Raw genomic sequence first — 41,034 nt, 5'->3', positions numbered from 1 at the left:
TTGTTCGGTGTCTCTGGCCGCGGCTGTGGCGGGGCCCCCCGCGTGCGCGGGGGGGCGGGGGCGGCGCCGCTCCGGCGGGGGGGGACCGGCGCGGCGCGGGGAAGGGTGTCCCGCCGCTCGGGGTGACGGCAGGGCCACCGTGGCCTCATGGGGTCACCCGGTGATCGGTCCCGCCCGCGGTGGTGACGGAGTCGGCGACGCCCAATGCGGTGCCGACCGTCGTCACGGTCTCGTTCGGGACAGGTGCGCGTACCCCGCCGACGGTGTGGCCGGGTACGACGGTGAACAGGCCCGTGTCCGGAGTGCCGAGCTTCTGGACGGGTGCCTGTGCGCCGGATGTGGAGATGCTGACCACGCCGATCATCGCGGCGATGCCGATGCCTATGGCGATGCCAACGGCTATGGCGACGGCGATGGCGAGCGCGGGAAAGAACACGGGCGCGGGGCGTGAGCGCGTTCCCGAACCGTTCGCCCACTGTACGTCGGCGGGGCCCGCGATGGTTGGCCCGGATCTGTAGAGGGGACGCCCCTCGCTCACGGGTCCGTCGCCCACGAGCCCGTCGCTCACGGGCCCCGCGAGGCGGGCAGGGCTCGGCGTGCCCAAGGGGGCCCGCGCCTCCGCCGGGGCCAGGGCGCAGGGAGTGTCCGGGACCCGTGGTGTGGCCGAGGCGCGTGAGGCGTCCAGCCCGTCCGGCGCGTCCATGGCACCCGGCGCGTCCAGCCCGTCCGGCGCGTCCAAGCAGCCCGGCGCGTCCAGCGCGCCCGCGGCACCGCGCCGTGGGAGCCGGCTCATCTCATGGCCTTCCGCGCCCGCCGCCCGCCGGACCGCGCGGTCTGCACATGGACGGCCCGGGAGGTGAGCGCCCGCGTGCCCACGGGCGCCCTCTGCGCCGGCGCCGGGACCGGCACCGCGGCGGAGTCGTGCGCGATGTGTCCGTCGCGCAGCCTGACCTCGCGCGGCAGGGACGAGGCGAGGGCGTGGTCACGGGTGGCGACGACGACCGTCGTCCCTGCCCTGTGCCACGTGTGCAGCAGGCCGACGACCGTCTCGGCCTCATCCGCTTCGAGCCCGCCGGTGGGCTCGTCGGCGAGCAGCAGCACCGGACCGCCGGCCATGGCGCGGGCCAGGGACACCCGCCGCCGCTCACCGGCGGAGAGCTGGTGCGGCTGGTGGAGCAGCCGGTGGCCGAGGCCGGCCCCGCGCAGCGTCAGCTCCGCGAGCTGCCGCCGCTCGTCGCGGGACCCGCCGCCGAAGAGCAGCCCGTCCGCGACGGTGTCCAGCGCCGCGACGCCGGAGGGGAGGCGGTCCCGCTGGGAGACGAAGCCGACCGTCTCGGCGCGCAGCGCCAGCAGTTCGCGGTCGCTCAGCCGGGCCACCTCGCGACCGTCGACGCGGACCCTGCCCGCCGACGGGCGGCACAGGGCGCCCATGGTGTGAAGGAGAGTGGACTTGCCCGACCCCTCGGGCCCGACGACGGCGAGCAGTTCGCCGCGCCGGACGACCAGGTCGGCCGTGCTGAGTGCGGTGACATCCCCGTACTGCTGGGAGGTCCTTGTGAGTTCGGCAATGGGCGGGATCATTCGGGAACCACCACTTCCAGTCCCTCTTTGATGCCCTTTCCGGACACCTCGACCTTTCCGTTCGCGAACATGCCGAGCTTGACGGGCAGGTACTTCGACGTACCGTCGGCTTTCTCCGTCTCGACGGAGTAGCCGCCGCCCGACTCGGCCAGCAGGGCGTTGACGGGCACCGCGAGGACGTCCTTCTTGGCCTCGGCCTGGAGGATGACGTCGACGCCGGCCGCCTGGTAGCGCCCCAGTTTCTTCTGGTCCTCGATCTTCAGCTCGACGGGCAGCGTGGCCTCGTCGTTCCCCTCGTCGCTCTCGCCGCCTCCGCTGCTCTCCCCGGAGCCCTGGGAGCCGGGGGAGGTCGGGGTGCCGACGTCGGTGACCTCGGCGTCCACCCTCTTTCCGTCGGGCAGTTCGATCTGGGCGCGCGTGCCGTTCTCGACGAGGTCCTCGTACTGGGTGTCGAGGTCCACGGAGACGACGCGTTCGGTGCCCGACCAGGTGAGCAGTTCCTCGCCGCCCGCGCCGCCAGTGGACGCCGTCACCTCCGTCACGCGCCGGGAGCCGCTCGCGACGACCGCCTCGCCGGAGGCGACGACGCCGGTGGCGGAGCGGTTCAGGTCCCCCTGCCACTCCTGGACGGCCGCGGCGGTGCCGGAGGTGAACTCCTCGTCCACCGTGATCCCGGAGTAGCCGAGGGCGTCGAGGTTGCGCTCCAGCATCTCCACGTCGTTGCCTTCGGAGCCCACCGTCAGCTCGCGGTACAGCGGGGTGGAGCCGTACAGCAGCGGGGTCTCCTTCTCGTCCACGCTGTAGACGGTGTCGCCGCGCTCCAGCACGTCGCCGTCGTCGGGCAGCCAGGTGATGACTCCGGCTCCGCTTCCGGCGCTCTTGCTCCCGCTGCTCCCGCTGCCCCCGCCGCTCGCGTCCCGTACCTTCTCCGCCTCACCGAAACCGAGGCTTCCGTCGACGGTCTCGGTGCCGGTGAGCGTGGTCCGTTCCACGGGCGTGGTCGTCGTGGCGTTCTTGGCCGTGGCCGTGCTCGCCGGGTCCGCGTCGTCGCTGAAGGCACCGGTGGCGGCCGTTCCGGCCGCCGCCACCGCGGTGATCGCGGCGATCAGGACCAGCGGGCCGCGCTTGCCGCGGGGCTTGCGTCTGTCGACGGGCGCCCGTACTTCCCCGTCCTCGTCGGCGGGCGGTAAATTCTCGTCTCTCAGCCGTGGATTCTCGGACGCGTCGGGGTGATTTCCTGTCTGTTCCTGTACGTTCACCGTCCACCGTCCTTGGTCATGCCGAATCCAGAAGCGACGTGCGTTCGGACTCCGTCGTTCCCTTTTTGCGGACCAAAGAATTCCGGAACGGTGGCGGGGCGCAGGCACGGGCCGGACCGGCTCGGAAGCGGTATCCCCGAATCCGTTCCGGCGGGGGGTGCCGAGGCGAGTGTTCCCGTGAGTCTGCGCCAGTGCGAGGTGAACATGGAGAGAGTTCTATGCGGTCGGTGGTTACACGGCGGGAACGGCCGCTGTATCTTCGCTGTTATCCCGCCTCGGGCAGAGTGACCCCATGCGCGTGCTGATTGTCGAGGACCACAGAGAACTGGCCGAGACCGTGGCCACCGGGTTACGGCGCGACGGCATGGCCGTCGACCTCGCATTCGACGGCGAGGAGGCCCTGGAAGCGGCCACCGTTCACGACTATGACGTGATCGTCCTCGACCGCGACCTCCCTCGTATGCACGGGGACGAGGTGTGCCGGACCCTGGCGCGGCAGGGCGGCCGTTCCCGGGTGCTGATGCTGACGGCGGCCTCCACCATCGAGGACCGGGTCGACGGGCTCGGGCTCGGGGCCGACGACTATCTGCCCAAGCCCTTCGCCTTCGCCGAACTGATCGCGCGGGTACGGGCGCTCGGCAGACGCTCGCAGCCCGCCGTTCCCCCCGTGCTCACCCACGGGGACATCTCCCTGATCCCGGCCCAGCGCGTCGCACGGCGCGGCGGGCGCAGGCTGGATCTCTCGCCCAAGGAAATGGCCGTCCTGGAGCTGCTGCTCGCGGCGCAGGGCTCGGTGGTCTCCGCCGAAGAGCTGCTGGAACGGGCCTGGGACCAGGCGGCCGACCCGTTCACCAACACCGTCAAGGTCACCGTCAGCCGCCTGCGCCGCAAGCTGGGCGATCCACCCGTGATCGAGACGGTTCCCCATGCCGGCTACCGCATCTGACCGCCCACGCCCGCGCCTCATCCGCTGGTCGGCCCGGCTGCGGCTCACGCTGCTCTACGGGACCCTCTTCGTGCTCTCAGGGGCGGCGCTGCTGGCGGTCACCTACTTCTTGGTGGCCCGCAGTCCCGCTTCCAAGGGGACGAAGATCAAGACGTACGGGAAGCAGAGCGGCCTCTCGGATGTGCAGCCCGACCTCAAGACGCACCTCAGTCGCGTGGTCTCCGAGCAGCACGAGGCCGAACTCCGGGCCCTGCTGACGGAGTCCGGCATCGCGCTCGCCGTCATGACCGCCGTCTCGGTCGGGCTCGGCTGGCTGGTCGCGGGACGCGTGCTGCGTCCGGTGAGCCTCATGGCGGACAAGGCCCGCCGGATATCGGAGCAGAACCTCCACGAGCGGCTGGCCGTCACGGGCCCCGCGGACGAGCTCAAGGACCTGGGCGACACCTTCGACGGCCTGCTGGCCAGGCTGGACACGGCGTTCGAGGCCCAGAAGCGGTTCGTCGCGAACGCCTCGCACGAGTTACGCACGCCCCTCACGCTCCAACGGGCCATGATCGAGGTCGAACTGTCGGCTCCGGACGCCGACGCGGAGTCGCTGCGCGCGGTGTGCGAACGGGTGCTGGCGGCCGGGGAGAGCCAGGAGCGCCTGATCGAGGCGCTGCTGACACTGGCCAGCAGCCAGCGCGGCCTGGACCGCCGCGAGGCGTTCGATCTGGCCGAGGTCGTCGGCGACGTACTGCTGGACCGCTGGCAGCCGGAGCGCGAGGCGCGGCTGAAACTCGACTCCTCGCTCTCGCCCGCTTACACGATGGGGGACTCCCGGCTCGTCGAGCGGCTGGCCACCAACCTCGTCGAGAACGCCCTGCGTTACACCCCCGAGGGCGGCTGGATACGGGTCTCCACCGGGCTGGAGGCGGACTGGCCCGTGCTGCGGGTCTCCAACAGCGGCCCGAAGATCCCGCACGAGAAGATCCCCGTGCTGTTCCAGCCGTTCCAGCGCCTGGAGTCGCGTTCCGGTTCCTCGGACGGGCACGGGCTCGGCCTGTCCATCGTCGCCGCCGTCGCCACCGCGCACGGCGCCGAGACCAGCGCGGTGTCCGGGCCCGAGGGCGGGCTCTCCATCACCGTCGTCTTCCCCGCGTAGACGGCGAAGCGCTGGTGCTGGTGCTGGTGCCGTGGCCGGTGCCGGTTCGTGGTCGGCCGCCGCCGGTGTGCCCGTCACCGCTGTCCGGAGAGCCCTGTCCGAAAAGCCCGTGCCGGACGGCCGTTTTCCCGTGTTCCAGGGGCCGTTTCCGGCCGCCCGGGGCCCGGCGCGCATGCCCGGATGTGCCCGCCTGTGCCCGTCCCGTGCGCCGGAGTGCCCGTCATCTGGACACGCCTGCCCGATCGCGGTCGGGTTCGACGGAAGCTCATAAGTGCCTTGTATAAAGGGGACGTTGGCCTTCCGCCACGATGGTACGATCATGAAACTTGTCAGGCGGGCTGACGGCGCGTGAGGCGCGATGAAGCCATGTGGATCAGCCCTGCGAGCCATCACCTCCGAGGAGCATCAAGCCAGCAGTGGGGCACAGGACCGGCACCCGGGATGCGGAAGACGCCTCCTTGGCCAGCCGAGGAGGCGCCCGCGCCCCGGCCAGTCGCTTGAAGAGAGTGTTATGACCCAATACATGCAGGATCCAGCGCTCTGGGCTCTGATCGCTGGAACTCCTCTTGCCGCTGCCGCGATCTATCGCGGGCGAAAACTGAACACGCGACTGCGCGAGGAGAACTCGGGGCTCCGGGACTACTACGCAGCTCTGGAGAGCGGCCACTCCGCAGCCGTCGCCGAAGCGCAGAGCAACGCGGAGGAAGCCACCAAGACTGCGCTGAAGACGGCGATGCGGACCCTTCAGGGTCTGGCGAACGAGCAGCAGCTGGTCATCTCGCGGCTCCAGAAGAAGTACGGCGACTCCCAGATACTCCAGGATCTGCTGGAGATCGACCACACCAACACGCAGTTCGGACGACGGGCCCAGTCCATCGCCGTGCTCTGCGACGGGTGGCTGGGCCGCCAGCGCGCCGTGGCCTCCGTCTACGACGTGGCCCGCAGCGCGAAGGGCCGCATCAAGCACTACACCCGCGTCGAGATCCGCTCCCAGAGCAACTTCGCGGTGGTCAGCCGCGCCGTGGAACCCGTGGCGCTGGCGCTCGCCGAGCTGCTGGACAACGCCACCAGTTACTCGGCGCCCGAGACGCAGATCGAGATCAACATCCGCTCGGTCCCCAAGGGCGTCTGCATCATCGTCGACGACGCGGGTGTCGGCATGAACGAGGAGGAGAAGACCCGGGCTGCCCGGCTCCTCTCCCCGCAGCGGGCCACGGGCGTGACCGGCCTCGGCAACCCGCCGCAGTTCGGCTTCGCGGTCATCGGCGTGCTCGCGGCGCGGTACGGATTCAGCGTCTCCGTGGACACGGAGTCCCCCTACGGCGGCGTGCGCGCGGTGCTCCTCCTGCCCGAAGAGCTTCTGACGACCAGCATCCCCGAGCCGGAGAAGACGCCAGCAGCCAGCATGGAAACTCCGCAGACACCGCCGCAGGCAGCGCAAACCCCCGAGGTGACCGCGACCACGTCGGGCGGTCTGCCGAAGCGCCGACGCAAGGGCGCCATGGCCATCGTGCCGCCGTCCGACGCTCCGGGTTCCCCCGCCCGGTCCAGCGAGGAAACCGCGTCGATCATGGGCGCGTTCCAGCGGGGCACGCAGTCGGGCCGCGCGGCACACACGAACAGGGAAGGGCAGGAGTTTCAGTGAACAACGATCTGTCGTGGATGCTCGACAGCGCGCTGGAAGTACCCGGCGCGCGGCACGCGATCCTGGTCTCGGCCGACGGCCTGCTCATGGCGCGGTCGAACGACGTCGAGCGGGACCAGGCGGACACGGTCGCCGCCGCCATGAGCGGGATGCAGTCCCTCAGCCGCACGGTGGCGGGCTTCTGCGACCCGCGGCCCGGCCTCGAATGGCGCCAGACGCTGGTCGAGTTCAACGGCGGCTGGGTCTTCCTGATCTCCGCCGGTGAGGGCGCCTACCTCGCGCTCTCGGCCTCCGCCGACGTCGACATGGCCGACATCACCTTCCGTATGCAGCAGCTCGTCGGCCAGCTCGGCAAGGTGCTCACGACGCCACCGCGCGAGAACGCCGACAGCCGGGTATGAGCAGCCCCGACGAGCTCGGACCGACCGACGACGGATTAGTACGCCCGTATGTCATCACCAACGGGCGCGGACTCCCCGAGAGCGATCAGTTCTCCCTGATCACCTTGGTCACGATCTCCGGCGACCAGGAGCCACCGAAGGTCCTCTCCCCGGAGAAACGCAAGCTGTGGGACCTCTGTGCCGGAGGTTTCCTGTCGGTTGCGGAGATCGCGGGGCACATGGAACTGCCCATCGGCATCGTCAGGCTCCTCCTGTCGGACTTGGCGGAACAGGGTCACCTCCTGACCCGGGCCGCGCCGCCTCCCGCTCAGTTCGTCGACAGGCAGATCCTCCAGGAGGTGCTGTATGGGCTCCAGGCTCGCTTTGGATAAAGACGTGTACGTACGTGACGAAGTGCAGACGGCGGCGAAGATCCTCGTCGTCGGCCACTTCGCCGTGGGCAAGACCACGCTCATCGGAACCCTGTCTGAGATTCCCCCGCTACGCACGGAGGAAACCATGACGCAGGCAGGTTCCGGAATCGATGACCTGAAAGGTGTCCGGGGGAAGACCACGACCACCGTGGCCATGGACTTCGGCCGTCTCACACTGAGCGAGAAACTCGTTCTCTATCTGTTCGGGACGCCGGGTCAGCAGCGCTTCATCCAGGTGTGGGAAGACATGACCCGGGGTGCGCTCGGGGCATTGGTGCTCGTGGACCCCGAGCGCCTCGAAGAATCCTTTCCCGTTATAGACCTGATCGAACAGTACGGCCTGGCATACGCCATTGCCGTCAACCATTTCGACGGTACTCAGAGCCGGACCAAGGAAGAGCTGAGGGAAGCACTCGACCTGTTTCCCGAAACGCCCGTCATCACCTGCGACGCGCGCGACCAGAAGTCGTCCGCAGGTGCTCTGATCACCCTGGTCCAATATCTGATGAACCGTGTCCCCTAGGAGCCCCCGAATGGAAACCCAGCCAGATCTCCAGGCCCCGCCGCCCGGCTGCCCCGCACACCAGGGCGGCGGCCAGCAGGGCGGAGGCGCAGTTCCGCTTTACGGGCCGGAATTCGCAGCCGCGCCCGACGCGTTCTACGCCTTCCTGCGCCAGTACGGTGCCGCGGGGCCCGTCGAGCTGGCACCGGGTGTCCAGGCCAGCCTCGTCACCCGGTACTCGGCAGCGCTCCAGGTGCTCCAGAACCCGGACCTCTTCGCGAAGGACTCGCGCCGCTGGCGCGCCCTCAACGAGGGCCGGGTGCCGGAGGACAGCCCCGCGCTGCCCATGCTCGCCTACCGGCCGAACTGCCTCTTCTCCGACGGCGCCGATCACGCGCGGCTGCGCCAGGCCGTCACCGACAGCCTCGCCAAGCTCGACCCGCACCGCCTGAGCCGGCACGTCGAGCGCGTCGCCGACTACCTCATCGGCCAGTTCAGCGCGCAGGGCAGCGTGGACCTGCTCAACGAATACGCCAAGGTGCTGCCGCTGCTCGTCTTCAACGAACTGTTCGGCTGCCCCAGCGAGATCGGCGACCGGCTCGTCCGCGGGATGTCCGGCATCTTCGACGGTGTGGACGCCGAGCGGGCCAACGCGGAGCTCAGCCAGGCCCTCATCGAGCTGGTCACCTACAAGCGCGCGCACCCCGCCGAGGACGTCACCTCCTGGCTCATCGAGCACCCGGTGCGGCTGAACGACGAGGAGATGGTCCACCAGCTCGTCACCCTCATGGGCGCGGGCACCGAGCCGGTGCAGAACGTGATCGCCAACGCGCTGCGCCTGCTGCTGACCGACGAGGGCGGCTCCGCGCTCGGCGGCGGCCTCCTCGTCGAGGACGCGATCGACGACGTGCTGTGGAACAACCCGCCGCTCGCCAACTACGCAGCGCACTACCCCGTGACCGACACCGAGCTGGACGGCGTACCGCTGCGCGAAGGCGACCCCGTACTGATCAGCTTCGCGGCCGCCAACACGGACCCCTCGCTCTCGGACTCCCGCCAGATGCTCAGCAAGCGGGCCCACCTCGCCTGGGGCGCCGGACCGCACGCCTGCCCGGCCAAGGATCCGGCACGGCTCATATGCGTCGCGGCGGTCGAGAAACTGCTGAATCAGCTGCCCGATATCGAGATGTCCGTGCCCGTCGAGAGCCTGACCTGGCGCCCCGGGCCGTTTCACCGGGCACTGAACGAACTTCCCGCCCAATTCACGCCGGTAGCAGCGGAAAAGCCCAAGCCTGCCCCGTTCGTGCAGGGAACCGTCCCTCAGCCGACGCCGCCCCAGCCCACCGCGCGCGGGCGCCAGGGTAGCTGGTGGAGTTCCTTCCTCTCTTGGTGGAAGGTGTGACACTTACGGCATCGCTTATTGCATGTACGTTCAACTAAGGGGGTAGATCGGGCGGGTCAACCTGTGTGCCCCGCTAAGGAGTTCGTGGTGCCTGCCGCTGCCGACATTTCCGTCGAACGCCGTCACCTGGTTTCCCTGTTGAACCGTCTGCGCACACCAAAGGGACAAGCCGAGCCGTACCCCCTGTACGCGGAACTCAGGTCAATGGGGGATGTCGTCCCCGCCCCCTGGGACGGCTTCCTGGTGACCGGTTTCGATGTGTCCGGCCGGATTCTCCGCAACAGGTCATGGCCGGTGCCGGACGCCGCTTGGCGCGCCCGCCAGGAGGAGTCGGTCCGCTGGCACACGCCCGCCTCCATGGAGATGAGCAAGACCCTGGCGGGCCTGAACGGGCCGCAGCACGCCCGGCACCGGCGCTCCCTCGGCCGGGTCTTCGACCGGGGCGTCATCGACACGCTGCGCCCCGTCGTCGAGCAGGCCGTCGGGGAACTGCTCGACGTGCTCGGCGAGCGGCTGCACGAGGGCGAGGCGGACTTCGTGGCGCTCGTCAGCGAGGAGCTGCCGGTGGCCACCGTGGGCCACTGGCTCGGCATCCCGCCGGCCGACCACGCGCTCGTGCGGCAGTTCACCCACGACCAGGTCTACGCGCAGGAACTGCTGCCCACGAAGAGTCAACTGGCCCTCTCCGAAGCCGCCTCTGCCGGTCTGCGCGACTACTTCACGGCCTTCGTACGCGACCGCCGCCGAAACCTCTCCGACGACGCGCTCTCGGGCTGGATCCGGACATGGGACGAGCTGGAGCCCGACCGGGAGGCGGCCGACGACGCGCTCCAGCGCCTGACGATGTTCGTCACCATCGCGGCCCTGGAGACAGCGGCCACGCTGCTCTCCGCCATGGTGTGGCTCCTGGACGCCAACCCCGAGCAGCGGGAGTGGCTGCGCGCCCACCCGGAGAAGGCGGGGGACGCGGTCGAGGAAGTGCTGCGCTACGACCCGGCGATCCACGTCAGCTCTCGGACGGCGCCGGAGGACACCGAACTGTGCGGGGTCCGCATCCCCAAGGACTCGCTGGTCCACGTCATGATCGGGGCCGCCAATCACGATCCGCGCAGACATCGGGACCCGGAGACCTTCGACGTCCGCCGCAAAACCGGGCACCTCGCGTTCGGCGGCGGCCCGCACTACTGCCTCGGCGCCGCGCTCGCCCGCCTGGAGGCGACGACGCTCCTGCGCGGACTCCTGCGGCGCTTCCCCACCCTCCGCGTCAGCTCGCCGCCGTCCTTCTTCCCGCGCGTCGCCTTCCGGCGGATGGCCGAGCTGAACGTCGTCACGGCGTGAGCGGTACGGGGCGCGTGGGGCGTGCGGGGAGCGCAGGGCGCGCCAGGAACGCGAAGAGCAAGAGGAGTGCGAAGAGTATGTACAGAGAGCACCGGGAGAGACCATGTTCGCGGACCTGAAGAACCTCGACGTCGTGCGGGAAGGCCCGGTGCTGCACGTCGCGTTCGACGACCCGGACAACGGCAACGTCGTCACCGAGCCTCTGCTGGACGACCTGCTCACGGTGCTCACGGCACTGCCCGACCTGTCCGACGTGCGCGTGCTCGTGCTCTCGGGAACGGGGAAAGACTTCTGCCTGGGCGGGGACCGCCGCGAGTTCACCGCGATGGTCGAGGAGGACGCGACAGGGGAGGGGATACGGGCCTCCGGCGACAAGGCGCGCCGGGTCTGCGAGGCACTGTCCGCCTCCCGCGCCGTGACCATCGCCCGGGTGCAGGGCCAGGCGGTCGGCGCGGGGGTCGCCCTCGCGCTCCACTGCGACCTGAGAGTCGGCTCAGAGGACTCCCGCTTCCGGCTGCCCGAGCTGGCGCTGGGGCTGCCCACGGCGTGGGGCGGCGCACTCCCGCGCCTCCTGCACGAGGCGGGCGCCGCGCGGATACGGGAACTGATCCTGACGGGGCGGGCGTTCGGCGCGGAGGAGGCCGAGCGGCTCTCCGTGCTGCACCGCGTCGTCCCGGCCGGCCAACTGGACGATGCCGTACGGGACTGGTCCAAGCCGATCGTGCGCCGGTCACCGACCGCGCTGCGGGTCACCAAGGCGCTGCTCAACTCGTACTCGGCGGGGACCCGGCTCGCGGATCCCGCGCTGCTCGACGCGGAGCTGATGGCGTCGGTGATCGCGTCGGGGCACTATGCGCGTTCCGTCGAGCGGGGCGGAGCGTAAGCGGTGACGTGACGTGATGTGTCGCGCGCGGTGGTGAGCGGCGGGGCGGGGTGGGGCCCCGGGTCATCCGTGGGCGGTGCGGGCGGGGGCGTGCTCCGTGGCGGAGCCGATGTCGGGGTGGACCGCGAGGATCCTGGCCAGCCCGCTGCGGTCCAGTGCGCCGAGCACGGCGGGGCCCGTCGCGACGACACGCAGCGCGCCCCCGCGGGAGCGGGCCCTGCGGTCGGTGGCCACGAGCAGGGCCAGCAGCCGTACGTCGCAGTGGGCGACGGCCGACAGATCGACGACGAGCCGGTCAGCGGCCCCGTCGGCGAGGGGCGGCAGCAGCGTCCGGCGCAGCTTCGGCAGGGTGCTGAGCCCGGGGCTGCCGTGGACGGCGACGACGGACCACTCGTCGGCGGGGTGAGGCGGGGGCGGTGGCGGCGGGGAGGCGTGCGAGGGTGCGGGCACGTGCTCCTGCCGTAGCGCGCTCCGGACCGGACCTGGACCTGGGTGCGGGGGCCGGGACGGGAGCGGGGCTGGGCGGGGGTCGGTGGGTGCGGCAGGTGCACCGGTGCTCAGGTCCACCACGCGCCTCCTCCGGGCAGGCTCGACAAACCGTCTGACGGCCGCAACCGGGGCCTTGTGACCAGCGTAGACCGCCCGGTAGAGGCGCCGACAGGCCAGAACCGGACTGCCTTCCACCGCAACAGCCGGGAGTGTGGCCAGCGTCTCGTTCCCGTGGGAGAACCGCTTTCCTCTCAGACCTCTCTGAATACATGGAAAGTCCGGTAATTCAGACAGGTGGGGACGGCAGTGGACAAGAACCGGAGTCCGCGTATCAGCGGCATAGCGGTGACAGTGGGCACGACTACCACGCTGCTGGGACTTCTGCTCGGGCTGCTCGTGCACGGCACGGGGTACGCCGGGACGAGCACGGGTCTCCCTCAGCGCGACACCGCCACCGCCCCGCCCGCCGAGCCGAAGAAGAAGCGGAAGCCGGTCGCGACGTCCATCTCGCACGGCGTGCAGAAGCCCGGGCCCGGGAACGCGGGCGAGAGCGCGGAGAAGGGCGAGGGGGAGGGCGCAGGGAAGGGCGCAGGGAAGGGTGAAGGGAAGGGCGCGGAGAAGAGCCGTACGCCCCTCGCGCTCACCCTGGACGACGGGCCCGACCCGACGTGGACGCCGAAGGTGCTGGACCTGCTGCGGCAGGAGCGCGTCAAGGCGACGTTCTGCCTCATCGGCCCCAACGCGGAGCGCCACCCCGACCTCGTCAAGCGGATCGTCGCCGAGGGCCACCGGCTGTGCGACCACTCCATGCACCACGACACGGGCATGGACCAGAAGCCGGTCTCCTACCAGTCGAAGGAGATCCTCGACGCCAAGCGCATGATCGACAAGGCGTCGGGCGGGGCACCGCTGCGCTACTACCGTGCGCCCGGCGGCGCGTTCACCCCTGAGAGCCGCAAGATCGCCGCCAAGAACGGCATGCGTCCGCTGGGCTGGACAGCGGACTCCGACGACTGGCGGCTGCCGGGCGCCGAGACCATCGTCGGCACCGTGCGGCAGCAGGTCGCCGACGGCGCCCGCATCATCCTCATGCACGACGGCGGCGGCGACCGCTCCGAGACCTACGCCGCGCTGGCGACCCTGATCCCTCAACTGAAGCAGGACGGTTACGCCTTCGGCTTCCCGGAGGCGTGAACGCTCTCTCCGGCCGCCCGGCCCTGTTCCGCGGCCTTTCATGGGCCGGGCGGCCGGAGAGAAGCGCGCGGCACCCGTATGCGGACAGCGGATCCGGACATGAGAAAGGGCCTTGCCTCACCTTAGTGAGAACAAGGCCCATGACCTGCGAAAACGCTGGTCGGGACGGCGGGATTTGAACCCACGACCCCTTGACCCCCAGTCAAGTGCGCTACCAAACTGCGCCACGTCCCGGTGCCCGTCCGGCCGGGGTGTTCCCCTGGCCGCTCGGGCACAAAGAACAATACATGACGCGGAGTGGTGCTCGCGCACCCCTCCCACCAGGAACGCACCGGTCCGCGGCGTACGGGGGCGGACCGGGGCGGACGGCGACGCGCGGGGCACGCGCGGGCTCGATCCGGCCCCCCCCTCGCGGTCCGTGGCCGGGGCTCTGTCCAGGGCCGGAACCGTGCGCGGGACTGCTCCCGGAACCGTCCCCGGGACCCGCCCGGGGCGGGTTTGTGCGGGTGGGCGCAGGGAACTGCGGGACCTGTCCACCGTGCTTTCCGAGGTTCTGGAGTCGACCGTGAGCCGGTCCCGCATCGTGATCGTTGGAGCTGGATTCGCCGGGTACCAGGCGGCGCGCACCCTGTCGCGCCGGTTCCGTGGCGCGGCGGAGATCGTGCTGGTGAATCCCAACGACTACTTCCTCTACCTGCCCCTGCTGCCCGAAGTGGCCGCCGGGGTGCTGGAGCCCCGGCGGGTGTCCGTATCGCTGGCCGGGACGCTCCGCAACACCCGGCTGGTGCTCGGCGAGGTCAGCGGCGTGGACCTCGACGGCAGGAAGATCACCTACACCGACCCCGAGGGACGCGACGGAGAGCTGGACTACGACCGCCTCGTGCTGACCGTCGGCAGCGTGAACAAGCTGCTGCCCATCCCCGGCGTGGCCGAGCACGCGCACGGCTTCCGGGGCATGCCGGAGGCGCTCTACCTCCGCGACCACGTGACCCGGCAGGTCGCCCTCGCCGCCAACGAGCCCGACCCGGCCGAGGCCGACGCCCGCTGCACCTTCGTCGTCGTCGGCGCCGGGTACACCGGTACGGAGGTCGCCGCGCACGGCAAGCTGTTCACCGACTCGCTCGCCAAGCAGCACCGGCGCGCGGGAAACAGCCTCCGCGACGACGCCCGCCCCCGCTGGATGCTGCTCGACATCGCCCCCCGCGTCCTCCCGGAACTCGACCGCAGGCTCTCGAAGACCGCGCACCGCGTCCTGCGGCGCCGCGGCGTGGACGTCCGCACGGAGATGTCCGTCAAGGAGGCCACGAAGGAGGGAGTCCTCCTGGACGACGGCGAGTTCATCCGGACACGCTCGCTGATCTGGTGCGTGGGCGTGCGCCCCGACCCGGTCGTGGAGCAACTCGGGCTGGCGACGGAGCGGGGACGGCTCCTGGTCGACGAGTACCTGGAGGTACCGGGCCACCCCGAGGTCCTGGCCTGCGGGGACGCGGCTGCGGTACCCGACCTGACCAGGCCGGGGGAGTTCACGCCGATGACGGCACAGCACGCCTCCCGTCAGGGCAAGGTCGCCGCTGACAACGTCGCGGCGTCGCTCGGGCGCGGAAAGCGGCGCCCGTACAAGCACCACGACCTCGGCTTCACCGTCGACCTCGGCGGGATCCAGGCCGCGGCCAACCCGCTCCACGTCCCCCTCTCGGGGCCCCTCGCGAGCTTGGTCACCCGCGGTTACCACCTGGCGGCGATGCCGGGGAACCGGGTCAGGGTGGCGGCCGACTGGCTCCTCGACGCGGTGCTGCCGCGCCAGGCCGCGCAGTTGGGGCTGGTGCGCTCCTGGTCCGTGCCCCTGGACACGGCGTCGCCCGAGGTCGCACGGGTGCCGGGGGGACCCGCACGGGCGGGAGCCGAGCAGGGAGGATCCAGGGCCGGGACCTAGCCGGGACCTAGAGGCGGGGCCGGGCGGGGTGGGGCCTTCGTTCACCCGTGTGAGGGAGCGGCGTATCCACAGCCTCGCACTCATCCACTGAAAGCAAGCCCTCGCTACGCGGCGTGACCAACCCGGTTACCTTCATCTCCAGACGGCCGACGAAAGGCGTCGGCCAAGGAACAAGGGAGCCGGATCCTATGCACGGGGGACTGCCCATCATCGGCATCAGCGTTCTGGCCTACGCCGCCGTGGGCGCCGTAGCCGTCTTACGCGGCGGCCTGACGGGGCTCCGGCGCCACCGCGCACGGGGCGGCGCCACAGGGACAGGGGAAGCCAGGAGCGGCACGACCGGGGGTGCGGCATGCGCAGCGGCGTGACCGTGATCATCCCAGCGCACGACGAAGAGGCGGGACTGCCCGCCACCCTGGAATCGGTGCTGCGCCAGACCCTCCCGGCGGAACGCGTCATCGTCGTGGACGACGAGTCGAAAGACCGCACGGGCGAGGTCGCCCGTGCCCACGGCGTCGAGGTCCTGCGGCCACCGAGCAACCTCGGCAGCAAGGCGAAGGCCCAGAACCACGCCCTCCCGCACTGCACCACCGAACTCGTGCTCGCCGTCGACGCGGACACCGTCCTCGCCCCCGACTACATCGAGCGGATCGTCCCCGCCTTCGAGGATCCGGACGTCGTGATCGCCGCGGGAAACGTACAGACCCGCTTCACCCGAACGGTATGGGAGCGGGGCCGCTCCACCGAATATCTCTTCGGCTTCCACTGGCACAGGCCCATCCAGCAGCGCGCCAACAGCCCGATGGTGTGCTCCGGCTGCTGCTCCGTCTTCCGCCGCCGCGTCCTCGCGGACTTCGGCGGCTTCCCGGAGCGGACCATCGTCGAGGACATGGACTTCACCTGGACCCAGCAGATCGCCGGCCGCCGCGCGAGATACGTGGGCGAGGCGGTCGCCTGGGCCGCCGACCCCGAGACGCTGTGCTATCTGCGCAAGCAGGTCTGGCGCTGGATGGCGGGCTTCTGCCAGAACGTGCGGCTGCACACGGGGCGGCTGATCCTGCGCAAGCCTATGCTGGCGCTCTGGGTCCTGCTCGCCATGCTGGAGATCCTCACGGCACCCCTGTGGTGGAGCGCCCCCTTCGTCCTCACCCTGGCCCTGGACCACCCGGTGCTGCCCACGCTCGCCTGGTGGTTCGGCGCGGAGCTGCTCTTCACGGTGCCACCACTGGTGTACGCGGCACGCAGACGCCGGCTGCCCCTGAGAAAGGTCCTGCTCGACATCCCCTGCGTCTACCCCACGAAGATCGTCAACCTCGTCTACGCGTGGAAGGCCGTCCTGGTCGAGCTGGTCCTCGTGCCGTTGAGGCTCTCGCGAGGACTGACGGTCTACGAGAAGGGGAGGGGCCCCGCTCCGGGAAACGACCCGATAGCGCGGCCGCCCGTGCCCCGCCCGCCGCCTGGCCTTACGGCCTGACCCGCCCCTCCCCGCCACTCACTGCGCGGCGGCCGGGGGAGACGTGGGCGCGCCGAGGGCGAGAGGAAGCCCGGCGTAGTTCTCGGCCAGCTCCGCCGCCGCTGTCGCAGACGTCGCGATGCGGTCGAGCTGGGCGAGCTGGAGGCGGGTGTCGAAAGCGGACTGATCAGGGGAGGTGTGCAGCGTGGTCGTCATGAAGTACGAGAAGTGCTCGGCGCGCCAGACACGGCGAAGACACGTGGCCGAGTAACCGTCGAGAGCGCCGGTGTCGCCCGAGCTGTAGAACCGGGCGAAGGCGTCGGCCAGCACGGCGACATCGGCGACGGCGAGGTTGAGCCCTTTGGCGCCCGTCGGCGGAACGATGTGCGCGGCGTCGCCCGCCAGGAACAGCCGCCCGTGACGCATGGGTTCGACGACGCTGCTCCGCATGGGCAGCACCGCCTTCGAGGTGATGGGCCCGCGCCGCAGACGCCAGTCGGGATCGTGGGTGAGAGCGAAACGGGCGTCCAGCTCGTCCCAGATCCGCTCGTCCGGCCACGATCCGGGGTCGGTCCCGTTGGGGACCTGGAGATAGAGCCGGCTGACCGAGGGAGATCGCATGCTGTGCAGCGCGAACCCGCGGGGGGAGTGCGCGTAGATCAGCTCGTCGGAGGAGGGAGGGGCGTCGGCGAGGACGCCGAGCCAGGAGTAGGGGTAGTCACGCTCGTAGGTGCGGGTCACCTCGGCGGGCAGGGCGGAGCGGGACACGCCGTGCGAGCCGTCGCAGCCGACCACGAAGTCGCAGAACAGTGCTCGTTCCCGGCCCTCGTGGGTGTAGCGGACGGTCGCGTGACCGGTGGCGGTGCCGGTGCCGGTGCGGATGGCTGTGCCCGTGATGTTCGTGGGTCCCGGGTCGATGCCGGTGACCTCGGCGTCGAAGAGGAGGGGCGCGCCGTCGGAGAGTTCGGAGAGCTGGAGGGAGATGAGGTCCTTCACGATCTCGGTCTGGGCGTAGATCATCACGCGGCGCCCGCCGGTCAGCGCGGGAAAGTCGAGGCGCTGCGAGCGTCCGTCGAACCGCAGCTCGATACCGTCGTGCACCAGCCCTTCGCGCTCCATGCGGGCCCCCGCACCGCAGCGCCGCAGCACGTCCACGGTGGCGTGTTCGAGCATCCCGGCGCGCTGCCGCTGCTCCGCGTAGGCACGGTTGCGACCCTCCAGGACCACGCACTCGACGCCCGAGCGGTACAGCAGCCGCGCCAGCAGCAGACCCGCCGGACCGCCGCCGACGATGCCGACGCGGGTGTGCCGAGGAACGCGCTCCGGCTCGCTCATGGGACCGATCGTGGCAGCAAGCGCGCCGCACTGACCAGACCGCTGCCGGAGCGGGGCCGGTGCCCGAACGGGACGCGGCCGGTGCGTGGAGCCGTGCGGAGAGTCGGCAAGGGGAGAGCGGGCCAGAACTTACGGAACGCTGACAGGCGAGTGGAATCAGGGGGAAACGGAATGAACGGACCTAGCGTGAGCGCATGCGCGTATTGGTCACCGGCGGAGCCGGATTCATCGGCACCCACATCGTGGACGTGCTCGAAGCGACAGGACATGAGGCCGTGGTCTTCGACACGGCCGCGGGAGAGAGGGGGATCACCGGTGACGTCCGTGACGCGGACCGCCTGCCCGGCGCTCTGAGGGGAGTGGACGCCGTCTGCCACCAGGCCGCGATGGTCGGGCTTGGCAAGGGCTTCTCGGACGCCTCCGCGTATGTGAGCAACAACGACCTGGGAACGGCGGTACTCCTCGAAGCCATGGCGGGCGCAGGGGTGGGCCGACTGGTGCTGGCGGGGTCGATGGTGGTGTATGGGGAGGGGCGGTACCGCTGCCCGGCCCACGGGGAGGTCCGGCCCGGTCCGCGGTCCGTGCCGGATCTGGACAGCGGACGCTTCGAGCCTCCGTGCCCGGAGTGCGGGGCAGGACTGGAACCCGAACTGGTGGGGGAGGAGGCCCCCGTCGACCCCAGAAACGTCTACGCCACGACCAAGCTGGCGCAGGAGCACCTCGCGGCGGCCTGGGCGCGGGCCACGGGTGGCCGGGCCGTCAGCCTGCGGTACCACAACGTCTACGGCGACGGGATGCCGCGCGACACCCCGTACGCGGGAGTCGCCTCGTTCTTCCGCTCCGCACTGGAGCGGGGCGAGTCGCCGCGCGTGTACGAAGACGGTGCGCAGCGGCGGGACTTCGTCCACGTCGAGGACGTGGCGGCGGCGAACCTCGTCGCGCTGGAAGCGCTGTCCGAACGGCCGGAGGGTGAGTTGCGGGCCTACAACACCGGCAGCGGGCAGCCGCACACGGTAGGGGAGATGGCACACGCGCTGGCGGCGGCGTACGGAGGGCCCGAGCCGGTCGTCACGGGGGAGTACCGGCTCGGGGACGTACGGCACATCACCGCTTCCTCCGAACGCTTCCGGCGCGAGCTGGGCTGGCGGGCGCGCGTCGACTTCGCGGAGGGCATGACGCGTTTCGCCAAGGCCACGCTCGCCGGGGGCTGAACGAGGAGACGACGCACGCTGCCCGTGCCCGGCCTTCGGGGCACGGTGTCGCCGTCACGCCACTGCCGTCGCACTGCTGGCTTCTGGGGGGCGGGGGACGTACGTGAAGGGGGAGCGGGGTGGGCGTGGGGTGGGGTTGGGGGAGGGGGGAGGGGCCCCCCCCCCCCCCCCCCCCCGGCGGGGTGGGGGGGCGCCCGGGGGTGTGACCGCCAATAGGCAGCCCCCCGGGGCCGTGGGTAAGGGTTGCCGGCCGGCGGGGGGTGGGTGGGGGTCGGCCCGCCCCCCCCCCACCCCCCCTCCCCAGCGGCCGGGTTCAGGGCGCGCCCGGGAGTGTGACCTCGAAGCGGCAGCCGCCGGGGACGTTGCGTACGGTTGCCCGTCCAGCGTGGGCTTCCACGATGCCGCGGACGATGGCCAGTCCGAGTCCGGCGCCACCGGGCGGGGTGCGGGCGTCGGTTCCGCGCCAGCCGGTGTCGAAGACGCGGGGCAGGTCGTCGGCGGGGATGCCGCCGCAGCCGTCGGTGACCGAGAGCACCACGGCGTCGTCCTGGCGGTGTGCGGCGACCGCGACCGTGCCGTCCGCCGGAGTGCGGTGGATGGCGTTGACGAGGAGGTTGGCGAGGACCCGGGTCATCTCCCGGCCGTCGACCTCGACGGGGACGGGCTCCACCCCGTCGTCGGCCAGCCGCACCCCCTGCTCGGTGGCGAGGGGGTCGGCTCCGGCGATGGCGTCGCTGACCAGGTCGTAGACGGACATCCGGGCAGGGGCGAGGGCGAGGGAGCCCGCCTGGATCCGGGAGAGTTCGAAGAGGTCGCCGACCATGGAGGAGAGCCGCTCGACCTCGCCGCGGATCTGCCGGTGGTAGCGGCCCGGGTCCTCGGCGATGCCGTCCTCCAGCGCCTCCGCCATGGCACGCAGCCCGGCGAGAGGGGAGCGCAGGTCGTGGGAGATCCAGGCGACCAGTTCCCTGCGGGATGCTTCGAGGGAGCGTTCGCGCTGGCGTGAGGCGACGAGCCGGGCGCTGGTGTCGGCCAGTTGGCGGGAGAGGGAGGCGAGTTCCGCCGGCATGGGGGTGGTGGGTTCGACGAAGCCCCCGTTCGCGTCGGCTTCCGCGGCTTCCGTGGTCTCGCCGGGTGCCGCGACGGCTGGGGTGGCCCCGGCCAGGGTGCGGGCAGCCTGTTCCAGGGCGCGGTGGCCTCCGATGACCCAGCGGCCGAGCAGCAGCGCCGTGCCCGTGGCGGTGACCGCGGCCACCGCGCACACGGTGGTGACCACGCCGAGGTCGTGCTCGTTCAGGAACATCGCCCAGGCCACCGACAGTGTGCCCGCGAGCGTCGCGCCCACGGCCACCAGCGTCAGCACCGCGAGCGAGACCGCCACCGAGCGGCGGCGCAGTGCGCGCAGGGCCAGCGCGCCAGTGAGGCCGACGGCGGCGGCGCCGACCGCCGCGTACAGCGCGATCAGCAGCAGATCACGCACCGTCGCCACCCGCCCCCTGGGCCGAGCCGTCGGCACGGTGAGCCTGGTCGGCTCCGTCGGCCCCGGCCATCCCCTCGGCCTCGGCCCTCGCCCCGGGACCCGCCCCCAAGGTCACCCCCGCCCCCGAGGCCACCCCCGCCTCGGCCTCCGCGCCCGCGCCCGTCCCCGCCGTGCCGTCGAAGCGGTAGCCGACGCCCCAGACGGTGGCGATCAGCCGAGGCGACGCGGGGTCGGCCTCGACCTTGTGGCGCAGTCTCCGTACGTGCACGGTCACCGTCGACAGGTCGCCGAACTCCCAGCCCCACACGTCGGCCATCAGCTCCTCCCGGCCGAAGGCGCGCCCCGGGTGGCGCAGGAAGTGTTCCAGCAGGTCGAACTCGCGCAGTGTCAGCGCGAGTGGCCCCCGCGGTCCGGTAGCCGTACGCGCGGTCGGGTCGAGGGTGAGGCCACCGCCCCGCAGCAGTGGCCCCTCCGGCGGCGGGGCCGCCGCCCTGCGCAGCACGGATTCGACGCGCAGCACCAGCTCGCGCGGGCTGAAGGGCTTGGTGACATAGTCGTCGGCCCCCACCTCAAGACCCAGGATGCGGTCCTCCTCGTCGCCGCGTGCCGTCAGCATCACCACGGGGACAGGCGCGTGCCCGTGCTCGCGCAGCCTGCGGCAGACCTGGAGTCCGTCGAGGCCGGGCAGCATCAGGTCCAGTACCACCAGATCGGGCGGCGCGGTGCGTGCCCGCGCGAGCGCGTCCGGACCGTCGGCGGCACGCTCGACGGTGAAGCCCGCCCGGTGGAGGTAGCCGGAGACGACCTCGGTCACGGTCGGATCGTCGTCCACGACGAGGATCCGGCGCCGACGGGCGTCCGGGGACGGGGCGGGGGGCTGGTGTCGCATGTGGCCGAGTTTCGCACCCGTACGGGCGCACGGAACGGTTCCGGTGAGGTCAGAGGGCGGACGTCCGTGTTTCGTAAGGACAGGGTGTCCGGTATGCCCGAAGTGTGCTCGTAGGGTGAGGCAGATGACCAACTCCCACTCCGTGCGGGGGGATCTCGTCCTCCCCTGCCTGAACGAGGCCGACGCGCTGCCCTGGGTACTGGCACGCGTCCCGGCCGGATGGCGGGCCATCGTCGTCGACAACGGCTCGGACGACGGCTCCGTCGGCATCGCCCGCGCCCACGGGGCCACCGTGGTCCACGAGGCGCGGCGCGGCTTCGGCGCCGCCTGCCACGCGGGACTGCTGGCCGCCGAGGCCGAGTTCGTGGCCTTCTGCGACTGCGACGCCTCCCTCGACCCCGGCATGCTGCCCCGCGTCGCGCGGCCCGTCCTCGACGGAGTGGCCGACCTCGTGCTCGCGCGCCGACGGCCGACGGCGCGCGGCGCCTGGCCGCTGCACGCGCGCCTCGGCAACAGGGCGCTCTCGCGCATGGTCCGGCGCCGTACGGGCGTCCGGCTGCGCGACCTGGGCCCGCTGCGTGTCGCGCGACGGCAGCCGTTGCTGGACCTCCAGCTCTCGGACCGGCGCAGCGGATACCCGTTGCAAATGGTGGTGCGGGCCGCCGACGCGGGCTGGCGCATCGAGGAGACCGAGGTCGACTACCTGCCCCGTACCGGCAAGTCCAAGGTCACCGGCACATGGCTGGGCACCTGGCACGCGGTACGTGACATGAGGGCGGTCCTGCGATGACGGCCTTCCCCGAGGACGGTCCTGCGATGACGGCCTCCCCCGCACCAGCCGAGGCCGCGAAGACGACGGCCTCTCGCGAATGGACCCGTGAACGGACCCGCGGACGGACCGGGGCCGGGACCGGTCAGGCGACGGCCTCTCGCGCACCGGCCGGTGCCGGGGCCGACGCGTGGCCCGCGCCCCACAGGCCCGGCGCTCGGCCGCTCTCCCCGGTCACGATCCTGGTGATCGCCAAGGAGCCGGTCCCCGGCAAGGTGAAGACGCGGCTGACACCCCCGTACACGCCCCGCGAGGCCGCGCTGCTCGCCGAGGCGGCGCTCGCGGACACGCTGGAGACGGTCGCGCGGCTGCCCGTGCGGCGGCGCGTGCTGGTACTGGCCGGGCGCCCGGGCTCGTGGCTGCCCGAGGGCGGCGGGTTCGACGTCGTGCCGCAGAGCGGGGGCGGCCTCGACGAGCGCATCGCTGCGGCGTTCGCGCTCTGCGAGGGGCCCGCGCTGCTCATCGGCATGGACACGCCCCAGGTCACGCCCGAACTCCTCGCCCCCGTCACGGCACCCGACGCATGGCACGGCTGCGACGCGTGGTTCGGCCCCGCCGAGGACGGCGGGTTCTGGGCCCTGGGCCTCGCGCGGCCGGTCCCCGGCCTGGTGCGGGGCGTCCCGATGTCGCGGGACGACACGGGCGCCGTGCAGCGCGAGCGGCTCGTGGCAGCCGGACTCACGGTGCGGGACCTGCCGGTGCTGTGCGACGTGGACACCGCCGAGGACGCGGCACGCATCGCCGCGCTCACCTCCGACCACTGCTCCTGTCCGGGCGGCCGGGCCTCCTGCTCAGGTCACCGTTCCCGCTTCGCCGACGCGCACGCGGGTCTCGGCCGGGTGGTGGTGCCGTGAGCGCGCCTCCCGCGCCCTGGTGCACGGACCCGTACGCCGACGCGCTGCGCATCGGCCGTGGCCCCCTCTACCTGCGCCGTCAGGACGGCTGGCTGCTGCCGCTGGAGGTGGAACGCTGGTGCGCACGCGCCGACTCCGCCGACATGAGCGTGCTGCGACGCTGCACGGGCGCGGTGCTCGACATCGGCTGCGGCCCGGGACGGCTGGTCGCGGCGCTGGCCGCGCTGGGCCACCCTGTACTCGGCATCGACCCGTCACCCGCGGCCGTCGCCCGTACCCGCGGGCTGGGCGGTACGGCGCTGCGGCGCTCGGTGTTCGAGCGGCTGCCGGGGGAGGGGCGCTGGAGCAGTGCGCTGCTCCTCGACGGGAACATCGGCATCGGCGGCGACCCCGTTGCCCTGCTGACCCGCGTGGCGGAACTCCTCGCGCCCGGCGGACTGCTGCTCGTCGAGGCGGCGGCGGACGAGGTCGAGGAGACGGTGGAGGTACGCCTGGACGACGGCAGCGGCGGGCGCGGGCCCGCCTTCCCCTGGGCCCGCCTGGGCCGGAAGGCACTGCGCGCACGGGCGAGGGAGGCGGGCTGGAGCGTCCTCGACGAGTGGTCGGGCGGCGAACTCACCCCGCACCCACTCCCTTCGCACCCACTCCCTCCGCACGAACTCCCCGCCCACGAACTCCCCGCCCACGAGCCCCTCAACCACGAACCTCGCGCCCACCCACCTCGCGCCCATGAACCCAGCGACCGTGAACCGTCCCGCTACGAGCGCCCCTTCCTCTGCCTGCGCAACGACCGGCCCCCACCGGCCCGGCCCGTGACCGTCCCGCGCACCAGCAGTACGCAGGCGGTGATCAGCACCGTCGCCACCAGCGTCAGGGCCCAGCCGCGCGGATAGTCCAGGGGCAGCACGGTCGGGTTGCGCGGGACGCCGGGGCGCAGCAGCACGGGCAGGGCCACCAGGGTCAGACAACCCATCGTGATCAGCCCCCCGCGCAGCACGCCCCGGCCCCCGCGCGGGAGCGCCCTGCGCAGCAGCAGCCCGCACAGCAGCACGAGCGGCGCGAGCAGCAGATCGTGCACCCCCACAGCACCCGCGAGCCACAGCACCGTCCAGCCCACCGTGCCCTCGCGGGTGCCCGAAACCAACAGCCAGACGCCCACGGCCAGCAGAGCCGTACCGGCGACCCCGAGCGAAACCCGCACCCTTTTCACGACACTCCCCACGTCACCCTTCACGGCAGTACCTCCATCCGGTGCACCCACTTGGTCTGGAGGACACCGGGGCGGTTGGGCGCGATGATCCGGGCCGGGTAGCCGTGGTCGAGGTTGAGCACCTCGCCGTTGAGACGCAGCGCCAGCAGCGTGAGCGGGTCGCGCGCGTAGCCGGGTCCCATCTCCATCACCCGGTAGTTGCCGGTGCGCTGGAGGGAGACCACGCGTACCGAGGCATCCGACGGCGCCCCGGCGCGGTCGAGCAGGTCACGGACGCGTACCCCGCTCCAGTGTGCCGACTTGCTCCAGCCCTCCACGCACGCGATGGGCAGCTCCGCCGAGTGCTGCGGCAGTGCCCGCAGCTCCTCCAGCGTCAGCTCGTACGCGCGGGGGCCCGCGACGGTCAGGCGCCACTCGCGTACGGCCGTCGCCGAGACGCGCGCGGCGGCGGCCGTACGGTTCACGGGCAGCCCCTGAGTACCGTGGCCCTGGTGCCGTGGTGCGAGCAGGGTCAGCTTCCGCAGCGGGGTCAGGGTCTGGCCCACGGTCACCACGGTCACCGCGCCGACAGCCGCGCCCACCCCCAGCATCAGCGACCTCCGGTCCCGTGCCACGGCCTCCGCACGTCCGTCGGAGGCCGCTTCGGGTGCCGCCTCGGAGGTCGCTTCCGGCACCTCTCTCCGACGCCAATGTGCCGCGACGAGCGGCAGCTTGACGGCGAGATGGAGCAGCAGCGAGCCGGTCAGCGCCCAGGCGAGGGCCCAGTGCACCTGCCGGAAGGAGAACGGCCACGGGTACCACTGCACCGTGTTGAGCAGCCCCATGAAGAGCTGCAACAGCGCCGTGGACACCAGCACCGCGATCGACAGGCGCTCCAGCGCGTGCCGGACACCGCGTACCGGCGGCCACTCGAAGAGCCGGGGATACACCGTCCACAGCTTGGCCAGCAGCAGCGGCACCGCTGCGGTGCCGGTGGCCACGTGCAGGCCCTGCGTCAGCCGGTAACCCCACACGGGACGGCTCGGCAGCCGGGCGGCCAGCCAGGCGGGCGGCTCCTGGAGAAGGTGACTGATCAGACCCGTCACGAAGCACACGAGAACCGCCGCACCCAGCCATCGCCCGACGGCCGTCGCGGTACGCGGGTCGTGCAGCGCACCCCGGAAGCGCGGCAGCACTCCCGCGACGGCGCGACGTGTGCGCGTGTTCTTCGGCGCGTCGGAACGAGAGAGGCCCACGGCTCACTCACCACCCGGTGATCAGCAGATGATTGACGGTCAGGGCGAGCGCGGCCTGCGCCGCGAGCCACGGGCGCGCGGTCCGCGCGGGCAGCAGTGCCGTCGCCGGGAGCAGCCAGAGCGAGAACGGCAGCCAGATCCGCTCCGTCTCCGCCTTGCTCATTCCGGACAGGTCGGCCAGCAGCACCGCGCACACCCCGCCCGCCACGAGCACCGTCAGCGCCCGGGCCCGCACGCTGACCGCTCTGCGCAGTCCGGCGACGGTGGCGAGCCCGATCACGGCGACCTGCGCGGCGAGGTTGCCCCACACGAAGTACCCGTACGGGCGAATTCCGGCCGCGCCCTGGTAGTAGCGGTCCACCAGCGTGAAGTAGCCGTCGAACCACCAGAACCCGGCGGCGGCGAACCCCGCGAACCAGGCCGCCAGCCCGGCCAGCACGAGCGGAACCGGACGTACCGTGTGCGCGGCCACCAGCACGGCCAGCGCGACGCAGCCGAGCAGCACGAGCCCGTACGAGAGGAAGCACAGCAGCCCGAACAGCAGCCCCGCACCCAGGGCCGCCGCCCACGGCACCCGTACGGCACGCTTCGCCGACAGGGTCAGCAGCGCCACCGCCCAGGCGCCGACGGCCGTGAACCAGCCGTCGGCCGAGACGCCCGTCCATACGGCGGCGGGCGCGAGGACGAGGAACGGCGCAGCCCGTCGCGCCACCTCTTCCCCGCCCGTCTCCCCGCTTGTCTCCTCGCCCGCCTTCCCGCCCCCGGGACCGCACAGGGCGCGCACCGTCACCAGCACCGCGGCCGTCGCCGACGAACCGGCCACGATGACGAACGCGGCGGCCCAGCCACCACCGCCCAGCCCGGCGCGGTCCAGCCCGACGAAGGTCAGCAGCGCGCCGGGCGGGTGCCCGGCCACGTGCGCGGGCCAGTGGTCCGGCGCGTCGATGAGGATGCGCCCTGTGAAGCCGCGCAGCGTGGCGCCGATGTCGCGCACCTCGTCGACGGAGCGGAGGTACTCGTACTTCGTCGTCAGCCGCCCGGCCACCCCGCGCTGCCACCCGTCGACGAGCGCCAGCGACCAGCTCCACGCCATCGCCCCGCCCCACCCGGCCATGACGAGGCCGCGCCACGGGAGGCGCCGGGCGAGACCGGGCCCGTACGCCACCGTCAGGACCGCGAAGGCGAGCGCGGCGGGTGTGCCGGGGCCCACGTGCGGCAGCCAGTACGCGTACAGGGGCGGCCAGCGCAGGCGCAGCGTCCCGTCCCGCTGTTCGACGGAGCGTCCGACGGTCAGGGCGACGGTGAACAGGAGGGCGGCGGCGGTGGCCGCGACCAGGTCGTACAGGTTCCGCCGACGCGCCCGCCGGCACGGCTCCACCGCTTCGGACGTGTCGGACTTCTCGGGCGTACAGATGCTCACCGGCTCACCGTAGGGCGCTGACCTGCCCGTCAGGGCGTACGGCGTGCGGACGTCACCAGGACGTCAGATCTCGCCCCGCCGCCGGGGGCCTTGGCCCGCGCACGGCCGACGCGCTCATGGCCGACGCCCCCGTACCGGCGGCAGGAACTCGCGCACCAGGGTGCGGTCCCACCAGTCGCCCGTGGCGCGCCGCTCCTGGCGGGTGGTGAAGCGGTAGCGGTACAGCAGCGCCCGCACATGCGTGGGCGGCCCTTCGGGGAAGGGGTTGTGTCCGAGGAGTCGCAGCGTGTCGCGGTCGCCCTCCAGCAGGCGTGCGACGAAGGGTTCGAACCAGGAGCGGGCGTACGCGGGCGAGAGCGCCGCGAACCACATCAGCCAGTCCAGCCGCAGATGGTACGGCGCGAACTGACGCGGCAGCCGCGCCACGTCACCCGGCTTCCCCCTGAACCCGTACGCGCGCCAGACCGTGTCCTCCGTCAGCCGCTCCTCGTCGGTGCCCTCGACCACGATCTCGTGGCGTACGCGGGTGACGCTGCCGAAGGCGCCGTAGGAGTTGACGAGATGGAACGCGTTGAAGGAGCTGTTCATGCGCTGGTGACGGCTCAGCAGATTGCGGACGGGCCAGTAGCTGAGCACCACCACCAGCGCGGTCGCCGCGCACACCAGGACGGCGTACCAGAGCGGCGGCCCGCCGCCCGCGCTCTGTCCCGCGCCGCCCGTCAGCGCGGGAACGTCCACGACGGACAGGGCGAGGGCGATCGTCAGCCAGTTCAGCCACGCGAAGTTGCCCGACAGCACGAGCCACAGCTGTGTGACGACGATGACGCCCGCGGCGACGGTGGCACCGGGCTGGGGAAGGAACAGCCCGAAGGGGACGATGAGCTGCGCGACGTGGTTGGCGCCGGTCTCCACGCGGTGCAGCGGCTTCGGCAGCCGGTGGAAGTACCAGCTCAGCGGCCCCGGCATGGGCTGGGTCTCATGGTGGTAGTCGAGGCACGTCAGCTCGCGCCAGCAGCGGTCGCCCCGCCACTTGATGAGCCCCGCGCCGAACTCGACCCGGAACAGCAGCCACCGCAGCAGCCACATCATCAGGACGGGCGGCGCGGTGTCCGCGTTGCCGAGGAAGACGGCGAGGAAACCGGTCTCCAGCAGCAGCGACTCCCAGCCGAACCCGTACCAGATCTGCCCCACGTTGACGACGGACAGATACAGCGCCCACAGCACCGCCCACATCAGCATCGCCGCCCACAGCGGTACCGCGTCGGCGGCGCCCACGAGCACGGCGGCGGACAGTGCGGCGCCCGCCCACGCGCAGCACGCGAAGAGCCGGTCCGAGTAGCGCCACTGGAAGAGTCCGGGCGCGGACCGGAAGGGGACCCGGCGCACGAACTCCGGCACCGGGGTCATGCCCCGTTCGCCGATCAGCGCACGGAACTGCCGGGCCGCCGCCAGAAAGGCGACGAGGTAGACGGCCGCGAGGGCGCGCTGGAACACCAGCCTGCTCAGCCAGTGTTCGGGCGCCGTGAACCACTCCATGGCGGCCATGAGTACCACCGTGCGGCCGGTCCATGACCGAGGCAGGCGGGCGAGCGGCCGATCGCCCGCCGACGGACAGCCCGTTCGGCGATTGACGGGAGGCGGCGCGGCGCTCGGCTTCCTGCCGGGCAAGCGCTTGCAAGCGCTTGCCGTGTGGACGGGCGCCGCCCCGACCACGTACCCGGGAAGCCCCCCCGCCCCGCGAAGACGCTGGCCGGGAAGAGCTCAGCCCGAGGAGCGGTCGCGCTGGCTGCGGGAGATCGGGCTGGGCACGACGACGGGCGGCGCGGTCCCGGCGGGCGGCAACGTCACGGCGAACCCGGCGACGGCGCCGGTTACGGCGGTGTCCCGCCCAGCAGCTTCGTGAGTTCGCGGCTCGCCGTCCGCGCCGCCTCGGCGCGGTCCGCGCCGTTCAGCACGGCGGTCTGGTACGTCTTCAGCGGGTTGTCGGCCTCGACGGCGCCCCAGTCGGGCGAGTTGGGCGCCGTGTGCCCGTTCGCCGCGCCCTCCGCCATCGCCGCGGCGCCCGGGTCGTCGGCGACGGCGGGGGCGAGGCTGGTCCGGTTGGGGACGTAGCTCATCGCCCTGGCCAGCTTCTTCTGCCAGCGCTTGCCCGTCAGCAGCTCGATGACGTCGTACCCCTCCCGCTGGTGCTCGGCCCGCTCCGGGACGATCAGCACGGAGCCCCCGGTGAAGACGGCACCGGGCTTCTTGGCGCTCTTGCCCGGTACGGGGAAGTAGCCGAGCTCGCCGCGCAGCTCGGGGTTGGCCTCGACGACCTGGCGGGCCTCGCCCGGGGTGCCGATCATCTGGGCCACGTCGCCACGCGCGAACACGTCGCTCTGGAGGGGACGTGCCTCGTCGGAGTCCTTGGGTGCGTCGCCGAGCGACTGGAGCCGTTCGTAGAAGTCCATGCCGCGCAGCGCCTCCGGGGTGTCGAGCGAACCGCTCCACTGCCCGCTGCGCTCGATGGCGAGGTCGCCGCCCTCGTCCCAGATGAACCCCGCCAGCACGTACCAGTTCTGGCCCGGCAGATAGATGCCCTGCTGCCCGGGGACGGCGTCGAGCGCTGCCGTCTGCTCCAGCCACTTCTTCCTGGCCGTGGGAGGCCGCTCGATGCCCGCCTTCGCGAAGAGGTCCTTGCGGTAGATGACGACGCGGTTGGCGGCGTAGTAGGGCACGCCGTACTGGGCCCCGCCGACCTTGCCCGACTCGGCGAGCCCCGGCACCCAGTCCGTGCCCCCGGGATCGAAGACCTCCAGCGTGAGGTCCTTGACGTGGCCGGTCTCCACGTACTGGGCCACCTGCGTGTTGCCGACCTCGATGACGTCCGGCGCCTCGTCCGACTCCAGCGCCTTGGTCACCTTCCCGCCGATGCCGTCCCAGGGCTGGACCGTCAGCTGGACGCGCTGGCCGGGGTTCCGCTTCTCGTAGTCGCGGACGAAGGCGTCGGTGAACTCCTTGGTGGCGCTGTCCTTCATCAGCCAGACGTCGACCGTGATCTCGTCGTCACCGCCGGGCCCGGAGAGCCCGCACGCGGCGAGCAGCACTGCCGCCGACGCCACGGCCACGCCCCTGACCAGCGGCCCCAGTGGACCCGGCAGGCCCACCGGACGCGGCCGACGCAGCGGCCGGAGCGGGCGGAGCGGGCGAAGGAGACGGGAACGGGCCGAATCTCTCGACGCGTGGCGGACTGAGACTGACGATCTTGGCACGGCTACCCTCCGTGAACATGTGAGGGTAGACATTGGCCCAGACCAATGCGCACGTCAAGGACTTACCGTGCGGAAACTTGATTTGCGTACTACATGAGGCGGGGGCCCCGGACAGCGGCCACCCGCGCATTGCCCGATCATGGACGGATGAGCGAGGACGGATACGTACGGGTGCGGGGCGCCCGCGAGCACAATCTGCGGAACGTCGCGACGGCCGTCCCCCGGGACGCGCTCGTCGCCTTCACCGGCGTCTCGGGCTCCGGCAAGTCCTCCCTCGCCTTCGGCACGCTGTACGCGGAGGCGCAGCGCCGCTACTTCGAGTCCGTCGCCCCCTACGCGCGGCGGCTGATCCACCAGGTCGGCGCCCCGAAGGTCGAGGAGATCACAGGACTGCCCCCGGCCGTGGCGCTGGAGCAGCGCCGCTCCACCCCCACGGGCCGCTCCTCGGTCGGCACGGTCACCACCGTGTCCAACTCCCTGCGCATGCTCTTCTCCCGCGCGGGCACCTACCCCGAGGGCGCGGAACGGCTCGACTCGGACGCGTTCTCACCCAACACGGCGGCGGGCGCGTGCCCGGAGTGCCACGGCCTGGGCACCGTCCACCGTGTCACCGAGGACTCCCTCGTCCCGGACCCCTCCCTCTCCATCCGCGAGGGCGCCATCGCCGCCTGGCCGGGAGCCTGGCTCGGCAAGAACCTCCGCGACATCCTCGCCACGCTCGGCCACGACATCGACCGCCCCTGGCGCGAACTGCCCCGCGAGGAGCGGGAGTGGATCCTCTTCACCGACGAGCAGCCGGTCGTCACCGTGCACCCGGTGCGCGAGGCGGCCCGTATCCACCGCCCCTACCAGGGCACGTACCAGAGCGCGAAGCGCTATGTGCTGCACACCTACGCCGACACCAAGAGCGCCACGCTCCGCAGGCGCGTGCAGCGGTACCTGGTCAGCGCCGACTGCCCCGCCTGCGAAGGGCGCAGGCTGCGCCCCGAGGCGCTGGCGGTGACCTTCGCCGCGCGTGACATCGCGGAACTCGCCGCGCTGCCGCTGGAGCGGCTGGCCGAGGTGCTGCGGCCCGTGGCGGGGAGCGATCCGGAAGAAGCCACGTCGCAGGGGGAGGCCGTCGCAGCAGGGCTCGCCCGCGACCTCGTCTCGCGCATCGAGGTGCTGACCGAACTCGGCCTCGGCTACCTCGGCACCGACCGCCCCACCCCCACCCTGTCGCCCGGCGAACTCCAGCGGCTCCGGCTCGCGACGCAGTTGCGCTCCGGGCTCTTCGGCGTCGTCTACGTGCTGGACGAGCCCTCGGCCGGGCTCCATCCGGCCGACACCGAGGCGCTGTTCACCGTGCTGGAGCGGCTCAGGGAGGCGGGCAACTCGCTGTTCGTCGTCGAGCACGACATGGCCCTGGTGCGGCGGGCCGACTGGGTCGTGGACGTCGGCCCCGGCGCGGGCGAGCACGGCGGCGAGGTGCTCTACAGCGGCCCGGTCCCTGGCCTGGCGCGGACCGCGCGTTCCGCGACCCGCCGCTACCTCTTCCCTGGCGACGGCGACGACGACGACGGCGGCGACGGCGACGGGCACGGGAACAACGTGGGCGCACCCGTGCGCACGCCCCGCACCCCCGACCCGGACCGCTGGCTGCGGCTGACCGGTGTCACCTGCCACAACCTCGACGGGCTCGACGCCGCCTTCCCGCTCGGGCTGTTCACGGCGGTCACCGGAGTCTCCGGATCCGGGAAGTCGACGCTGGTCAGCCAGGTGCTCTCCGACCTCGTCGCCGAACACACGGGAGGCGAGGACCGGAACGCCGACGCCACAGGGGACGGCGACGAGGACGAGGAGAACGGCGCGCCACGGCTGCCCGGCGCGACCGTGGCCGGGGCCAAGGGACTGGAGGCCGTCGACCGTCTCGTACGCGTCGACCAGAAGCCCATCGGCCGCACCCCGCGCTCCAACCTGGCCACCTACACGGGCCTGTTCGACGCGGTACGGAAGGTCTTCGCCGCGACGGACGAGGCCAGGGCCCAGGGCTACACCGCGGGCCGCTTCTCCTTCAACGTCGCCGAGGGACGCTGCCCCACCTGCCAGGGCGAGGGCTTCGTCGCCGTCGAACTCCTCTTCCTGCCCGGCACCTACGCGCCCTGCGGCGACTGCCACGGCGCCCGCTACAACCCCGAGACCCTGCGGATCACCTACCGCGGCGCGTCCGTCGCCGACGTGCTGGGGATGACCGTCGACCACGCGGCGGAGTTCCTCGCCGACGTGCCCGCGGCGGCGCGCAGCCTGCGCACCCTCCAGCGCGTCGGCCTCGGCTACCTCCGGCTCGGCCAGCCCGCGACCGAGCTGTCGGGCGGCGAGGCCCAGCGGATCAAGCTGGCCGGCGAACTCCAGCGCTCTCGCCGCGGGCACACCCTCTACGTGCTCGACGAGCCGACGACGGGTCTGCACCCCGCCGACACCGACGTGCTGATGGGGCAGTTGCACGGGCTGGCGGAGGCCGGCCACACCGTCATCGTCGTGGAGCACGACATGCGGGTCGTCGCGGGCGCCGACTGGGTCATCGACCTCGGCCCCGGCGGCGGCGACAGCGGCGGCCGGATCGTCGCCACGGGCACCCCGGCCGAGGTGTCCCGCGCCGGGGACAGCGCGACCGCCCCCTATCTGCGCGCCGCCCTCACCGGGCCGGGCCCGCGGGCAACCGAGCGAGGCTGAACACCGTCACCCCAGGGGGACCCGTGCGATAGACAGAGCACGCAGCACACGCAGCACACGACGGAGAACAGAGCAGCAGCCCCGGGAGGCCATATGACCCACGCCCTGATCGTCGGAGGCGGCATCGCCGGAGCGGTGACCGCGATGGCGCTGCGCAAGGCGGGCATCGGTTCCACGGTCTACGAGGCGTACGAGACGGGGGCCGACGACGTCGGCGCCTTCCTCGTCGTCTTCAACAACGGGCTGGAGGCGCTGCGCACCGTCGACGCGCACCAGCCGGTCCTCGACGCCGCCTTCCCCGCCGAGCACGTCGAACTCCTCTCCCACACCGGCCAACTGCTGGGCTCCCGCCCGTCGTCGGGCACGGCGCCGGTGGCGGGCCCGGCAGGGGAACCCGCCCGCGCGGTGCTCGGCCCGCACACCCTCAAGCGCGCCACCCTCTACCGCGTCCTGCACGACGAGGCCGCCAGGCGCGGCGTCACCATCGAGCACGGCAAGCGCCTGACGACGGCCGAGCAGCACTCAGACGGCACCGTCACCGCGCACTTCGCCGACGGCACCAGCGCCACGGGCGACCTCCTCATCGGCGCCGACGGCATCCACTCCACCACCCGAGCGCTCATCGACCCCGGCGCGCCGCGCCCTCGCCACACGGGCCAGACCACGGTCTGCGGCTACGCGCGCGGCGTCGGCCCCGAGGCGACACCACCCCCCGCCACGTACCGCATGGTCTTCGGCAAGCGTGCCTTCCTCGGCTGCACCCTCGCCCCGGACGGCGAGGTGTGGTGGTTCGCGAACACCCCGGGCGAGGAGCGCACCAGGGCCGAACTCGCCGCCGTCACCCCGGCGCAGTGGCGCGAGCACGTCACAGGGCTCTTCGCCGACGACGACTCACCGGCCGCCGAGATCGTCGGCGCCACGGGCGACGGCATCGTGGGCAGCAACGCCTACGACATCGCCAGCACCCCCGTGTGGCACCGCGGCTCCATGGTCGTGATCGGCGACGCGGCACACGCCGCCGCGCCCAACGCCGCGCAGGGTGCCTCGATGGCCATCGAGGACAGCGTGGTCCTGGCCAAGTGCCTGCGCGATCTGCCCGACCCGGCCGCGGCGTTCGCCGCGTACGAGGGGCTGCGACGGGAGCGGGTGGAGCGGGTCGTCGCCGACAGCGCGCGCATGAGCGGGCGTTCCACCCCCAAGCCGGAGGAGCGCGAGCGGCGCGACGCCGAGGTGGCGAGCCGTACGAAGAGCCGCGAGGCGGGCGGGGAGGGCCGGGCGGGTTCGACGGAGTGGCTCACGCACTACCGCGTCGACTGGGACGAGCCCGTCACGACGACGCGCTCCTGACCTTGTCCGACGCGGCGCCCACCGCCACCCCCGCGACGAGCAGCACGATGCTGCCGTAGACCTCGTAGCCCTCCAGAAAGCCGATCCGGTACAGCAGCCCGCCGCCGAACCAGCCGGTGAAGTGGTGGACGAGACCGATCACGCCCTGCGCGATCAGCACGAAGCTCACGAAGCCCAGAAGATTCCTCATGGCACCGAGGCTATGAGCGTGCGGAGGAGCGGGGAGTCGGCCGAAAGTATCGGCGCCGGTGACTTCGGTAGCGTCCTCGCGCGCGAGGGGTGGCCCGGCGCCCGCGCACGCGTAGGTTCGGTGACCATGGACGGCATCATCCCGGCTCGCCCCGATCTCCCCGCCACCGCGACTGACGGGTCCGGTGGAAGCGGGCCGCGAACCCGCCGCTCCGCGCGTGACTGGGCGGTCGACATCAGCGCCTTCCTGCTCGCGGCGGCGTTCAGCGTGCTGACGTCGGAGGCGTACGTCAACGACCCGCGCCTCTCGGAGGACGCGCTCGCGCTGGACCAGATCCTCGGCGCGCTGGCCTGCTGCGCGCTGTGGCTGCGCAGGCGCTGGCCGGTCGGCGTCGCGCTGGCGTGCGCCCCGGTCAGCGTCTTCTCGCACTTCGTCAGCGGGCCGCAGATGTTCGCGCTGTTCTCGCTCGCCGTGCACCGGCGCCTGCGCACCGTCGCGCTCGTGCTCGCGGCGACCTTCGCGGCGGGCCCGTTCCAGCAGTGGGTGCGCCCCGACCCGGAGCTGTCCCCGGCCCTCAGCCTGCTCGTCGGGGGACTGCTGCTGGTGGCGCCCGTCGGCTGGGGGATGTTCGTACGCTCCAGGCGTCAGCTCGTCGCCTCGCTGGAGGAGCGCGCGGTACGCGCCGAGACGGAGGCCGCGCTGCGCGCCGAACAGGCACAGCGGGCCGCCCGCGAGGCCATCGCGCGGGAGATGCACGACGTGCTCGCGCACCGGCTCTCGCTGCTCAGCGTGCACGCGGGCGCGCTCGAATTCCGCCCCGAAGCCCCGCCGGAAGAGATCGCGGGCGCCGCCGGAGTGATCCGCCGGAGCGCCCACCAGGCGCTGGAGGAGCTGCGCGAGGTGATCGGGGTGCTACGGGCGGGCAGCCCCGTGCGACGGGACGGTCCGGTGGGACCGGGACCGGAGGGGGCGGGCGCGGGTACGGGCGCGGGGAGCGCCGGGGAGTCCGAGGGCTCGGGGCGGCCCCAGCCCAGGCTGGCCGACGTGGCACGCCTGGTGCGCGAGTCCCGCGAGGCGGGCACCCGGGTCACTCTGCGCCAGTGCGTGCCCGACCCCGCCACGGTCCCGGAGACCCTCGGCCGCACCGCGTACCGCGTCGTCCAGGAGGGCCTGACGAACGCCCGCAAGCACGCGCCGGGCGCGCGCGTCACGGTCACGCTGGACGGCGCCCCGGGAAAGGGCCTGACGGTGGAGATCCACACCACGGCCCCTGGCGCACCGGAAGCATCCGACGGGCTTGACGCACTCGTCGGACCTGGCGTGCCCGGAGCGCCCGGCGCATCCGACGCGCCTCACGTGCCTGGCGTGTCCGACGTGCCCGACGCCCCCGGCGCACCGCACGCGCTCGGGGCATCTGGCGCACCGGAAGCATCCGACGTGCCTGACGCATCCGACGCAGCTGGCGCGCCTGGCGCATCCCACGGACCGAACGTGTCCGGTGTACCGGATGCACTCGGCGCACCCGGCGTATCCGACGCGTCTCACGGACCTGACGTATCGGGTGCACAGGATGTGCCCGGCGGACCCGGCGCACCGGACGTGCCTGGCGCAGCTGACGCGCCCCACGGGCTTGACGCACTCGACGGACCCGGCGCACCCGGCAGCCTCGGCGGACCGCACGCACTCCGCCCCACCCCCGCGAACCCGCCCCGCACGGCCCCGCCCGAGCGGCCCGGGCCGCCCATACCCGGCTCGGGGCAGGGCCTGATCGGTCTGGCCGAGCGTGCCGCGCTCGCGGGGGGCCGGCTCGACCACGGGCACACCGGCGACGGCTTCCGGCTGCACGCCTGGCTACCGTGGGCCCCATGACCATCCGCCTCCTCCTCGTCGACGACGATCCGCTCGTACGCGCCGGGCTCCGTCTCATGCTCGGGGGCCTGCCCGACGTCGATATCGTCGGCGAGGCCGCGGACGGCGCCGAGGTGCCGGCGGCGGTGGAGCGGCTCGCGCCGGACGTCGTGCTCATGGACATCCGGATGCCCGGCACGGACGGCCTCACCGCCACCGAGGAGCTGCGGGCCCGCGCGCACCCGCCCGAGGCCGCCCCCGAGGTCATCGTGCTGACCACCTTCCACGCCGATGAGCACGTGCTGCGCGCCCTCCGGGTCGGCGCGGCGGGCTATCTGCTCAAGGACACACCGCCCGCCGAGATCCTGGACGCGGTGCGGAAGGTCGTCGCGGGCGACCCCGTGCTCTCGCCCGCCGTGACGCAGCAGCTCATCGCCCACGTCGCCGCCTCCGGCGAGGACACCCGCCGCAGCCGTGCCCGCGCGGCGTTCGACGGGCTCGCCGAGCGGGAACGCGACGTCGCCGTCGCCGTCGGCCAGGGCAGGTCGAACGCGGAGATCGCCGCCACGCTGTATATGAGCGTCCCCACCGTCAAGACCCACGTCTCCCGCATCCTGACGAAGCTCGGCCTGAACAACCGCGTCCAGATCGCGCTCCTCGCCCACGACGCGGGCCTCCTGGAAGGCCGCTGACCAGCCCCGTACTCCGGGGCCCCGGAGCAGGGGGAATCCTCACGCGCCGTGTGCGTTGAAGGGAACGTGACCACCTCGACCCCGGACCCGGACCCGGACCCGGACCCGGCCCCCGCATCCGCATCCGCCCCGCACTCGCTCCCGCCCGCGACGCGCCTGTCCGTCCTGGACCGCGCGCTGACGAGGGAGGGCGAGCACCCGGGGCAGGCGCTGCGCGAGACGGTGCGTTTTGCGCGGGACGCCGAGGCTCTCGGCTACCACCGCTTCTGGGTCGCGGAGCACCACGGCGTCCCCGGCGTCGCCGGATCGGCCCCGACGGTGCTCGCCTCGGCCGTCGCGTCGGCCACCTCCCGCATCCGGGTCGGCACGGGCGGCGTGATGCTGCCCAACCACCAGCCGCTCGTGGTGGCGGAGCAGTTCGGGGTGCTTGAGTCGCTGTTTCCCGGCCGTATCGACATGGGCCTGGGCCGCTCGGTCGGCTTCACCGACGGGGTGCGCAAGGCGCTCGGCGTCGGCAAGGACGCGGCCGAGCGCTTCGGCGAGCAGATCACCGAGCTGCTCGGCTACTTCGACGGCGGCAACACCGTGCGGGCCGTGCCCGCCGAGGGGCTGCGCGTGCCCGCGTTCCTGCTCGCGATCGGCTCGGGCGCAGATCTCGCGGCGCGGCACGGGCTCCCCCTGGTCATCGGCGTCCACCGCGACGAGTCGCGGACCCTGGCCGCCATCGAGCGCTACCGCGCCGCTTTCCGCCCCTCCGCACAGGCCCCCGAGCCCTACGTCGTCGCCTCGGTCAACGCGGCTGCCGCTGCCACCGCCGAACAGGCCGAGACGTTGCAGATCCCGGAGGCGTGGGCCACGGTACGCTCGCGCACCCACGGCGTCTTCGCGCCGATGATCCCCGCCGCCGACGTCCTCGCCCGCGACATGACGGAGCGGGAGCGCACCTTCTACGACGAGGCCCGCGCGTCCCAGGTGCGCGGCACGGCGGAGGAGACGGCCCGTGCGCTGGCCGGACTGGCGGCGCGCACGGGCGCGGACGAACTGCTGCTGACCCTCAACACCTACGACCCCGCCGACCGCCTCGACTCCTACCGCCGCCTCGCCCGCGCGACGGGGCTCACGGCCCGTGCCGCCAAGTCCCCTTCCCTGGCCGGACGTTCGTGACCTCCGGGCAGCGAGGGAAGGGTGTGACGAACGCCCCGATTTCGTAGCGGTGGGGGGTACTCTGTGCGCCGGGAAGTCGAAACGCTGGGGCGTGCAGACGCGGGACGTGACGACGCGAGCGGTGTCCGGTGAGGCCGGAGTCGGGTGCCTGGTCCGTCAGGATCAGCCTCCGCCTCCGCCCTCTCCTCCCGGGCACCCAGGTCGCGGCTGTCCCGCCGGGTGGGGGTGGCGATGAGGGTACTGGTGGTAGAGGACCATGCCGAGCTCGCGGATTCCGTGGCCAGGGTGCTGCGCCGCGAGGGCATGGCGGTCGATGTCGCATACGACGGCATGGTCGCGCTGGAACAGACGGCCGAGGTCGAATACGACGTCGTCGTGCTCGACCGCGACCTGCCCAAGGTCCACGGCGACGAGGTGTGCAGCTCTCTGACGTCGCAGCCGCTGCGGACCAGGGTGCTGATGCTGACGGCGTCCGGCACGATCGCCGACCGGGTCGCGGGACTCGGGCTCGGCGCCGACGACTACCTTCCCAAACCGTTCGCGTACGCCGAACTCGTCGCGCGCATCCGTGCGATGGCCAGGCGCTCCCAGCCGCCGCTGCCGCCCGTACTGGAACACGGCGACCTCCGGCTGGACCCCGCCCAGCGGATCGCGACCCGGGCCGGGCAACGCTTAGGGCTCACCACGAAGGAATTCGCGGTGCTGGAGTATCTGCTGACCGCGCAGGGCCGCCCGGTGTCGGCCGAGGAACTTCTCCAGAAGGTGTGGGACGAGGCCGCCGACCCGTTCACGACCACGGTCAAGGCGACCATCAACCGCCTGCGCTCCAAGCTCGGTGACCCGCCCGTGATCGAGACCGTTCCCCGGAGCGGCTACCGGATTTGAGATGCCGATGCGCCTGTCACCTCTCGCTGCGCTGTCCCGCTCCGCCCTCGTCACCCGGCTGCTGCCACGTCGGGTACGGATGCGCCTCACCCTGCTGTACGGGGGACTGTTCGTCGCCTCGGGAGCGGTACTGCTGGGGATCACGTATCTGCTGGTCCTGCGGACGCCGAAGAAGATCATCTCGATTGAGAAGGGCGGCAGCCCCCGGGTGTCCACGGGAGCCCCGGGAACCGGAAGGGAAAGGCTCGACGGCTTCTCCGAGAAGCTGCGTGAACAGGCGGAGAGCCAGCACGGCGCCCAGATGCACGATCTCCTGGTCCAGTCCGGAATAGCGCTGGTGATCACCACCTTCATCGCCATCGCCATCGGATGGCTCGTCGCCGGTCGAGTCCTCCGGCCGCTGCGGATGATGACCTCCACCATCCGTAGGATTTCCGCGCGCAATGTGCACAAGCGTCTCGATGTGACGGGCCCTGCCGACGAGTTGAAGGATCTCGCGGACACCGTCGACGGTCTGCTCGGACGTCTGGAGGCGGCGCTCGACTCCCACAAGCGCTTCGTCGCCAATGCCGCGCACGAGCTGCGTACTCCCCTCACCCTGGAACGCGCGCTGCTCGAAGAGACGCTGATGGACCACGACGCGACGCTGGAATCGTTCAGGGCCAACTTCGAACGGCTGCTGAACATCAGCGATCAACAGGGCTGCCTGCTGGAATCGCTGCTCACGCTGTCCAGCAGCGAGCGCGGTCTGGAACGGCAGGACGAGTTGGACCTTGCCGAGATCGCCGAGCGGGTGCTGCTGGTCTCCCGTCCGGAGATGGAACGCAAGGGACTCAGCGTCGAGCCCGCGCTCCAGTCCGCTCGCATCGAGGGCGATTCGGCGCTCGTCGAACGGCTGGTGGCCAACCTCGTCGACAACGCCGCGGACTACAACGTTCCCGGCGGACGGGTGGAGATCGTCACCCACGTCGCGGAAGGGCGCCCTGTGGTCTCCGTGTCCAACACCGGGCCCGAGGTCCCGGCCGATCAGGTGGACCGCCTCTTCGAGCCCTTCCAGCGGCTGCGTCGAACGGCGGGCGACGGACACCACGGTCTCGGACTGTCCATCGTCCGCGCCATCGCCACTGCCCATGGCGCCGCGCTCTCCGCGAAGGCCCGGCCGAGCGGCGGCCTCGTGGTGGAAGCGGTCTTCCCCCTGGGCGAGAGCCTGTCCATGTCCGGTGAGTACGACAACCGGAACGCGGAACGGGATACGGCCCCGCGCGACGGCTCCTTCCTCGTCCGCCTCCCGAAGAGGGACGAAGCCGACGCGAAGGTATTGAGGTAGACCGAATCCGGGCCGAAAGCGGATTCCTCTGGGCGGCCTTCTGAGGGGATCCGCTGCTTCGGGAGCGCGCGCTTCGGGAGCGCGGTAGTGCAGGCGCCGTGGGCCGTGGTGCGCGGATTCTACGTCCAAGTGTGGGAAGCAACCGGTTAGACAAGCGTGAGATCCGCCATGCGGTGCGTGGTGCGAGGGGAGCCGCCATGGTTACGGGGCGGATCTCGTGAACCCGTGATTGCCGATTGAATTATCCCAGCCGACCGGATTCGCGCGAGGGGCGCCTATTGTGCCGTGCGCTGTCCACGGGGCGCCCTGGGCGGGAACTTTCCGAGGAAAGAGTGCCCGGAGAGAACAAGTCGGCAGCCGTTGGGGACCGCGTGAGCCGGTCTGTATCGTTCGAGGCGAGCGCACCCCTACCCGCCTTTCCTCACCTGTTCGAAGAAGCAGTCATGTCGGATTGCCCATGGAAAGCTGCCCATCGGAAGGGGAAAGATGAAGGGCCAGGACGGTTACGCTTTGCCCCTGTCCGATTGCCAAGAGGGAATTTGGCTGGCGCAGCGGATCGAAAACACTCGTGC

34 protein-coding genes, 1 tRNA gene and 2 pseudogenes are annotated in these 41,034 nt (G+C 72.1%); 24 read left to right on the top strand and 13 right to left on the bottom strand.

Going from position 1 to position 41,034, the window contains the following annotated elements:
- Nucleotides 1-145: 145 nt before the first annotated feature.
- From ACWGJ2_RS34625 to ACWGJ2_RS34615, 3 genes are read right to left on the bottom strand one after another with little or no spacing between them, the layout of a single operon-like run.
- Nucleotides 146-793: a hypothetical protein gene (locus ACWGJ2_RS34625; RefSeq protein WP_453350305.1), complete on the bottom strand. Its 648-nt coding sequence runs from the start codon at nucleotides 791-793 to the stop codon at nucleotides 146-148.
- Nucleotides 790-1,581 carry an ABC transporter ATP-binding protein gene (locus ACWGJ2_RS34620; RefSeq protein ID WP_453350304.1) on the bottom strand — a complete coding sequence of 264 codons (792 nt, stop codon included), beginning with the start codon at nucleotides 1,579-1,581 and terminating at the stop codon, nucleotides 790-792. Before ACWGJ2_RS34620 ends, ACWGJ2_RS34625 begins: the two co-directional genes overlap by 4 nt.
- Complete coding sequence (locus tag ACWGJ2_RS34615; protein ID WP_453350303.1) at nucleotides 1,578-2,840, bottom strand: peptidoglycan-binding protein; 1,263 nt, start codon at nucleotides 2,838-2,840, stop codon at nucleotides 1,578-1,580. Before ACWGJ2_RS34615 ends, ACWGJ2_RS34620 begins: the two co-directional genes overlap by 4 nt.
- Nucleotides 2,841-3,132: 292 nt before the next feature.
- Between ACWGJ2_RS34615 and ACWGJ2_RS34610 the strand changes: the two genes are divergently transcribed.
- The 9 genes from ACWGJ2_RS34610 (at nucleotide 3,133) to ACWGJ2_RS34570 (ending at nucleotide 11,514) form a co-directional block, all read left to right on the top strand.
- Nucleotides 3,133-3,786 carry a response regulator transcription factor gene (locus ACWGJ2_RS34610; RefSeq protein ID WP_453350302.1) on the top strand — a complete coding sequence of 218 codons (654 nt, stop codon included), beginning with the start codon at nucleotides 3,133-3,135 and terminating at the stop codon, nucleotides 3,784-3,786.
- Nucleotides 3,767-4,930 (top strand): sensor histidine kinase, encoded by a 1,164-nt coding sequence (locus ACWGJ2_RS34605; RefSeq protein WP_453350301.1) that lies wholly within the window; start codon nucleotides 3,767-3,769, stop codon nucleotides 4,928-4,930. The genes ACWGJ2_RS34610 and ACWGJ2_RS34605 overlap by 20 nt, the downstream gene beginning before the upstream one ends.
- A 511-nt stretch (nucleotides 4,931-5,441) precedes the next feature.
- Complete coding sequence (locus ACWGJ2_RS34600) at nucleotides 5,442-6,575, top strand: ATP-binding protein (protein WP_453350300.1); 1,134 nt, start codon at nucleotides 5,442-5,444, stop codon at nucleotides 6,573-6,575.
- Nucleotides 6,572-6,976 (top strand): roadblock/LC7 domain-containing protein, encoded by a 405-nt coding sequence (locus ACWGJ2_RS34595; RefSeq protein ID WP_453350299.1) that lies wholly within the window; start codon nucleotides 6,572-6,574, stop codon nucleotides 6,974-6,976. Before ACWGJ2_RS34600 ends, ACWGJ2_RS34595 begins: the two co-directional genes overlap by 4 nt.
- Nucleotides 6,973-7,347, top strand: coding sequence for a DUF742 domain-containing protein (locus tag ACWGJ2_RS34590; protein WP_453350298.1), 375 nt, complete (start codon nucleotides 6,973-6,975; stop codon nucleotides 7,345-7,347). Before ACWGJ2_RS34595 ends, ACWGJ2_RS34590 begins: the two co-directional genes overlap by 4 nt.
- Nucleotides 7,322-7,912 carry a GTP-binding protein gene (locus tag ACWGJ2_RS34585; RefSeq protein WP_453350297.1) on the top strand — a complete coding sequence of 197 codons (591 nt, stop codon included), beginning with the start codon at nucleotides 7,322-7,324 and terminating at the stop codon, nucleotides 7,910-7,912. Before ACWGJ2_RS34590 ends, ACWGJ2_RS34585 begins: the two co-directional genes overlap by 26 nt.
- Nucleotides 7,913-7,922: 10 nt before the next feature.
- Nucleotides 7,923-9,293 carry a cytochrome P450 gene (locus tag ACWGJ2_RS34580; RefSeq protein WP_453350296.1) on the top strand — a complete coding sequence of 457 codons (1,371 nt, stop codon included), beginning with the start codon at nucleotides 7,923-7,925 and terminating at the stop codon, nucleotides 9,291-9,293.
- 204 nt (nucleotides 9,294-9,497) lie between these two features.
- Nucleotides 9,498-10,631: a cytochrome P450 gene (locus tag ACWGJ2_RS34575; protein WP_453350295.1), complete on the top strand. Its 1,134-nt coding sequence runs from the start codon at nucleotides 9,498-9,500 to the stop codon at nucleotides 10,629-10,631.
- A gap of 103 nt (nucleotides 10,632-10,734) precedes the next feature.
- The gene (locus ACWGJ2_RS34570; RefSeq protein ID WP_453350294.1) at nucleotides 10,735-11,514 is read left to right on the top strand and encodes an enoyl-CoA hydratase/isomerase family protein; all 780 of its coding nucleotides are present in this window, start codon (nucleotides 10,735-10,737) and stop codon (nucleotides 11,512-11,514) included.
- A 63-nt stretch (nucleotides 11,515-11,577) separates the two neighbouring features.
- On the opposite strand, the gene ACWGJ2_RS34565 is transcribed toward ACWGJ2_RS34570, so the two are convergent.
- Complete coding sequence (locus ACWGJ2_RS34565; RefSeq protein ID WP_453350293.1) at nucleotides 11,578-11,964, bottom strand: STAS domain-containing protein; 387 nt, start codon at nucleotides 11,962-11,964, stop codon at nucleotides 11,578-11,580.
- A 390-nt stretch (nucleotides 11,965-12,354) separates the two neighbouring features.
- On the opposite strand from ACWGJ2_RS34565, the gene ACWGJ2_RS34560 reads away from it, so the two are divergent.
- On the top strand, nucleotides 12,355-13,197 hold the full coding sequence (locus ACWGJ2_RS34560) for a polysaccharide deacetylase family protein (protein WP_453350292.1): 843 nt from the start codon (nucleotides 12,355-12,357) through the stop codon (nucleotides 13,195-13,197).
- A 157-nt stretch (nucleotides 13,198-13,354) separates the two neighbouring features.
- On the opposite strand, the gene ACWGJ2_RS34555 is transcribed toward ACWGJ2_RS34560, so the two are convergent.
- A tRNA-Pro gene (locus ACWGJ2_RS34555) sits at nucleotides 13,355-13,431 on the bottom strand.
- A gap of 331 nt (nucleotides 13,432-13,762) precedes the next feature.
- Here ACWGJ2_RS34555 and ACWGJ2_RS34550 point away from each other — a divergent pair.
- Together ACWGJ2_RS34550 and ACWGJ2_RS34545 are read left to right on the top strand one after the other, a co-directional pair.
- Nucleotides 13,763-15,130, top strand: coding sequence for an NAD(P)/FAD-dependent oxidoreductase (locus tag ACWGJ2_RS34550; protein ID WP_453350291.1), 1,368 nt, complete (start codon nucleotides 13,763-13,765; stop codon nucleotides 15,128-15,130).
- A gap of 352 nt (nucleotides 15,131-15,482) precedes the next feature.
- Nucleotides 15,483-16,604 carry a glycosyltransferase gene (locus tag ACWGJ2_RS34545; protein ID WP_453350290.1) on the top strand — a complete coding sequence of 374 codons (1,122 nt, stop codon included), beginning with the start codon at nucleotides 15,483-15,485 and terminating at the stop codon, nucleotides 16,602-16,604.
- An 18-nt stretch (nucleotides 16,605-16,622) separates the two neighbouring features.
- Here ACWGJ2_RS34545 and ACWGJ2_RS34540 read toward each other — a convergent pair whose 3' ends face one another.
- Nucleotides 16,623-17,918 carry a 4-hydroxybenzoate 3-monooxygenase gene (locus ACWGJ2_RS34540; RefSeq protein WP_453350289.1) on the bottom strand — a complete coding sequence of 432 codons (1,296 nt, stop codon included), beginning with the start codon at nucleotides 17,916-17,918 and terminating at the stop codon, nucleotides 16,623-16,625.
- 194 nt (nucleotides 17,919-18,112) lie between these two features.
- On the opposite strand from ACWGJ2_RS34540, the gene ACWGJ2_RS34535 reads away from it, so the two are divergent.
- Nucleotides 18,113-19,129, top strand: a complete 1,017-nt coding sequence (locus ACWGJ2_RS34535; RefSeq protein ID WP_453350288.1) for an NAD-dependent epimerase/dehydratase family protein — start codon at nucleotides 18,113-18,115, stop codon at nucleotides 19,127-19,129.
- A 313-nt stretch (nucleotides 19,130-19,442) separates the two neighbouring features.
- Here ACWGJ2_RS34535 and ACWGJ2_RS34530 read toward each other — a convergent pair whose 3' ends face one another.
- Both ACWGJ2_RS34530 and ACWGJ2_RS34525 read right to left on the bottom strand, forming a co-directional pair.
- Complete coding sequence (locus ACWGJ2_RS34530) at nucleotides 19,443-20,609, bottom strand: sensor histidine kinase (RefSeq protein WP_453350313.1); 1,167 nt, start codon at nucleotides 20,607-20,609, stop codon at nucleotides 19,443-19,445.
- The gene (locus ACWGJ2_RS34525; RefSeq protein ID WP_453350287.1) at nucleotides 20,602-21,498 is read right to left on the bottom strand and encodes a response regulator transcription factor; all 897 of its coding nucleotides are present in this window, start codon (nucleotides 21,496-21,498) and stop codon (nucleotides 20,602-20,604) included. The genes ACWGJ2_RS34530 and ACWGJ2_RS34525 overlap by 8 nt, the downstream gene beginning before the upstream one ends.
- Before the next feature lie 124 nt (nucleotides 21,499-21,622).
- On the opposite strand from ACWGJ2_RS34525, the gene ACWGJ2_RS34520 reads away from it, so the two are divergent.
- The 3 genes from ACWGJ2_RS34520 (at nucleotide 21,623) to ACWGJ2_RS34510 (ending at nucleotide 24,074) form a co-directional block, all read left to right on the top strand.
- Complete coding sequence (locus ACWGJ2_RS34520) at nucleotides 21,623-22,288, top strand: glycosyltransferase family 2 protein (RefSeq protein WP_453350286.1); 666 nt, start codon at nucleotides 21,623-21,625, stop codon at nucleotides 22,286-22,288.
- A 218-nt stretch (nucleotides 22,289-22,506) separates the two neighbouring features.
- Nucleotides 22,507-23,181 (top strand): TIGR04282 family arsenosugar biosynthesis glycosyltransferase, encoded by a 675-nt coding sequence (locus tag ACWGJ2_RS34515; protein ID WP_453350312.1) that lies wholly within the window; start codon nucleotides 22,507-22,509, stop codon nucleotides 23,179-23,181.
- Nucleotides 23,178-24,074: a class I SAM-dependent methyltransferase gene (locus tag ACWGJ2_RS34510; RefSeq protein WP_453350285.1), complete on the top strand. Its 897-nt coding sequence runs from the start codon at nucleotides 23,178-23,180 to the stop codon at nucleotides 24,072-24,074. The genes ACWGJ2_RS34515 and ACWGJ2_RS34510 overlap by 4 nt, the downstream gene beginning before the upstream one ends.
- A 337-nt stretch (nucleotides 24,075-24,411) precedes the next feature.
- Here the strand turns inward: ACWGJ2_RS34510 and ACWGJ2_RS34505 are convergent, their stop codons facing one another.
- The 4 genes from ACWGJ2_RS34505 to ACWGJ2_RS34490 all read right to left on the bottom strand — a co-directional run bounded on the left by ACWGJ2_RS34505 (nucleotide 24,412) and on the right by ACWGJ2_RS34490 (nucleotide 30,147).
- Nucleotides 24,412-25,566 (bottom strand): molybdopterin-dependent oxidoreductase, encoded by a 1,155-nt coding sequence (locus tag ACWGJ2_RS34505; protein WP_453350311.1) that lies wholly within the window; start codon nucleotides 25,564-25,566, stop codon nucleotides 24,412-24,414.
- A 67-nt stretch (nucleotides 25,567-25,633) separates the two neighbouring features.
- Nucleotides 25,634-27,040, bottom strand: coding sequence for a hypothetical protein (locus ACWGJ2_RS34500; protein ID WP_453350310.1), 1,407 nt, complete (start codon nucleotides 27,038-27,040; stop codon nucleotides 25,634-25,636).
- Between the two features lie 120 nt (nucleotides 27,041-27,160).
- Entirely contained in the window at nucleotides 27,161-28,582 is a 1,422-nt protein-coding gene (locus ACWGJ2_RS34495; RefSeq protein WP_453350309.1) for a lipase maturation factor family protein, read from the bottom strand.
- 335 nt (nucleotides 28,583-28,917) lie between these two features.
- On the bottom strand, nucleotides 28,918-30,147 hold the full coding sequence (locus ACWGJ2_RS34490) for an extracellular solute-binding protein (RefSeq protein WP_453350284.1): 1,230 nt from the start codon (nucleotides 30,145-30,147) through the stop codon (nucleotides 28,918-28,920).
- A 297-nt stretch (nucleotides 30,148-30,444) separates the two neighbouring features.
- Here ACWGJ2_RS34490 and ACWGJ2_RS34485 point away from each other — a divergent pair, with 297 nt between their 5' ends.
- Together ACWGJ2_RS34485 and ACWGJ2_RS34480 are read left to right on the top strand one after the other, a co-directional pair.
- Nucleotides 30,445-33,009 carry an ABC transporter gene (locus tag ACWGJ2_RS34485; protein ID WP_453350283.1) on the top strand — a complete coding sequence of 855 codons (2,565 nt, stop codon included), beginning with the start codon at nucleotides 30,445-30,447 and terminating at the stop codon, nucleotides 33,007-33,009.
- Nucleotides 33,010-33,102: 93 nt separating this feature from the next.
- Nucleotides 33,103-34,356, top strand: a complete 1,254-nt coding sequence (locus tag ACWGJ2_RS34480) for an FAD-dependent monooxygenase (protein WP_453350282.1) — start codon at nucleotides 33,103-33,105, stop codon at nucleotides 34,354-34,356.
- On the opposite strand, the gene ACWGJ2_RS34475 is transcribed toward ACWGJ2_RS34480, so the two are convergent.
- Complete coding sequence (locus ACWGJ2_RS34475; RefSeq protein WP_453350281.1) at nucleotides 34,337-34,546, bottom strand: hypothetical protein; 210 nt, start codon at nucleotides 34,544-34,546, stop codon at nucleotides 34,337-34,339. The genes ACWGJ2_RS34480 and ACWGJ2_RS34475 overlap by 20 nt on opposite strands.
- Nucleotides 34,547-34,672: 126 nt before the next feature.
- Between ACWGJ2_RS34475 and ACWGJ2_RS34470 the strand changes: the two are divergent.
- From ACWGJ2_RS34470 to ACWGJ2_RS34445, 6 genes and pseudogenes are all read left to right on the top strand, one after another.
- Nucleotides 34,673-35,827 (top strand): annotated as a pseudogene (locus ACWGJ2_RS34470) (sensor histidine kinase); the annotation flags it as partial.
- Nucleotides 35,828-36,193: 366 nt separating this feature from the next.
- Nucleotides 36,194-36,415, top strand: a pseudogene (locus ACWGJ2_RS34465) (sensor histidine kinase); the annotation flags it as partial.
- Nucleotides 36,412-37,086 carry a response regulator gene (locus ACWGJ2_RS34460; RefSeq protein ID WP_453350280.1) on the top strand — a complete coding sequence of 225 codons (675 nt, stop codon included), beginning with the start codon at nucleotides 36,412-36,414 and terminating at the stop codon, nucleotides 37,084-37,086. The pseudogene ACWGJ2_RS34465 and the gene ACWGJ2_RS34460, both read left to right, overlap by 4 nt.
- A 156-nt stretch (nucleotides 37,087-37,242) precedes the next feature.
- Nucleotides 37,243-38,250, top strand: coding sequence for an MsnO8 family LLM class oxidoreductase (locus ACWGJ2_RS34455; RefSeq protein WP_453350308.1), 1,008 nt, complete (start codon nucleotides 37,243-37,245; stop codon nucleotides 38,248-38,250).
- Nucleotides 38,251-38,481: 231 nt separating this feature from the next.
- Nucleotides 38,482-39,135 carry a response regulator transcription factor gene (locus ACWGJ2_RS34450; RefSeq protein WP_453350279.1) on the top strand — a complete coding sequence of 218 codons (654 nt, stop codon included), beginning with the start codon at nucleotides 38,482-38,484 and terminating at the stop codon, nucleotides 39,133-39,135.
- Between the two features lies 1 nt (nucleotide 39,136).
- Nucleotides 39,137-40,462 carry a sensor histidine kinase gene (locus tag ACWGJ2_RS34445; protein WP_453350278.1) on the top strand — a complete coding sequence of 442 codons (1,326 nt, stop codon included), beginning with the start codon at nucleotides 39,137-39,139 and terminating at the stop codon, nucleotides 40,460-40,462.
- The last annotated feature ends 572 nt before the right edge of the window (nucleotides 40,463-41,034 follow it).

The organism is Streptomyces sp. NPDC054796 (genome assembly GCF_053611545.1).
Note: the sequence above shows the minus strand (reverse complement) of the source record. Positions and strands in the feature narration are given on the sequence as shown.

Bases quoted from the DNA above. Each gene is read 5' to 3' on its own strand.
- ACWGJ2_RS34625 (WP_453350305.1), bottom strand. From the start codon at position 793: ATGAGCCGGCTCCCACGGCGCGGTGCCGCGGGCGCGCTGGACGCGCCG.
- ACWGJ2_RS34620 (WP_453350304.1), bottom strand. From the start codon at position 1,581: ATGATCCCGCCCATTGCCGAACTCACAAGGACCTCCCAGCAGTACGGG.
- ACWGJ2_RS34610 (WP_453350302.1), top strand. From the start codon at position 3,133: ATGCGCGTGCTGATTGTCGAGGACCACAGAGAACTGGCCGAGACCGTG.
- ACWGJ2_RS34605 (WP_453350301.1), top strand. From the start codon at position 3,767: ATGCCGGCTACCGCATCTGACCGCCCACGCCCGCGCCTCATCCGCTGG.
- ACWGJ2_RS34600 (WP_453350300.1), top strand. From the start codon at position 5,442: ATGACCCAATACATGCAGGATCCAGCGCTCTGGGCTCTGATCGCTGGA.
- ACWGJ2_RS34590 (WP_453350298.1), top strand. From the start codon at position 6,973: ATGAGCAGCCCCGACGAGCTCGGACCGACCGACGACGGATTAGTACGC.
- ACWGJ2_RS34585 (WP_453350297.1), top strand. From the start codon at position 7,322: ATGGGCTCCAGGCTCGCTTTGGATAAAGACGTGTACGTACGTGACGAA.
- ACWGJ2_RS34580 (WP_453350296.1), top strand. From the start codon at position 7,923: ATGGAAACCCAGCCAGATCTCCAGGCCCCGCCGCCCGGCTGCCCCGCA.
- ACWGJ2_RS34575 (WP_453350295.1), top strand. From the start codon at position 9,498: ATGGGGGATGTCGTCCCCGCCCCCTGGGACGGCTTCCTGGTGACCGGT.
- ACWGJ2_RS34570 (WP_453350294.1), top strand. From the start codon at position 10,735: ATGTTCGCGGACCTGAAGAACCTCGACGTCGTGCGGGAAGGCCCGGTG.
- ACWGJ2_RS34545 (WP_453350290.1), top strand. From the start codon at position 15,483: ATGCGCAGCGGCGTGACCGTGATCATCCCAGCGCACGACGAAGAGGCG.
- ACWGJ2_RS34540 (WP_453350289.1), bottom strand. From the start codon at position 17,918: ATGAGCGAGCCGGAGCGCGTTCCTCGGCACACCCGCGTCGGCATCGTC.
- ACWGJ2_RS34535 (WP_453350288.1), top strand. From the start codon at position 18,113: ATGCGCGTATTGGTCACCGGCGGAGCCGGATTCATCGGCACCCACATC.
- ACWGJ2_RS34525 (WP_453350287.1), bottom strand. From the start codon at position 21,498: ATGCGACACCAGCCCCCCGCCCCGTCCCCGGACGCCCGTCGGCGCCGG.
- ACWGJ2_RS34520 (WP_453350286.1), top strand. From the start codon at position 21,623: ATGACCAACTCCCACTCCGTGCGGGGGGATCTCGTCCTCCCCTGCCTG.
- ACWGJ2_RS34495 (WP_453350309.1), bottom strand. From the start codon at position 28,582: ATGGAGTGGTTCACGGCGCCCGAACACTGGCTGAGCAGGCTGGTGTTC.
- ACWGJ2_RS34485 (WP_453350283.1), top strand. From the start codon at position 30,445: ATGAGCGAGGACGGATACGTACGGGTGCGGGGCGCCCGCGAGCACAAT.
- ACWGJ2_RS34480 (WP_453350282.1), top strand. From the start codon at position 33,103: ATGACCCACGCCCTGATCGTCGGAGGCGGCATCGCCGGAGCGGTGACC.
- ACWGJ2_RS34475 (WP_453350281.1), bottom strand. From the start codon at position 34,546: ATGAGGAATCTTCTGGGCTTCGTGAGCTTCGTGCTGATCGCGCAGGGC.
- ACWGJ2_RS34460 (WP_453350280.1), top strand. From the start codon at position 36,412: ATGACCATCCGCCTCCTCCTCGTCGACGACGATCCGCTCGTACGCGCC.
- ACWGJ2_RS34450 (WP_453350279.1), top strand. From the start codon at position 38,482: ATGAGGGTACTGGTGGTAGAGGACCATGCCGAGCTCGCGGATTCCGTG.
- ACWGJ2_RS34445 (WP_453350278.1), top strand. From the start codon at position 39,137: ATGCCGATGCGCCTGTCACCTCTCGCTGCGCTGTCCCGCTCCGCCCTC.